General features: G+C 61.1%; 55 protein-coding genes (1 of these 55 running past the window's edge). 45 read left to right on the top strand and 10 right to left on the bottom strand.

The window, feature by feature from the left end:
* The 7 genes from VJ369_RS09005 to VJ369_RS08975 form a co-directional block, all read left to right on the top strand.
* Positions 1-746 carry the 3' end of a DNA translocase FtsK gene (locus tag VJ369_RS09005; protein WP_324091741.1) on the top strand. 2,182 nt of this gene lie to the left of the window's left edge, so 746 of the gene's 2,928 nt are visible here — the last part of the coding sequence; its start codon lies beyond the left edge, outside the window; its stop codon occupies positions 744-746.
* A 3-nt stretch (positions 747-749) separates the two neighbouring features.
* Entirely contained in the window at positions 750-1,361 is a 612-nt protein-coding gene (gene pgsA, locus VJ369_RS09000; RefSeq protein WP_324091740.1) for a CDP-diacylglycerol--glycerol-3-phosphate 3-phosphatidyltransferase, read from the top strand.
* Positions 1,362-1,375: 14 nt separating this feature from the next.
* Complete coding sequence (locus VJ369_RS08995) at positions 1,376-1,858, top strand: CinA family protein (protein WP_324091739.1); 483 nt, start codon at positions 1,376-1,378, stop codon at positions 1,856-1,858.
* Positions 1,859-2,055: 197 nt separating this feature from the next.
* A complete protein-coding gene (locus VJ369_RS08990; RefSeq protein WP_324091738.1) occupies positions 2,056-2,478 on the top strand; it encodes a helix-turn-helix domain-containing protein in 423 nt (140 codons plus the stop codon).
* A gap of 76 nt (positions 2,479-2,554) precedes the next feature.
* Complete coding sequence (locus tag VJ369_RS08985; protein ID WP_188684817.1) at positions 2,555-2,779, top strand: DUF3046 domain-containing protein; 225 nt, start codon at positions 2,555-2,557, stop codon at positions 2,777-2,779.
* 234 nt (positions 2,780-3,013) lie between these two features.
* The gene (gene recA, locus VJ369_RS08980; RefSeq protein WP_096254492.1) at positions 3,014-4,057 is read left to right on the top strand and encodes a recombinase RecA; all 1,044 of its coding nucleotides are present in this window, start codon (positions 3,014-3,016) and stop codon (positions 4,055-4,057) included.
* A gap of 98 nt (positions 4,058-4,155) precedes the next feature.
* Positions 4,156-4,920, top strand: a complete 765-nt coding sequence (locus tag VJ369_RS08975; protein ID WP_324091737.1) for a regulatory protein RecX — start codon at positions 4,156-4,158, stop codon at positions 4,918-4,920.
* A gap of 184 nt (positions 4,921-5,104) precedes the next feature.
* Here VJ369_RS08975 and VJ369_RS08970 read toward each other — a convergent pair whose 3' ends face one another.
* On the bottom strand, positions 5,105-5,416 hold the full coding sequence (locus VJ369_RS08970) for a hypothetical protein (protein WP_324091736.1): 312 nt from the start codon (positions 5,414-5,416) through the stop codon (positions 5,105-5,107).
* Positions 5,417-5,789: 373 nt separating this feature from the next.
* On the opposite strand from VJ369_RS08970, the gene miaB reads away from it, so the two are divergent.
* The 3 genes from miaB to dapF are packed head-to-tail and all read left to right on the top strand — an operon-like array spanning position 5,790 to position 9,152.
* Positions 5,790-7,286: a tRNA (N6-isopentenyl adenosine(37)-C2)-methylthiotransferase MiaB gene (miaB, locus tag VJ369_RS08965; RefSeq protein ID WP_324091735.1), complete on the top strand. Its 1,497-nt coding sequence runs from the start codon at positions 5,790-5,792 to the stop codon at positions 7,284-7,286.
* A 4-nt stretch (positions 7,287-7,290) separates the two neighbouring features.
* Positions 7,291-8,211: a tRNA (adenosine(37)-N6)-dimethylallyltransferase MiaA gene (gene miaA / locus VJ369_RS08960; protein WP_324091734.1), complete on the top strand. Its 921-nt coding sequence runs from the start codon at positions 7,291-7,293 to the stop codon at positions 8,209-8,211.
* An 8-nt stretch (positions 8,212-8,219) separates the two neighbouring features.
* Positions 8,220-9,152, top strand: coding sequence for a diaminopimelate epimerase (gene dapF, locus VJ369_RS08955; protein ID WP_324091733.1), 933 nt, complete (start codon positions 8,220-8,222; stop codon positions 9,150-9,152).
* 79 nt (positions 9,153-9,231) lie between these two features.
* Here dapF and VJ369_RS08950 read toward each other — a convergent pair whose 3' ends face one another.
* Positions 9,232-9,837 carry a class I SAM-dependent methyltransferase gene (locus tag VJ369_RS08950; protein WP_324091732.1) on the bottom strand — a complete coding sequence of 202 codons (606 nt, stop codon included), beginning with the start codon at positions 9,835-9,837 and terminating at the stop codon, positions 9,232-9,234.
* A 410-nt stretch (positions 9,838-10,247) separates the two neighbouring features.
* On the opposite strand from VJ369_RS08950, the gene hflX reads away from it, so the two are divergent.
* The 4 genes from hflX to VJ369_RS08930 all read left to right on the top strand — a co-directional run bounded on the left by hflX (position 10,248) and on the right by VJ369_RS08930 (position 16,790).
* Positions 10,248-11,819 (top strand): GTPase HflX, encoded by a 1,572-nt coding sequence (gene hflX / locus VJ369_RS08945; RefSeq protein ID WP_324091731.1) that lies wholly within the window; start codon positions 10,248-10,250, stop codon positions 11,817-11,819.
* Positions 11,812-13,809 (top strand): ATP-dependent DNA helicase, encoded by a 1,998-nt coding sequence (locus VJ369_RS08940; RefSeq protein ID WP_324091730.1) that lies wholly within the window; start codon positions 11,812-11,814, stop codon positions 13,807-13,809. Before hflX ends, VJ369_RS08940 begins: the two co-directional genes overlap by 8 nt.
* 66 nt (positions 13,810-13,875) lie before the next feature.
* On the top strand, positions 13,876-15,582 hold the full coding sequence (locus VJ369_RS08935; protein ID WP_324091729.1) for an HNH endonuclease signature motif containing protein: 1,707 nt from the start codon (positions 13,876-13,878) through the stop codon (positions 15,580-15,582).
* Between the two features lie 89 nt (positions 15,583-15,671).
* Positions 15,672-16,790: a glycoside hydrolase family 76 protein gene (locus VJ369_RS08930; RefSeq protein ID WP_324091728.1), complete on the top strand. Its 1,119-nt coding sequence runs from the start codon at positions 15,672-15,674 to the stop codon at positions 16,788-16,790.
* A gap of 88 nt (positions 16,791-16,878) precedes the next feature.
* Here VJ369_RS08930 and lexA read toward each other — a convergent pair whose 3' ends face one another.
* A complete protein-coding gene (lexA, locus tag VJ369_RS08925; RefSeq protein ID WP_324091727.1) occupies positions 16,879-17,595 on the bottom strand; it encodes a transcriptional repressor LexA in 717 nt (238 codons plus the stop codon).
* Between the two features lie 255 nt (positions 17,596-17,850).
* Between lexA and VJ369_RS08920 the strand changes: the two genes are divergently transcribed.
* The 8 genes from VJ369_RS08920 to VJ369_RS08885 all read left to right on the top strand — a co-directional run bounded on the left by VJ369_RS08920 (position 17,851) and on the right by VJ369_RS08885 (position 24,048).
* Positions 17,851-18,204: a LysM peptidoglycan-binding domain-containing protein gene (locus tag VJ369_RS08920; protein ID WP_324091726.1), complete on the top strand. Its 354-nt coding sequence runs from the start codon at positions 17,851-17,853 to the stop codon at positions 18,202-18,204.
* A 74-nt stretch (positions 18,205-18,278) separates the two neighbouring features.
* Positions 18,279-19,385: a histidinol-phosphate transaminase gene (locus VJ369_RS08915; RefSeq protein WP_324091725.1), complete on the top strand. Its 1,107-nt coding sequence runs from the start codon at positions 18,279-18,281 to the stop codon at positions 19,383-19,385.
* Between the two features lie 25 nt (positions 19,386-19,410).
* Entirely contained in the window at positions 19,411-20,031 is a 621-nt protein-coding gene (gene hisB, locus VJ369_RS08910; RefSeq protein WP_324091724.1) for an imidazoleglycerol-phosphate dehydratase HisB, read from the top strand.
* Entirely contained in the window at positions 20,032-20,667 is a 636-nt protein-coding gene (hisH, locus tag VJ369_RS08905; protein WP_324091723.1) for an imidazole glycerol phosphate synthase subunit HisH, read from the top strand. It begins immediately after the preceding gene.
* The gene (locus VJ369_RS08900) at positions 20,668-20,820 is read left to right on the top strand and encodes a hypothetical protein (RefSeq protein ID WP_324091722.1); all 153 of its coding nucleotides are present in this window, start codon (positions 20,668-20,670) and stop codon (positions 20,818-20,820) included.
* A gap of 22 nt (positions 20,821-20,842) precedes the next feature.
* A complete protein-coding gene (priA, locus tag VJ369_RS08895) occupies positions 20,843-21,580 on the top strand; it encodes a bifunctional 1-(5-phosphoribosyl)-5-((5-phosphoribosylamino)methylideneamino)imidazole-4-carboxamide isomerase/phosphoribosylanthranilate isomerase PriA (RefSeq protein WP_324091721.1) in 738 nt (245 codons plus the stop codon).
* 227 nt (positions 21,581-21,807) lie between these two features.
* Entirely contained in the window at positions 21,808-22,689 is an 882-nt protein-coding gene (locus VJ369_RS08890; protein ID WP_324091720.1) for an SseB family protein, read from the top strand.
* Between the two features lie 21 nt (positions 22,690-22,710).
* A complete protein-coding gene (locus tag VJ369_RS08885; protein WP_324091719.1) occupies positions 22,711-24,048 on the top strand; it encodes an MFS transporter in 1,338 nt (445 codons plus the stop codon).
* A 141-nt stretch (positions 24,049-24,189) separates the two neighbouring features.
* Here VJ369_RS08885 and VJ369_RS08880 read toward each other — a convergent pair whose 3' ends face one another.
* The gene (locus VJ369_RS08880) at positions 24,190-24,555 is read right to left on the bottom strand and encodes a DUF1844 domain-containing protein (RefSeq protein ID WP_324091718.1); all 366 of its coding nucleotides are present in this window, start codon (positions 24,553-24,555) and stop codon (positions 24,190-24,192) included.
* A gap of 327 nt (positions 24,556-24,882) precedes the next feature.
* On the opposite strand from VJ369_RS08880, the gene infC reads away from it, so the two are divergent.
* The 11 genes from infC to VJ369_RS08825 all read left to right on the top strand — a co-directional run bounded on the left by infC (position 24,883) and on the right by VJ369_RS08825 (position 33,598).
* Positions 24,883-25,542: a translation initiation factor IF-3 gene (infC, locus tag VJ369_RS08875; RefSeq protein WP_414652637.1), complete on the top strand. Its 660-nt coding sequence runs from the start codon at positions 24,883-24,885 to the stop codon at positions 25,540-25,542.
* Between the two features lie 169 nt (positions 25,543-25,711).
* Complete coding sequence (gene rpmI, locus VJ369_RS08870) at positions 25,712-25,906, top strand: 50S ribosomal protein L35 (protein ID WP_096254473.1); 195 nt, start codon at positions 25,712-25,714, stop codon at positions 25,904-25,906.
* 103 nt (positions 25,907-26,009) lie between these two features.
* Complete coding sequence (rplT, locus tag VJ369_RS08865) at positions 26,010-26,675, top strand: 50S ribosomal protein L20 (RefSeq protein ID WP_324091717.1); 666 nt, start codon at positions 26,010-26,012, stop codon at positions 26,673-26,675.
* A gap of 136 nt (positions 26,676-26,811) precedes the next feature.
* A complete protein-coding gene (locus tag VJ369_RS08860; RefSeq protein ID WP_324091716.1) occupies positions 26,812-27,669 on the top strand; it encodes an RNA methyltransferase in 858 nt (285 codons plus the stop codon).
* Between the two features lie 10 nt (positions 27,670-27,679).
* Positions 27,680-28,114, top strand: a complete 435-nt coding sequence (locus VJ369_RS08855; protein ID WP_324091715.1) for a (deoxy)nucleoside triphosphate pyrophosphohydrolase — start codon at positions 27,680-27,682, stop codon at positions 28,112-28,114.
* 74 nt (positions 28,115-28,188) lie between these two features.
* Complete coding sequence (locus VJ369_RS08850; RefSeq protein ID WP_324091714.1) at positions 28,189-28,839, top strand: LppM family (lipo)protein; 651 nt, start codon at positions 28,189-28,191, stop codon at positions 28,837-28,839.
* A gap of 116 nt (positions 28,840-28,955) precedes the next feature.
* A complete protein-coding gene (locus VJ369_RS08845; RefSeq protein WP_324091713.1) occupies positions 28,956-30,035 on the top strand; it encodes a phenylalanine--tRNA ligase subunit alpha in 1,080 nt (359 codons plus the stop codon).
* Positions 30,036-30,038: 3 nt separating this feature from the next.
* Complete coding sequence (pheT, locus tag VJ369_RS08840; RefSeq protein ID WP_324091712.1) at positions 30,039-32,579, top strand: phenylalanine--tRNA ligase subunit beta; 2,541 nt, start codon at positions 30,039-30,041, stop codon at positions 32,577-32,579.
* A gap of 161 nt (positions 32,580-32,740) precedes the next feature.
* Positions 32,741-32,953, top strand: a complete 213-nt coding sequence (locus tag VJ369_RS08835; RefSeq protein WP_324091711.1) for a hypothetical protein — start codon at positions 32,741-32,743, stop codon at positions 32,951-32,953.
* Positions 32,954-32,969: 16 nt separating this feature from the next.
* A complete protein-coding gene (locus VJ369_RS08830; protein WP_324091710.1) occupies positions 32,970-33,296 on the top strand; it encodes an antibiotic biosynthesis monooxygenase in 327 nt (108 codons plus the stop codon).
* On the top strand, positions 33,293-33,598 hold the full coding sequence (locus VJ369_RS08825; RefSeq protein ID WP_324091709.1) for a hypothetical protein: 306 nt from the start codon (positions 33,293-33,295) through the stop codon (positions 33,596-33,598). Before VJ369_RS08830 ends, VJ369_RS08825 begins: the two co-directional genes overlap by 4 nt.
* 6 nt (positions 33,599-33,604) lie before the next feature.
* Here VJ369_RS08825 and VJ369_RS08820 read toward each other — a convergent pair whose 3' ends face one another.
* The 4 genes from VJ369_RS08820 to VJ369_RS08805 form a co-directional block, all read right to left on the bottom strand.
* Positions 33,605-34,045 (bottom strand): VOC family protein, encoded by a 441-nt coding sequence (locus VJ369_RS08820; protein ID WP_324091708.1) that lies wholly within the window; start codon positions 34,043-34,045, stop codon positions 33,605-33,607.
* A 109-nt stretch (positions 34,046-34,154) separates the two neighbouring features.
* Entirely contained in the window at positions 34,155-35,051 is an 897-nt protein-coding gene (gene ppk2 / locus VJ369_RS08815) for a polyphosphate kinase 2 (protein ID WP_324091707.1), read from the bottom strand.
* Positions 35,052-35,167: 116 nt separating this feature from the next.
* A complete protein-coding gene (locus tag VJ369_RS08810) occupies positions 35,168-36,469 on the bottom strand; it encodes a M1 family metallopeptidase (protein ID WP_324091706.1) in 1,302 nt (433 codons plus the stop codon).
* A 13-nt stretch (positions 36,470-36,482) separates the two neighbouring features.
* Positions 36,483-40,403, bottom strand: coding sequence for a Pls/PosA family non-ribosomal peptide synthetase (locus VJ369_RS08805; protein WP_324091705.1), 3,921 nt, complete (start codon positions 40,401-40,403; stop codon positions 36,483-36,485).
* Between the two features lie 356 nt (positions 40,404-40,759).
* Between VJ369_RS08805 and VJ369_RS08800 the strand changes: the two genes are divergently transcribed.
* Positions 40,760-42,307, top strand: a complete 1,548-nt coding sequence (locus VJ369_RS08800; RefSeq protein WP_324091704.1) for a DUF5129 domain-containing protein — start codon at positions 40,760-40,762, stop codon at positions 42,305-42,307.
* Between the two features lie 107 nt (positions 42,308-42,414).
* Here the strand turns inward: VJ369_RS08800 and VJ369_RS08795 are convergent, their stop codons facing one another.
* Positions 42,415-43,383, bottom strand: coding sequence for a quinone oxidoreductase (locus VJ369_RS08795; protein WP_324091703.1), 969 nt, complete (start codon positions 43,381-43,383; stop codon positions 42,415-42,417).
* Positions 43,384-43,554: 171 nt separating this feature from the next.
* On the opposite strand from VJ369_RS08795, the gene argC reads away from it, so the two are divergent.
* Genes argC through argR form a run of 6 tightly spaced genes read left to right on the top strand, consistent with a single transcriptional unit; the run spans position 43,555 to position 49,490 of the window.
* Positions 43,555-44,586 carry an N-acetyl-gamma-glutamyl-phosphate reductase gene (argC, locus tag VJ369_RS08790; RefSeq protein WP_324091702.1) on the top strand — a complete coding sequence of 344 codons (1,032 nt, stop codon included), beginning with the start codon at positions 43,555-43,557 and terminating at the stop codon, positions 44,584-44,586.
* Positions 44,583-45,782: a bifunctional glutamate N-acetyltransferase/amino-acid acetyltransferase ArgJ gene (argJ, locus tag VJ369_RS08785; RefSeq protein WP_324091701.1), complete on the top strand. Its 1,200-nt coding sequence runs from the start codon at positions 44,583-44,585 to the stop codon at positions 45,780-45,782. Before argC ends, argJ begins: the two co-directional genes overlap by 4 nt.
* A 26-nt stretch (positions 45,783-45,808) precedes the next feature.
* Positions 45,809-46,735, top strand: a complete 927-nt coding sequence (gene argB / locus VJ369_RS08780; protein WP_324091700.1) for an acetylglutamate kinase — start codon at positions 45,809-45,811, stop codon at positions 46,733-46,735.
* A 53-nt stretch (positions 46,736-46,788) separates the two neighbouring features.
* Complete coding sequence (locus VJ369_RS08775; RefSeq protein WP_324092093.1) at positions 46,789-47,976, top strand: acetylornithine transaminase; 1,188 nt, start codon at positions 46,789-46,791, stop codon at positions 47,974-47,976.
* 50 nt (positions 47,977-48,026) lie between these two features.
* The gene (gene argF / locus VJ369_RS08770; protein WP_324091699.1) at positions 48,027-48,986 is read left to right on the top strand and encodes an ornithine carbamoyltransferase; all 960 of its coding nucleotides are present in this window, start codon (positions 48,027-48,029) and stop codon (positions 48,984-48,986) included.
* On the top strand, positions 48,987-49,490 hold the full coding sequence (gene argR, locus VJ369_RS08765; RefSeq protein ID WP_324091698.1) for an arginine repressor: 504 nt from the start codon (positions 48,987-48,989) through the stop codon (positions 49,488-49,490).
* Positions 49,491-49,705: 215 nt separating this feature from the next.
* Here the strand turns inward: argR and VJ369_RS08760 are convergent, their stop codons facing one another.
* Complete coding sequence (locus VJ369_RS08760) at positions 49,706-50,257, bottom strand: O-acetyl-ADP-ribose deacetylase (RefSeq protein ID WP_105678551.1); 552 nt, start codon at positions 50,255-50,257, stop codon at positions 49,706-49,708.
* A 353-nt stretch (positions 50,258-50,610) separates the two neighbouring features.
* Between VJ369_RS08760 and argH the strand changes: the two genes are divergently transcribed.
* The 5 genes from argH (at position 50,611) to tyrS (ending at position 57,359) form a co-directional block, all read left to right on the top strand.
* A complete protein-coding gene (gene argH, locus VJ369_RS08755; protein ID WP_324091697.1) occupies positions 50,611-52,029 on the top strand; it encodes an argininosuccinate lyase in 1,419 nt (472 codons plus the stop codon).
* Between the two features lie 132 nt (positions 52,030-52,161).
* Complete coding sequence (locus VJ369_RS08750; RefSeq protein WP_324091696.1) at positions 52,162-52,902, top strand: maleylpyruvate isomerase family mycothiol-dependent enzyme; 741 nt, start codon at positions 52,162-52,164, stop codon at positions 52,900-52,902.
* A gap of 91 nt (positions 52,903-52,993) precedes the next feature.
* The gene (locus VJ369_RS08745; RefSeq protein ID WP_414652636.1) at positions 52,994-53,527 is read left to right on the top strand and encodes an adenine phosphoribosyltransferase; all 534 of its coding nucleotides are present in this window, start codon (positions 52,994-52,996) and stop codon (positions 53,525-53,527) included.
* Between the two features lie 138 nt (positions 53,528-53,665).
* Entirely contained in the window at positions 53,666-55,948 is a 2,283-nt protein-coding gene (locus VJ369_RS08740; protein ID WP_324091695.1) for an AAA family ATPase, read from the top strand.
* 91 nt (positions 55,949-56,039) lie between these two features.
* The gene (gene tyrS, locus VJ369_RS08735) at positions 56,040-57,359 is read left to right on the top strand and encodes a tyrosine--tRNA ligase (RefSeq protein WP_324091694.1); all 1,320 of its coding nucleotides are present in this window, start codon (positions 56,040-56,042) and stop codon (positions 57,357-57,359) included.
* Positions 57,360-57,671: the final 312 nt, after the last annotated feature.

The raw sequence follows: 57,671 nt of genomic DNA, 5'->3' as shown, positions 1-57,671 counted from the left end.
ACCTGGTGCTGGCGACCCAGCGCCCTTCGGTGGACGTGGTGACGGGTCTGATCAAGGCCAACGTGCCTTCGCGCATGGCCTTCGCAACCTCATCGGTCACCGACTCCCGCGTGGTGCTCGACCAGCCCGGCGCCGAGAAGCTGCTCGGCCAGGGTGACGCGCTCTTCTTGCCGATGGGCACCTCCAAACCGATGCGTGTTCAGGGTGCTTGGGTCACCGAGTCGGAAATCCAGCGCGTGGTCAACCACGTTCGTGGTCAGCTCAAGCCCGAATACCGTGACGATGTCACCCCGGTGGCTGAGAAAAAGAAAACCATCGATGAGGACATCGGCGACGATTTGGACTTGCTGCTGCAGGCCACCGAGCTTGTGGTCACCAGCCAGTTCGGTTCTACCTCGATGCTGCAGCGTAAGCTGCGTGTTGGCTTCGCCAAGGCCGGGCGCCTGATGGACCTGATGGAATCGCGCGGCGTGGTGGGCCCTTCGGAGGGTTCCAAGGCCCGCGATGTGCTCATCTTGCCCGATGACCTACCGATGGTGCTCGCCGCCATGCGCGGGGACGACGACGCCACCAACCACCAGGCCACCGCCGCGGAAGCCGCACTAGTGACCGAGGCCAACGTGAACCATGCTGAACCGGTGGATCTGGTTGCCGAGGACTTGGCTAAGCGCGAGGCCGCTACCGAATACTATGATGAAGCCGACGAACCGGGCGAGGACGCCTGGGACCTGACAGGAAGAAACTAACCCATGAGCGCGCACGCCCCGCAGCCCGAGGACTCCCCGGCGCACGCCCCGGTCCCGAACCTGAATATCGCCAACGTCCTGACCACCATCCGCATCATCATGGTGCCGTTCTTCGTCTGGGCCCTGCTGGCCGATAACAGCGAACAAGGCCTGTGGCGCTGGGTGGCTCTGGCCTTGTTCGTGGTGGCCATGTACACCGACAAACTCGACGGGGACCTAGCCCGCAGCCGCGGACTGATCACTAACTTCGGCAAAATTGCCGATCCGATTGCAGACAAGCTGCTCACCGGTTCCGCACTGGTAGTACTGTCCATGCTCGGTGAGCTGGCCTGGTGGATCACCATCGTGATCCTGGTCCGCGAGTGGGGCATCACGCTGCTGCGTCTGGCAGTGATCCGCTATGGGGTCATCGCCGCGAATATGGGTGGCAAGGTGAAAACCGTCATGCAGGCGGTGGTTATCGGCCTGTACCTGCTGCCATTTACCCAGACGATCGGCTGGCTGAACATGATCGCGTTCATCTTGATGCTGCTGACCATGGCGGTCACCGTGCTGACCGGTTTGGAATACATCTACAAGGCCGCCAAGCTGCGCTCCGCGGCCAAGGCCAGGTAGTTCAGGTGCAGCGCATGGAACATCAGGCCGTGCCGGTGATTGCGCAGGCGATCGCCGCAAACGTTCAGATCGCTACCGCCGAATCCTTAACTGCCGGTTTGATCGCGGCCACGCTGGCCGAGGTATCCGGTGCGTCAGCAGTTTTACGCGGGGGTGTAATCAGCTATTCCTCCGAGGTTAAAGCTTCGCTGCTTGGGGTTGACCAAGCCTTGCTGGCCAAGGTTGGCTCGGTAGACGGAGAAGTCGCCCGACAGATGGCCGTGGGCGCGCAACGTGCCTGTGGTGCGCAGCTAACGGTCTCCGCCACGGGGGCCGCCGGCCCGCAACCCCATGATGGCAAAGCCGTGGGCACCGTATTCATCGGCTGGGCATACAACGATGAATCTGGGTTTGTCGCTCACCACTTTGTGGGCGATCGCGCCAAAATCCGTGAACGAAGCACCATCGCGGCAATCAATCAGCTAGCTGCCATTGTGGGTAAAGCTTCTTCACAGTAAGAACCGCGATACTGGAAATACCCAGAAACTTCACAATATTTCGCTTAGGTGTGGCGTACGCCGCATATTTATGATTAGGGTGAGGTGTCGGGAACAAATCCGTATAACGTGTGGTTGTACGGATTAAAGGGTCGAAAGTTCTGGCTCTTCGGTAAGATGTATCTTTTGAGAAGGACCTAGGAGTAGAGGCTATACACATGGTGAAGCAACCCGTAACTGTCAATGGTGTCGTCCGTTGGCGCGATATGGGAGAAGCCCATTCGGTCCAGCCCCAGAAGGAGGAACGCAAAATGGTAGTACTCCGGCATGAAATCGGTGACGTCCTGCGCGATGTTCGTCAACGTCAGGGCAGGACCCTACGCGAGGTTTCCCATAGCGCCCGCGTTTCCCTTGGATACCTATCCGAGGTTGAGCGTGGCCAGAAGGAAGCATCCTCTGAGTTGCTTTCCTCCATCTGCACCGCCTTGGAGGTGCCGCTCTCACTGATGCTTCGTGAAGTTTCCGACCGCATCGCATTGGCCGAGGGCGTATCCATTCCAGATACCGTTCCATTGGATCTGACCAATGAATTCGCTGCGGACGTCGAAAGCCGCAACGGCAAGCCACTGGCATCGGTCTAGTCTCGACCTAAATTTTCGACTCGAGGGCCTTCGCAAATGCGAGGGCCCTCGAGCTTTGCATGGAAGAATATGAGTCGTGAAAAATAGTGAATTCTGGCGAAATATGGATCATGAATTTGGTTCGATCTATTCGCGCACTCTGGCCGATTCGCTCGCGCTCACTGAGCTGCAGAGCATGAATGCCACCGAAGCACTAGGAAAAGGAATCAAGCCCAGAGAGGTTTGGGAAGCGATCTGCCGCGCGCAGGATCTGCCACCCGAACGCTGGCTGGGCATGGATCTGGAAATCAAAGAGCCCTAAACTCGCGACTGCCGCGCGGCCTGGTCTTCGAAGAACTGAAAAATATTCGAAACACGCTTACTTGATTTCGAACATCTGTTCGGATTAGGTTATTCTATTAACAACAGCACACAGAGTTTGTCCACACCTCGGGCCCAAGCGGTCTAAAGTGTCGGTTGGCGCTCATACTGTCTAGATACAGTACAAAGATTGATTGGCAGGTCGCGCAACGGCCTGCATGACCAAAGGTGAACCATGGCAAGTAATGATCGGGAAAAGGCTCTAGAGTCCGTTCTGGGCCAAATCGACAAGGCTTTCGGCAAGGGCTCACTCATGCGTTTGGGTGACACCACCCGCGCAGCCGTTGAGGTCATCCCCACCGGCTCGGTAGCATTGGACGTTGCGCTGGGCATAGGCGGACTTCCCCGTGGTCGAGTCGTAGAAATCTACGGCCCAGAATCCTCGGGTAAGACCACACTGGCGTTGCACGCAGTTGCCAGTGCCCAGAAAGCTGGCGGCGTTGCGGCCTTCATCGACGCCGAGCACGCACTTGACCCTGAATACGCAAAGAAGCTTGGTGTCGACACCGACGCACTGCTGGTCTCCCAGCCAGACACCGGTGAACAAGCTCTGGAAATCATGGACATGCTGGTGGGCTCCGGCGCACTGGACATCATCGTGATCGACTCCGTGGCAGCCCTCGTGCCACGTGCCGAAATTGAAGGCGAAATGGGCGACAGCCACGTGGGTCTGCAGGCACGTTTGATGTCTCAGGCACTGCGTAAGATCACCGGTCGTCTGTCGAACTCCAAGACCACCGCGATCTTCATTAACCAGCTACGTGAAAAAATTGGTGTCTTCTTCGGCAGCCCAGAAACCACCACCGGTGGCAAGGCGCTGAAGTTCTACGCTTCGGTACGTATCGACATCCGCCGCATTGAGACTCTCAAAGAGGGAACCAACGCAGTCGGTAACCGCACCCGTTGCAAGATCGTCAAGAACAAGATGGCGCCTCCTTTCAAGCAGGCCGAATTCGACATCCTTTACGGCCACGGTATTTCCCGCGAGGGTAGCCTGATCGATATGGGTGTTGAGCACGGCATGGTCAAAAAGTCCGGCGCATGGTTCACCTACGATGGAGATCAGCTGGGCCAGGGTAAAGAAAACGCGCGCCGCTTCCTGCGCGACAACCCTGATCTGGCCAATGAGCTCGAACGCCAGATTCTGACTAAGCTTGGCATTCTCGAAGACGGCGAAGAAGGAGAGGCCGACCTGCGAATCGTCGAGGGCGATAAGTAGTGGCCTCAGGCTTCAATAAACGTAGCGTCCGACCCGGATCTCGATCCGGGTCGGACGCTACGTCCGTTTCCAAAGAGTTTCAAGGCGACCTAGATGACATGCCTGACTGGGCCAAACCCAGTGAGCAGGAACTGGAAGAGCTGAAAAAACCTCAGTCGATCCGTGAACCACGGACCGCTAAGCGTAACGAAGTAACGCAGATAGTTTCAGCCACGGTTGAATCAGCCAGACCGCAAACCGTCGCTGAGCTGCAAGCTGCGATGGATAACATCGTGGCCAGCACAGAGCCATCGGCCGGAAGCCCCACTAAAAAGGAACGCCGTCAGGCGCGTGCGGAACGACGCGCGGCGCAAGAATCAGATGAGCCCGAAGTCTTTAGCGACGACCAGTGGCGTGAAAAAGCCCGTGGCATCGTCCTACGCCAGCTCACCGCAAGCGATAAAACCAGCAAGCAACTCAAAGATAAATTGCTGGAAAAGGAATGCCCCGAAGACATCGCCGACGAGGTGCTGGAGCGTTACGCCGAGTTGAACCTGGTCGATGACGAACGGTTCGCAAAATCCTGGGTTGTGGCACGCGCCCGTTCCCGCGGGCTTGCTCGTGGCGCTATTCGCCGTGAACTGCGCACCAAAGGAATCGACGATGAGGTGGCCTCCGAGGCGCTGGAACAAATCGACGATGATGCAGAAGAACAGCGAGCCCGAGAACTGGCGCGCACCAAACTCCGCCCGGCCTCCATGGGCTTGGATCGGGACAAGGCGCTGCGCCGGCTCGTTGGCATGCTCGGACGCAAGGGTTACCACGGTTCGATGGCCTTCAAGGTCGCCCGCGAAGAATGGGAAGAGCGCTACGGCGAGAAGTGAATGGCTACTGCGGGTCTGAATTCTCTGACTAGCTGCAACGAGCGTAGCGAATAACGTTGCAGTCGCCAAGGCCTCGAAGCTATTGAAGATCTTCACGCTGCGAACTTGCCCTTACCGAAGTGAGCTTCACCGAAGTGAGCTTCTTTGGATCTTGTTTGGGGAGTGCTTAGAGCTGCGTCGGTTCTCAGAGCAGGAAACGTTTGCGCAAATACGCAATCCAGAGTTTTAGAGTCAGGATGCCTGCAATAGAAGAGGCTCCAAATAAGAAGAACAAAACCGAACCTACATGCGGAAGAGTGACCGCAAATCCGGCGAGGCACAACGGAAGAATGATCAGTAGCCCGAGCGTCAACAACAACATGATCAGATGGAATTTCTGAGACTTGCTCAAACTGGAAACTGGTTTTTCAACTGCTTGCTCTTCTAGAAGTGGCGATGCTGCACCGGAGTGCATCGCCGTATGGTTTCGGTAGGAAGAATTCTCGTCAATGTTCATGGATACCTCCTGTTGATCCTGCAACGTAGGCGCACTATTTGTCGGCGAAACTGCAAGGCAGTATGACATCTGCCCAGATCGGCTACGGACGTGTCATCTAGTTCTCGTCAAATTCAATGTGGCAGAGTGTTGCCGTAGAAATTCAACACGAGGTTTAGACGACTATGACCGCCCTGTGATAGATGGCGAGTACGTACTGCGCTCCACACGAGACGAAGGCTACGCTGTGCGTAGATTCGTTTCCGGATTGATGAGATTACTGTTGAGCGGAGATTTTGGGAGAAGCCATTGGTTAAGCCATGGCTAAGATGTCGCGGGTCACTGAATTGGGTAACCTTGAAGAGTGAGTGAGTTGGACGAGATGACCCCAGTAATGACCGAGAATTCTGCGCGCACCTATGAGGTTCGCACCTACGGTTGCCAAATGAATGTGCATGATTCCGAACGCCTGTCAGGCCTTTTGGAAGACGCGGGTCTGGCCCGCATTGACGAAACTGACCCGGATGCTGTCGCAGACGTCGTCGTGTTCAATACTTGCGCGGTGCGTGAAAATGCCGACAATAAGCTCTATGGAAACCTTGGCATGCTCAAAAGCGTCAAGGACGTAAATCCTAGTATGCAGATTGCAGTGGGCGGATGCCTGGCGCAAAAAGACCGCGAAACCATTCTGCAAAAAGCTCCGTGGGTGGATGTTGTCTTTGGCACGCACAATATCGGCTCGCTACCGGCGCTGCTTAGCCGCGCCGAACACAACCAGCGCGCAGAGCTAGAGATCCTTGAATCTTTGGATGTTTTTCCCTCGACTTTGCCTACCCGACGTGAATCGGTATATGCAGGTTGGGTTTCAATCTCCGTGGGCTGCAACAACACCTGCACCTTCTGCATCGTTCCCGCCCTGCGCGGTAAAGAACGTGATCGCCGACCAGGTGAAATCCTCGCTGAAATCGAAGCATTAGTTGCCGACGGCGCTGTTGAAGTTACTCTGCTGGGACAAAACGTCAATTCCTACGGCATTGAATTTGGTGACCGTCTGGCCTTCGGTAAGCTCCTGCGTGCCTGTGGTGAAATCGAAGGGTTGGAACGTGTGCGATTTACCAGTCCGCACCCGGCTGCATTCACCGACGATGTCATCGACGCGATGGCCGAAACTCCGAACGTTATGCCGCAGCTGCACATGCCGCTGCAATCAGGATCGGATAAGGTGCTCAAAGATATGCGCCGTTCCTACCGTTCAAAAAAGTTCCTAGGCATCTTGGACAAGGTTCGCGAACGGATGCCGCAGGCAGCGATCAGTACCGACATTATTGTTGGCTTCCCCGGCGAAACTGAGGAAGACTTCCAAGCCACGCTCGACGTGGTTGCGGCCTCCCGCTTTGCTACTGCATTCACCTTCCAATATTCCAAACGCCCGGGTACCCCGGCCGCCGATTTGCCCGATCAGCTGCCCAAAGCAGTCGTTCAGGAACGCTTCGAACGCCTGACCGCATTGCAGGATCGCATTGCCAAGGAAGAAAAAGCCAAGCAGCTCGGGCGCACCGTGGAGGTTTTGGTGACCGAGCAATCCGGGCGCAAAGCCGAGGAAACCCACCGGCTCTCTGGCCGTTCCCGCGATCAGCGTCTGGTGCATTTTTCAGTGCCTGAAGGCGGTGACACTCCACGCCCGGGAGATTTGGTGACGGTGCCAATCACCGAGGCAGCGGCGTTCCACCTGGTTTCTGACCCAACTTTGGAAGAGTACTCGCTACGCCGATCACGAGCCGGGGACGCCTGGGATCGGTCGCAAGCTGATAGCTGCGGGGTACCAGCGACTGGCGGGAGCACCGTCGGTAAAACAAATCTCGGCATGCCAACGTTGAAGGTACGCGGCTAAGGCGATGACCTCTTCGCAATTGCCGGTGATGACTATCGTTGGCCCGACTGGTACCGGCAAGTCGGATTTGGCGATCGCACTGGCGCAAAAATTGGGCGGCGAAATCGTCAACTCTGATGCGCTGCAGTTTTACCGCGGAATGAACATCGGCACGGCCAAATTAGCGCCGGGCGAGCGTGGTGGCATTGAGCACCACCTGCTGGACATCATGAACGTGCGCGACGAAGCATCGGTGGCTCAATTCCAGGCGCAAGCTCGCGAACATTTTGAGCAGATTCGTGCGCACGGCAAGGTGCCGGTGATGGTCGGCGGTTCCGGCTTATATGTCCGTGCCGCATTGGATGTCATCGACTTCCCGCCTACCGACCGCGTCGTGCGTGATCGGCTGGAAGCCGAAGTGCAGGATCACGGTGATGGGGATGTACGCCGTCGATTGGCTGAGGTTGATCCGATCTCGGCAGCACGTAATCTGGACACACGCCGGGCGATCCGGGCGCTGGAAGTGTTCGAAATTTCAGGTCGTGCGTTTAGCTCATTTATGCCAAACCGTGAGTACTTCCAGCCAGGTTTGCAGATTGGACTGAATTACGAGCGGGCCGCGTTACACGAGACGTTAGCAGAACGTGTATGCAAAATGGACCGGATGGGTTTTGCCGAGGAAGTTGCCCAGCTGCTGGGCGAGGGTCTGCGTGAAGGAAAAACAGCTTCAAGGGCGATCGGCTACCAGCAGTATATCGACTATTTGGACGGTAAAATAAGTCGCGCAGAAGCCATCGAGGCAACGATCATCGCCACCAGGAAGTTTGCCCGCCGGCAGCTGACCTGGTTTAACGCTGACCCACGAGTGACGTGGCTTAACCCTAAAGAACCTGGCCTGTTGGATAAGGCCTTAGCACTACTGAACCCGGCACGCCCCACCCGCTAAGGAGCCAGATGTACCGCACCGAACTAGACCAGCTTGCAGGGCTGCCCTTTGCAAAGGGCCATGCCACCGGCAACGACTTCGTGCTGCTCGCAGATCCCCAAGGCACCCGGAACATCACCGCCGAGCAGGTTACCGCGCTCTGCCACCGTCGTTTTGGTATTGGCGGAGATGGACTAATTCGCGCCGTTCCCACCTCCAAGATGCCCGGCTTTGAAACGCAGATGCTCGATCACCCGAAGGCCTACTGGTTCATGGACTACCGCAACGGCGACGGGTCCATTGCCGAAATGTGCGGCAACGGGGTGCGGGCATTTGTGCACTACCTGCTCGCTGAAGGGCTGGTCAATCTTCCGATCGGTTCCAGTTTGCAGATTGGCAGTCGTGCCGGGGTCAAAACCGTTACCCGGTTGGCCGATGGCTATGCGGCGAACCTTGGCCCGTGGGGACTAATTCACGAGGCCAAAGCCGGTGCGGACTCCGTAGACTCGCTGGTGCTTGCCCGGGGCTGGGACCAGCCGCATCCGGCGCTGAGCATCACCATGGGTAACCCGCACACCGTGGTAGCGCTACCTGAGGCACAGTTACTTGAAAATCTGGATCTCACCGCCCTCCCGGAAGTCTCACCGACACCCCCGCATGGAACCAATGTCGAATTTGTGGTTCCCGCCGAACCCTTGATCAACGATGGCGTGGCTCATATCAAGATGCGGGTATACGAGCGCGGGGCGGGGGAAACCCTATCCTGTGGCACTGGTGCCTGTGCGGCGGCGGCCGCCATGCGTTACTGGGCCCGCGGCACCGCACTGATCAATCAGTGGGCGGTGGAAGTTCCCGGCGGACTGGTTGGTGTCGAATTTGCCGCCACCGAGGACGGTAACGAGGACACGATCCTCTCCGGCCCTGCGGCCTTGGTAGCCCGCGGAGTCATCGGCGCAAGCTAGGCCTGCAGCTCAAAAATGGCCTGCCGGTGAATCACTGATTCACCGGCAGGCCGTTGAGGTATAGAGCTAAAGTCAGCAGTTAGTCGGGCCGAGCGATTTTCAGCACGCGGAAGGCATTGGAGGTCGCCTCGCGGGTGATCTTCCAATCCTTGGGCAGCACGGTGCCCATCCACTTCTGCAACGAGTCGCTGCCAAGGTTCTTCTGTACGACCATCCACGCCTCGCCACCGGGTGCGAGCCGCGGCAGCCACAGCAGCAGCAGTTCATGCAGCGCTTCTTTACCGACGCGAATCGGCGGGTTGGACCAGATCGTGTCGAACTGCAGCTGAGGATCAATCGAGTCGGGGGTGCCCACCGAAACGTTCTTCAACCCCAGGCTTTGCGCATTCAACTTGGCAAGTTCAATGGAACGCTCGTTGACGTCAACACCAAAAACTTCCGACTCCGGGCTCTGCAATGCGGCGCTGAGCATGATCGGACCCCAACCGCAGCCGATGTCTAAGATTCGGCCACGCGGGGTGGGAACGTACTCCAGCAAAATTGCGGTGCCTTTGTCCAACCCAGCGGGGGAGAAGATTCCCGGCGCGGTCTGCACCTGATGGCGCGCGCCGTTTAATTCGACGGTCACGTTGCGGCGTTCGTCGGCCGAGGCGGGGCTGGCGCTGAAGTAATGATCGGAGCTCATAAGCAAAAGATTATCGCCTGCGCGCGAGGCCGGGCAAACAACGTGAGCTAGCCGATATACGGGCGGGTCCGTTCACTGATAGAGTTTTACCTATGACTTTGATCTTCGTCTAAGACGTAACCTCCATCGGTTACCTAGGCTTACCCCGACATCCGACGCTATTTCTATGCGCCGCCGGGGAACTTTAAGCCCGCAGACGGCAAAGTCTATTGTTATTTCTAGGCTCAGTGCACCCCACGGTGCATCCACGCCATCTCCCGGTAACCAGCACTTCATCTGAATATCGACGGCTTTTTGCCCTCAATCTTAGGACCGGTATGAGCGAACACCCAGCGACACCCAACCCCGCCACCTCGCAAAGTGGGGGTACACCGCACTATTCTGTATTAAGAAGTTCTTCTAAGGAGACCATGACTAACTCCGAGTCACCGCAGCAACAGCCAGCATCCATGGACGATGCCCAGATTCAAGCCGCAATCGATCGCATCATTGCGGCCGACGACGCACAAGCGCCGGCGGTATTCCACGCCGAGCAACCCGCAGATGACAGTATCTTCTCTGGGCAGGCTACCGCGTTGAACCGTTTTTCAGCCGAGCATTCATCCTTCGACGGGGACCAAGAGGACCTAGCTGAGCGCCGGGCACTGCGCCGCGTGGCCGGGCTGTCCACCGAGCTGGACGATGTCACCGAGGTCGAATACCGCCAGCTGCGTCTGGAGCGTGTGGTGCTCGCTGGTGTGTGGACCTCCGGCACCATCACCGACGCCGAAAACTCATTACGCGAGCTGGCAGCCCTGGCGGAAACCGCGGGCTCAGAGGTGCTCGACGGCGTCGTGCAGCGACGCAGTAAACCAGATTCCTCTACCTACCTCGGTTCGGGCAAGGCCATCGAGCTGCGCGATATCGTCGCCTCCACCGGCGCGGACACCGTGGTCGTTGACGCGGAACTTGCGCCCTCGCAGCGTCGCGCCTTAGAAGATGTAGTCAAGGTGAAGGTTATCGACCGCACCGCGCTGATTCTGGATATCTTCGCTCAGCACGCAGCCAGCCGGGAGGGTAAGGCCCAGGTCGAGCTGGCACAGCTTGAGTACCTGTTGCCGCGCCTGCGTGGTTGGGGCGAGTCGATGTCCCGCCAGGCTGGTGGCCGGGTAGGTGCCGCCGGTGGCGGTATCGGTTCGCGTGGCCCGGGTGAAACGAAGATTGAAATGGACCGCCGACGCATTCGCGATCGGATGGCCAAGCTACGCCGCGAAATTAAGGCGATGAAACCGGCTCGTGAGGCCAAGCGCGCAAACCGTAAGCGCAATCAGGTCCCCGCGGTTGCCATCGCCGGGTACACCAACGCCGGAAAGTCCTCGCTGCTCAACCGCCTGACCAACGCTGGGGTGCTGGTGGAGAACGCATTGTTCGCCACCTTGGACCCCACTGTGCGGCAGTCCCAAACCTCCGACGGGCTGACCTACACGCTCGCCGACACCGTCGGCTTCGTCTCCAACCTGCCTACCCAACTGGTCGAGGCTTTCCGCTCGACGCTGGAAGAAATTGCCGATTCGGACCTGATCCTGCACATCGTCGATGCCTCCCACCCGGACCCCGAGGGGCAGATTCACGCGGTACGCCAAGTATTCGGCGAGGTCGACGCGCTGAACATTCCGGAAATTATCGTACTGAATAAGGCCGATGTGGCCGACCCGATGGTCATCGAGCGGATCCGCAACCGCGAATCAAATACCGCGGTCGTCTCGGCACGCACCGGTGCCGGCATCACCGAATTGCTGGAATTGGTCCGCACCTCGATCCCACGCCCGACGGTGCAACTTGAAATTATGCTGCCCTACAATCGTGGAGATCTGATCGCCAAGCTGCATCAGAGCGAATCGGAAATACTGGAAAACGAGCACACAGAACACGGAACACGGATGATCGTGAAGGTCCGCGAATCTCTGGCAGTTCAATTGGAGCCTTTCAACCTACATGGATAAGCAAGCGCAGGTCTTGGACCTTCTCGAAACCGCGGTGACCTCTATGGGAGGTTCGATGCGTACCGGCCAGGAGGAAATGGTCAAGCACGTCGTCGCAGCCCTCGAAGAGGAAACGCACCTGTTGGTCCAAGCCGGCACCGGCACCGGTAAATCAATGGGCTACTTGATCCCGGCGCTCGCGCACGCGCAAACCAGTGCCAAACCGGTGATCGTCTCCACCGCAACACTGGCCTTGCAGTCGCAAATCGTGGGGCGTGACGTGCCGCGGCTGCTCGAATCACTGAAGGGCAAACTGTCGCGTCCGATGGATGTGGCACTGCTCAAGGGGCGGTCCAACTACCTGTGCCAGTACAAACTCGGCGGAGGCTACCCGGACGATAATGAGGGCACCCTGTTTGAAATGGATGCCCCGGCGGCTCCGGCTGGACAGATGTTCTCCCCGCTGGCCGCCGAGGTACTCAAACTGCGCGATTGGGCGGATAAGACCGACACCGGTGACCGTGACGAGCTGATCCCCGGGGTCAGCGATAAGGCCTGGAAACAGGTCTCGGTGTCCGCCATGGAATGTTTGGGCTCGCAAAAATGCCCGATGGCCGACGAGTGCTTCTCCGAAATGGCTCGTGCCCGCGCCTCCGAGGCGGACGTGGTCATCACCAACCATGCGCTGCTTGCGGTCTCCGCTTTTGAGGGGCTCTCGGTCTTGCCGGACTTTGAAGTCGCGATCATCGATGAGGCCCACGAACTGCAAGACCGGGTGACCTCTTCGGTCTCCGGGGCGTTGTCTGCCCGTACCGTGCTCACCGCTGCCGGCGGCGCCAAGCGGCACTGCGGTGTCAACGTTGATGAACTGACTAAGGCCACGGCAAGGCTGGAAAAGTCGCTGACCGGCGTACCCACGGGGTTGCTCGAACAGGGGCTGCGCGAAGATATGGGTATCGCGCTCAACGATATCGTCGAACAGGCCCGGCTGGTTTTGGCCCTGTCCAAACCGGAAGCCAATGCCCCAGCCGACGGTGGCCGGCAGACCGCCCGCTCGCAAATGCAGGCAATTATGGACGACGCGATCCGCATGCTCGAAGCCGAGGAACGCCGTGAGGTGCTCTTTACCTCTCGACCACGCGAATTTGTGGAGGGCCGCGGCTATGTGGAGACCGACGATTCCCAGCCGGCCACGCTGAACGTGGCACCGTTATCGGTAGCCGGCAAGCTTCGCGAGGGCCTCTTTGATGGGCGCACCGTCGTGCTCACCAGCGCGACCTTGGCCATCGGCTCACAATTTGATGCGGTGGCAGGCTCGCTGGGACTAATGGGCCAAGGGGCCCCAAGCTGGACCGGGATCGACGTAGGAAGCCCGTTCGACTACCCGAAACAGGGCATTCTCTATGTGGCCAAGCACCTGCCCAAGCCCGGGCGGCAATTGGCAGCCGAAACGCTGGACGAGATCGAGGATTTGATCAGCGCCTCCGGTGGCGGGGCGCTGGCCCTGTTCACCTCCAAGCGCTCGGCGGAGGAAGCCGCCGCGATCCTGCGCGAAAAGCTTGACGTTAAAATCCTCTGCCAGGGCGATGCGAGCATGAAATCCTTGGTCGCGGACTTCTCCGCCGAACGAGACACCTGCCTCTTCGGCACCATGACGCTCTGGCAGGGTGTGGACGTGCCCGGAGATTCCTGCCGCCTGGTGATCATCGATAAAATTCCTTTCCCGCGCCCGGACGATCCGATCTCCAAGGCTCGTACCGAGGATGTCGCCAAGCACGGTGGCAACGGCTTCATGCAGGTCTCCGCTACTCACGCCGCGATCCGCCTCGCCCAGGGCGCAGGCCGGCTGATCCGCTCGGTGCAAGATAAAGGCGTCGTTGCGGTGCTCGATTCGCGCATGGCTACCGCGCGGTATGGCAGCTTCCTGAGAAGTTCCTTGCCTCCCATGTGGCCGACGACCGACAAAAAGGTCATCACCGGAGTCCTCTCGCGGCTAAAACCAGACGCATAACCGGCCTTATCCACAGCCAGCACCCGATCCGCGCACCCCAGCGCACCCCAGCGCAAGATGGTGGGTATGGAAGAACTTACCAGCACCCAGTCGCACCTGTTGGCGATGGCCCACGCCATCACCGCGCTGGATGCTGCCGGTTCCCAGTTCACGTCGGACGCTCTCGCTCCGGGGCACGCCGCCTATTTCGCCTGGCTGACCGAGCGCGCCACTCAGACGCTCTCGCGCTTGCAAATTCAGGCCGCCGACGCAGTGCAACGCAGCGGCAGTCACCAGTTGGACACCGAATCGTTGGACGCGCTTACCAAGGCTGGCACAGATCCCAGCGATGAACAGCTCATCGCACTGCACGGGCACTGCACGCTGGGCAGGGCCTCTTATAAGGACGCGGCCGATCTGCACAGCGGCTGGCTGGGCATCCCGCACGGCGCAGCGGTTGCCCGGCTGAATGCCGCCGGATCACTGATCGCCGCGGTCACCGAGTCAGGGCAGCGCACCGAACCTGATTGCCTCCAACTGGCCGACGAATTTGCCGGCCAGAGCACCGATCCGCGTCCGCTGATCAGGGCGGCTCACGCCATCTGTAAAGCCACCCCAGATCTAGCCACGCCGCAGGTCCGCCGCGAACTGGAAACGCAGGCGCTGGAACTGATCAAGGCGGAAGACGCCGCCAGTGCAGGCAAGCACCTCAACGCGCTGATCACCGAGCACATTCAAGCTCAGCGTCCGGCCGCGGCCCTCTTCGCCGAAGCCGGCCTGTTCTCGCGTGGCATGCAGCGCGGCCTGATGGTTTACCTGCTCAAGGTTTTCCCGCACGAAGCAGAAATCATCGAATCATTGCGGGCCAAAACGAATAACCCCCACACCATCGCCGGCAACCGGGTGCTGCTAAACGAGCTGACGCAGGCAAATTACGCGGCCGCAAACCGGCAGGGTGCCGACCCCACGGACCCGGCAGACCCGACAGATTCCGCCGTGCCAACGGCGGCCATCGAGTCCGATGAACCTTCCAACGCTGCGCCCGAGCCACCTAGCTCACCGCGTATCCCGAAGGAATGGGACGACGCATCGACGATGCCGCAGTGGGCTCGCGAAGCCCAGGCTACGGAACCAGATGCACCTGAAACACCGCAGCCGTACACCGATCCTGATATTGAACCTGCCGCGCTACCTCCTTTCGAGGACCTCTCCCCGGCACTACGCCACATGACCGCATTGTTGGCAGTCTTGCGCGCCAACCGTGTGGGCGGCAAAGATCCGGGCGCTGCATTGGTCGCTCCACAGGTCATCGTGCACCTGAACTACGAAAAAATGCTTGCCGGTGCGCTAAGTTTTGCCACCACCGAAAACGGTCTGCCGCTCACCGCTGCCGCGGCCCGCACCCTCATGTGCAATGCCGGTATTTACCCCGTGGTACTCAACGGTAAGAGTCAACCGCTGGATATCGGTCGATCCAAACGGCTCTTCCCACCGCATATGAGACGTGCGCTGGCCGCGCGAGACCGTGGTTGCATCTATCCGGGCTGCCATATGCCAGCCGGCCGTTGCGAAGCAGATCATGTGGATCCGTGGGAGCAAGGCGGAGAAACGCGAGTGGACCGCGGGGCACTGCTCTGCCCAATGCACCATCATGCCCGGCACGCAGGACTATTTAGCCTGATCGTCGCCGACGGCAAACCCCCGGCGGTGCTCCTGCCCAAATTTTTGGACCCCGATCAACAACCTCGGCGTAACACCCACTGGTTCTCGGCAGCCGAGGTGCTCGCCGCCTGATCGGCTGCATCTAAACGGTGCTCGAAGCACCGGTGAATTCAGACTACGCTGGTACCCAGTCACGGAATTTCGACAGCTGGGAGCGGTCCATGAGCACAGCGCATGATCCAATGCACGATCCTGGCTCAGACTCGCCATCAGCTGCGCGCGATATTAGCGATGCCGAACACTGGAACCGACTGGCCGAGTCAGCTGAAACCGACGTACATGGACGTTTCGGGCATCGGCTGATGGGGATACCCGGGACCTGGATCGGAGCGTTACGCGCACTGCCTGATCAGCCGCTGCCCAATTCAGGCGCACGTCCCTGGTCCGAATGGCATTATTGGTGGCAGGCGCACTATCTGGATGCGATCATCGATGCGGCGTTCAGCGCGTTGCAAGCGGGGGAGCGCAGCACGGCACGTGCGGAGTGGAAGCGCGCTCAACGATTGCTGAGGGGCGTCCTGATCCGCAACCTCGCAAGTTTCCCCAATTATTTCTACGACGATATGGCCTGGTTGCTTCTTGCCGCGACTCGGCTGAACGAGCTGAGTCTGCAACTTTCGGCGCGCCCTGCCCTGTTATCCACCCTCGCAATGCGGGCATTGGGTCGCCAGCTGGTACTCGGCCAGGACGACAAACTTGGTGGCGGGCTTTACTGGTCACGTAAACGAGACTTTAAAAATACGCCTTCCAACGGTCCAGCGGCCTTGTACTTTGCACGTATTAACGACGTTCAGACTAGCAATCGTCTCTTGGCCTGGTTGCGCCACAATCTCCACGATGAACGCACCGGGCTTTATCTTGATGGAATCCGGCTGACCGCCAGCGGCCCACAGCTCGAAAACGCAATCTATACCTACAACCAGGGCACGGTGCTCGGCGCGCTATTGGCCAGCGGAAGCACCGAACACCTAGCTCAGGCACAATCACTTATTGAGTCGGTCAAAGTGCATCTGTCCAACGACGATCATGGCATCGGGTTGCGTCTGGGCACCGGTGGCGATGGGGATCTGTTCACCGGAATTCTTTGCCGCTATCTTGCCCTGGCCGCGCTTGACCCACGGCTTCCCGCAGCGAGCAGGCATACTGCTGCGCGCCTGATTTGCCTCACTGCAGCCCATCTTGCCGACAGGACTGAAACTCAGCTCTCCGCGGCGATCCAGCGATGGACGATCCTGCAGGCGGCTCAGCGCGTGTGCCAAGCCGGTACACAGAGCGACTAGGCAGGCATGGAAAAGCCACCGTCCACGCACAGCTAAATGGTGCGTAGACGGTGGCTGAATACTTTAAAAACGTTTTAACGTACTCGGACTAGAGCGAGCGCATGACCGAAACGACGCGACCCATGACGGTGGCTGCGTCACCAAGGATCGGCTCGTAACGGGAGTTCTGTGGAAGCAACCAGGTATGCCCATCGCGCTGCCGGAAAGTCTTCACCGTGGCTTCTTCGTCGAGCAGTGCTGCAACGATATCGCCGTTTTCGGCGGTCTGTTGGCGACGCACAACCACCCAGTCACCGTCGCAAATTGCGGCGTCCACCATTGAATCACCCGAGACCTTGAGCATGAATAGTTCGCCGTGTCCCACTAACTGACGCGGTAGCGAGAACACATCTTCGACGGTTTGTTCGGCCAAGATTGGTCCGCCGGCGGCGATCCGTCCGACTAGAGGCACCATGGTGGTGTCGGCTGAGGTGCTTAGCTCGATCACCTTGGCGTCTTCTACCGGCTCCGGTGCGCCGGAGCTTTCCTCAGTAGCTTCGCCATCTTCAGCCAGCTGCAAGGGGAGCAGGATTTCCATGGCGCGTGGACGACGGGGATCTCGGCGGATGTACCCAAGTTTTTCCAGCTGCCCGAGTTGGTGGGTCACGCTGGACAAGCTCTTCAGGCCTACAGAGTCGCCAATCTCACGCATCGACGGAGGGTAACCGTTCCGACCGATCGAGCGTTGAATGGTTTCGAGGATTTTTTTCTGACGTATGGTCAGCGATCGGGCATTTGACCGGGGAGTGCGCTGTGATGCTGACATGTAGTTTTGCCTTCCCTTGCATTCGGTCCTCAGTTCTAACCTTCAAACTGTCGGTGCCCAATGTTGTGATGTATTTACTGATCTTCTACTTCGAAATCTTAGTTGATTTTCTCGCTTCTTTCAAAGATTTGTTCGAAAGAGTCTGGACAAGTTCGATCGGAGTCTGTTAGAAAAGATGTACTAGTATCGAACAAGTGTTCGAAGTTCGTATTCGAATTTCAGTTCGCATCATCAAAACTGTTAAGGAGAAATGTCATGGCTACGCTCGCACTCGTACCGCAGCAAGACAAAGCACCGCTGAAGATCCGCATCAATCGTCGTGGATGGGCGGTCCTCGTGGGCATCCCAATCTTCCTGTTGACGATCGCCGCGGCGTTCGTCTTCACGATGTTCACCTCCAGCGCCAACGCATCCACCGACCTCCCCGCCGGTCTGGAAACCGTAGAAGTCACGGTCATTCCAGGCGACACACTCTGGAGTCTTGCCAGTGAATATGCTCGGGGCTACGAGGTTAACGCTGCAATGAACCACATCGAAGAGCTGAACGCGATTGATACCGGCATGCTTTACGCGGGGGACACCATCAACATTCCGGTCCTCGCGAACTAGGAATTGGCTCACCATTGTTACCTGTTCTTGTCGTGGATTCACCACGCAGAGCAACTCACCATTAGAATTAATGCGTGAATGACCGTAGTGAACTTCTGAGTCAGCTGCCTTTGCGTGAGAACCTCCGCGGGCTTTCCCCATATGGTGCGCCACAAATCGACGTTCCCATTCAGCTGAACGTCAACGAAAACACGCATCCACTGCCAACGAGCGTAGTCGACGCCATCGCCCAAGAAGTCGCCAAGGCGGCCACTACCCTCAACCGCTACCCAGATCGTGAATTTACCGAACTGCGTGAACTGCTCGCCGCATATCTGGGCCACAACCTAGATCGCGAGAACATCTGGGCAGCCAACGGCTCTAACGAAATTCTCCAGCAAATCCTGCAAGCCTTCGGCGGACCGGGACGAAGTCTGCTGAGCTTTGTCCCCACATATTCGATGTACCCGTTGCTGGCCAGCGGAACCGATACTCAATTTATCGCTGGCACCCGCGCGGAGGACTTCACACTCAGCGCCGATTCCGCCGCCGCACAGGTTCGCACCCACCGGCCAAACGTGATCTTCCTGTGCTCCCCGAATAACCCCACCGGCACAGCGCTGGGACTAGACGTGATCGAAGCGGTCTACGCGGCAGCCAGTGAAACCAACGCGATCGTCGTGGTGGATGAAGCCTACGCCGAGTTCTCGCTGGCAAACACCAAATCGGCGCTGACCCTGCTTGAGGGCCGTCAGCGGCTGATCGTCTCGCGCACGATGTCTAAAGCCTTCGGATTGGCCGGAGCCCGCGTAGGCTACTTAGCCGCAGCTCCCGAGGTAACCGATGCGATTCGCCTGGTCCGTTTGCCCTACCACCTGTCTGCGGTGACCCAAGCGACTGCCATCGCCGCGTTGAAAAACATCGACCTGTTGCTGGCCCAAGTTGAAGAGATCAAAACCCAGCGCGATCGCATCGTCACGAGGTTGACCGAGCTCGGCTTGAAGCCTTCGGTCTCGGATTCGAATTTTGTCTTCTTCGGCGGGTTGGAAGATCCACACACTATCTGGCAAGGTTTGCTGGATGCCGGCATCATCGTCCGCGACAATGGAATCAAGGGTACGCTGCGCGTCACCGCCGGCACCGAATCCGAAACCACCGCCTTCTTAGAGCACCTAGCCACGTTGCTGGGCGCACAGAAATAGCACTTACACACAAGCGAAGGAAGACATGTCTGCCGAATTGATTGGCGCTCGTCGCGCCCGTATGGAACGCGTGACCAGCGAATCATCAGTTTTTGTCGAGCTGGACCTGGATGGGACCGGTACCTCGGAGATCAGCACGTCCGTGCCGTTCTACGACCATATGCTCACCGCGCTATCCAAGCATTCGCTGATCGACCTGACGGTGCGTGCCACCGGTGACATCCACATCGACGTGCACCACACGGTTGAAGACGTGGCGATCACCATCGGCGAGGTATTGCGTGTTGCCTTGGGGAACAAGGCAGGCATTCGCCGCTTTGGTACCTCCTATGCACCACTGGACGAAGCGCTGGCCCGTTCGATCGTCGACGTATCAGGCCGCCCATACCTGGTGCACGGTGGCGAGCCGGCAGGTCAGGAATACCACCTGATCGGAGGGCACTTCACCGGTTCGATGACGCGCCACGTCTTTGAAGCGATCACCTTCCACGCACAGATCTGCGCGCACATCGAAGTCCTTTCGGGCCGCGACCCGCACCATATCGTCGAAGCCCAGTTCAAGTCTTTCGCCCGTGCCTTGCGTGAAGCCGTCGAACCAGACGCACGCATGGGTGACAAAATCCCATCCACGAAGGGTGCCCTGTAAGTGGCGAAGAAGAAGGTAGTTGTCCTGGACTACGGTTCCGGAAATGTCCGATCGGCAGTGCGCGCGTTGGAAGCTGCCGGAGCAGAAGTTGAGCTGACCGCCGATGCTCAAGCCATCCTCGATGCCGACGGCTTGGTCGTTCCCGGAGTCGGAGCTTACGCATCGGTAATGGAACAACTTACCAAAACCGGCGCACTACGATGGATCGGCCGGCGCATCGCAGGCGGCAAACCAGTACTTGGCATCTGTGTAGGACACCAGGTGTTTTTCGAGCAGGGCGTTGAACACGGGGTGGAAACCGAAGGCATCGGTGAATGGCCCGGTGTCGTCGAGCGTTTACAGGCCGAGGTCATCCCGCATATGGGTTGGAATACCGTACGCCCACCAGAAAATTCGAAGCTTTTTGCCGGCATCGAGAACGAACGGTTTTATTTTGTGCACTCCTATGCGGTGCAGAAGTGGGAATTTGATGTCACCCAGCCGGCGATGACCCCGCCACAGGTGACCTGGTCTACTCACGGAACCGACTTTGTCGCCGCAGTGGAAAATGGTCCACTCTCGGCAGTGCAGTTCCACCCGGAGAAATCCGGCGACGCGGGCGCAAAGCTGCTGCGTAACTGGTTGGAGACGCTCTAAATGATTTGGGCAATTCTCCTGATGGCCCTCGGAGCCTTTCTGGCTGGCGGCGCGATTTCGCTGCAACGTCAGAAGGCGCACCTGTCCTGGATCATCGCATTATGGGCCTTGGCCGCCGCGGCAGTTGCCGCCGGTTGGGTCCGCACACTCTAGACATTAGTGATAGAAGGAAATTATGAGCGAGCTACCTATTCTTGAACTGCTTCCGGCGGTAGATATTGCCGACGGCCAGGCAGTGCGCCTGGTCCAGGGTGAGGCCGGATCGGAAACCGGATACGGCGACCCACTAGAAGCTGCCTTGTCCTGGCAGCGCGAAGGCGCCGAATGGCTGCACCTGGTGGACCTCGATGCAGCATTCGGCCGCGGCAGCAACACCGAAGTGGTCCAGCGTATCGCGCAAGAACTGAATATCAAGGTGGAGCTGTCCGGTGGCATCCGTGACGATGCCTCGCTGGAACGCGCCCTAGAATTTGGAGCGACGCGCGTAAACCTGGGTACCGCCGCGCTGGAAAATCCAGAATGGACCGCTCGGGCGATTGAACGATTCGGTGACAAGATTGCCGTCGGCATGGACGTTCGCGGAACCACTCTCTCTGGCCACGGCTGGACTAAAGATGGGGGCGAACTCTGGGACGTACTGGCCCGTTTGGAAGACGCCGGCTGTGCCCGCTACGTGGTCACCGACGTGACCAAGGACGGAACACTGCGTGGCCCGAACGTTGAGCTGCTGCGTGAAATCTGCGCGAAGACCAGCAAGCCAGTCATTGCCTCCGGCGGTATCTCCTCGCTCGAGGACCTGCGCGTACTGCGTGAATTGGTCTCCGAGGGAATCGAAGGCGCGATCATGGGCAAGGCCCTGTACGCCGGTCAGTTCACTCTTGCGCAAGCGCTAGACGTGGCCGGCCGCCGCTAAACACACTAATTACAGGACCCGAGGCAGCGCATAATGATCCCTCGGGTCCTGCTTTTAATACGGCATCGTGTAACGCGACGATCGGGTAATCCGGTGATTATCGAATACGCCAACGCTGGGGGATTGGGACTTTATTGCCCCCCTGACACTGCCATGGGTGGCCAACCTCATGGGCGCAGGAAGCATTGAGGTCTTTTCTATTTGCGCACGCCGGATAGCATTGTTTTATGAGCGCATTGCACCCAGAATCAGAACCCACCCGACACCTGCCCGGCCACATTGCAGCGGCCTTGGCGCAGGCCGGTAATCACGCTGATTCTGCGGGCCAAAGCTGGGATGGGCGCGATCTAAGTGGCGAAGAAAATCCCTTGCACAAATTTGATAAGGACGATGGATCCGCCGACGCGGGCGTGGTCCGGGCCCTTGCCGAACTGCGTGCTGGGACCGGGGATGAAGCGGGGGTGCACCGCGCGCTGTCTCAGGCCCGGATCTTCGTAGCCGTGGTCGCGCAACTGGGTGAGGAGGCGATGACCGAGCATGGTTTCGCCGCCGACAAGGAAGCGGATATGGCCTTGGTGAAAATCAAGGCACCCGATGGCCGCATGGCTCTGCCCGTGTTCACTACCGTCGAACGCCTGCAAGCCTGGCATGATCAGGCCCGACCGGTCGCGGTCTATGCACCGCGTGCGGCCCTGTCCGCGGTCAGCGAAGAAGCCCAGCTCTTAGTGCTCGATCCCGGCAGCGACTTCACCTTTGTGCTGCGCCGCCCGGGAATGTGGACGCTGGCTAAACAAATTGACTGGATCCCGAGTTATTTGAACGAGCAGGTGGCAACGCTGGTCGAAGAAGCTACCGCCGGACACCAGAAATTACGGACCGTGAGGCTTGCTCCGGGCTGCGGGGTCGGTTCGCGTGACCAGCTAGGCGCCACAGTTCCAGGTGGAGGGGCGGGTCCAGAACTTAATTTGCAGTTCGTGTTTGCCGCCGGCACCCCGGAGGCCGAAGCCCGACAGATCACCCAAAGTATTCACGGGCTACTGGCCCAAAACCCAGAATTCGCCGAAGCGGTAGATTCAATCGAAGTGAGCTTGCACAGCGCACCGAACTAATAGAGAAGGAAAAGCCCGGGTATGAAACGGTATTGGCAGATTCTGCGGCAGCCGCAGATCTCTTCGCTACTGGTCATCGGAATGATTGCCCGACTTCCGCATTCGGCGCTGAGTATGCTCTTGCTCCTGCACCTGGTCACCAACCTTGATCAGAGCTGGGTATCTGCGGGTCTGGTCACCGCATTAATGACCCTGGGTATCGCAATTGGCGCACCGTGGCGTGGGGCCCGCGTTGATGCGTGGGGTCTGCGCCGGGCGCTGATCCCTTCGATCTTCGTGGAAACCCTCGTCTGGTGCACTGTGCCCCACGTTGCACTGGAATGGGTTTACCCGCTGGCGTTCGTGGGCGGGCTATTTTCCTTACCGGTGTTCTCCGTGGTCCGCACGGCGCTGGGCATCATGACCACTGGAGACCAACGCCGCACGGCTTTTGCGCTCGATGCCACCGGCACCGAGCTGGTCTTCATCGTCGGACCGGCCTCCGCAGGAATCGTCGCCACGCAGATCAGCAGCACCATCGGACTGAGCGTCATTGGAATCACTGCCTCGCTGGCTGGGCTCGCGCTGATGATTTTGAACCCACCCACGCGCAGCGACGATCCAAAAGCGGTCGCGATGCGCGCCAATGTGCATGAGGAACGCCTCGGCGCAGAAGCCAGCTTCATTGCCGCGGCACCGGTTGGCGTAGCCGAGGTGGAAGGCGAACTGATTACCGCCGGCTGGAAATCAGCGCGCGCCAGAATTAAGAGCCGAGGTCGAGCCTTTAAAGGCCGGTTTAACTGGATTAGCGCCTCGGTGCTGGCGGTCTTCATCGCCGCTGGCGGGGCCGGAGCGCTGCTCACCGGCACCGAAGTGGGCATCGTCGCCGAGCTTGAAGCCCAGTCGCGCTCCGGAGATCTAGGGATCGTGTTCCTCTTCTGGTGCGGGGCCTCGCTCATTGGCGGGTTGCTTTATGGCGCGATGAATCGTTCGATCTCCCCGCTCATGCTGTTGCTGGCCATGGCTATACTCACCGTGCCCATGTACTTCGCCACCGATACCTGGTCACTGGCCTTACTGTCGTTGGCTCCTGGATTCCTCTGCGCACCGACGCTTTCGGCGGCCTCAGAATGGCTCACCGATCTGGTCGCAGAAAAACGCCGCGGCGAGGCGATGGGTTGGTATGGTTCGGCGATGACCACCGGCACCGCTCTCGGTTCACCGCTGACAGGCGTCTTCGTTGACACGCTGGGCCCGGCAGAAGCTTTCATCGGTATCGGCACCCTGGCGGTGTTCATCGTGATCATTGCGCTGATCGCCCAACAGATTCGCCGCCGTGTGCGACGCGCGCGTCGTCGCAGGCTGGAAACCATCGGATAGCTCCGCGCTGCCTGATAATTGTTCCCCGCGCACTCTTCGCTGGGCAACTGCAGCCAATAAGTGAGCTAAAGAACAATGGACTCGCTTCCCAATGGGAAGCGAGTCCATGACGTTAATCTCTTAAATTTTGTGTAATAAAGCCTAGTTGACCGGGCCGGTGTACTTTTCGCCCGGGCCCTTGCCTGGCTGATCGGGGATCAACGAGGCTTCGCGGAAGGCTAGCTGCAAGCTGCGCAAACCATCACGCAAAGGAGCTGCGTGCTGCGAGCCAATCTCCGGTGCGCCTGCGGTGACTAGGCCAGCTAGCGCCGTAATTAGTTTGCGAGCTTCATCAAGATCCTTCAGCTCATTGGCATCTTCACCCTCTGCCAGTCCACATTTGACCGCTGCTGCGCTCATCAGGTGGACCGCTGCGGTGGTGATGATTTCTACTGCTGGAACTTCGGCGATGTCGCGCATCTGCTGTGCGACGGCTTCCTGCTGCGAGTTGGTGTCTTGAGTACTCATACTGCTAAGCTTGTCATAGACCGACTCAATACAGGTACTTGAGAGCGTCCGGTATCCGGATGATGTCCACAAGAGATCAGTGTTGAGCCATGCAAGTGGAGGCCAACTCCCACCCGCTGTAGCCGTTGAGGCTTCCGGGTCATTCGGCAGGATGCCTCGCGGTATCCCGAAATAGTTTTGCGATGAGATTCGTTTAACTATTGTGTCGTCTATGTTTTGGCCTTCGCCTGCACCTCGCAGACGGAGGCCTTCTTTGTTTGCGAGTAAGTGACTTACGAAAATCAGGAGTGACACATCAGCGATCCACGCATTAATGAGCGCATTCGCGTGCCAGAGGTACGTCTCGTCGGACCCAATGGTGAGCAAGTAGGAATTGTCCGTATTGAGGACGCACTCCGTCTAGCTGTCGAGTCCGATCTGGACTTGGTTGAGGTCGCACCGACCGCCAAGCCTCCTGTATGCAAGCTGATGGACTTCGGCAAGTTTAAGTACGAAGCTGCAGTCAAGGCTCGTGAAGCTCGTAAGAACCAGACCAACACGATCCTGAAGGAAGTTCGCTTCCGTCTGAAGATCGACACTCACGACTACGAGACCAAGGTCGGCCACGCACTACGCTTCTTAGGCGCAGGCGACAAGGTCAAGGCCATGATCCAGTTCCGCGGTCGTGAACAGCAGCGTCCAGAAATGGGCATTCGCTTGCTCGAAAAATTTGCAGCAGACGTCGCCGAGGTAGGACTCGTAGAGTCCACGCCTCGCATCGATGGCCGAAACATGGTCATGGTGGTAGGTCCGCTGAAGAACAAGGCAGAAGCTCGCCGCGAACAGCAGCAGCAACAGCAGAAGTCCGGTGGCCGGGATAGCGCGAAGCGCAAGATCCGCACCGACGCCCCAGAAGAAACCGAGGGTCAGAACGTCGCAGCTGCGATGGACGACGATGCTCGTGCCAAGCTGGAGCAGGCTCGCAACGTAGCTGACGACGAAGCTTAGCCCAAGTCTGTTGGGCCTTCGGGCCCGTCATCGGAAACGATGAAGGAGCTTCCTTGAGAAGTTCCAACTATCAAGAGAACAGCAGCGGTCACCTTGCCAAGAGGGTCCGCTTCGGATGATCCCCACAGATCTCACGATTTATGTGGAGCACGTTAGGAGAACGGCAGCTATGCCGAAGTTCAAGACTCACAGTGGCGCCAAGAAGCGCTTCAAGCTGACTGGTAGCGGCAAGCTCAAGCGCCAGCAGGCTAACCGCCGTCACTACCTGGAGCACAAGTCCTCGCGCGTTACTCGCCGCCTGGCTTCTGACCAGTTGGTCGCTAAGGCCGATGTTAAGACCATCAAGCGGATGTTGGGCATCTAAGCTCTCCCTTTTCGCAATTCGGGGAAGCACCACCCCAATAACCATAGATTTCGCTTTCATCGGGTAATCCCGGTGGGAGGAACTGACTTGAAGGAGTACACACGTGGCACGTGTGAAGCGGGCAGTAAACGCCCATAAGAAGCGTCGCGTCGTTCTGGAACGCGCAAAGGGTTACCGCGGTCAGCGTTCGCGCTTGTACCGTAAGGCCAAGGAGCAGTTGCTCCACTCGTACGTTTACAGCTTCAATGACCGTCGCAAGCGCAAGGGTGACTTCCGTCGCCTGTGGATCCAGCGTATCAACGCTGCATCCCGCGCTAACGGTTTGACCTACAACCGCTTGATCCAGGGCCTGAAGGCCGCTGAGGTCGAGGTTGACCGTCGTATGCTTTCCGAGCTTGCTGTGTCGGATTCGAACGCTTTCGCTACCTTGGTTAAGGTTGCTAAGGACGCTCTTCCAGCAGATGTCAACGCGCCACGTAACGCTGAGGTTGCAGTTGCTCCTAAGGCAGCTAAGGCTCCAAAGGCCGCCAAGGCTGCTGCACCAGCGGCTAAGTCCGTCGAAGGCGAAGGCGTAGTCAAGGCCGTTGAAGGCGAAGACGCACCAGAAGGCTTCGTCATCAAGGGCAACGCCGGTTCGAACAAGTACCACGTTCCAGGTTCGACCTGGTACGAGCAGACCGAAGCCGAGTTCTGGTTCAACTCGACCGACGCTGCTAAGGCTGCAGGCTTCGAGCCAGCTGGTGGAGAATCCCGCCAGCAGATGAAGTAAATCTGTTTCTCCCTTTGAGCTAAGCCTCAGGTAGGACAGATCACACCGAAGGGTGGGCACCGCACATAGTGCGGAGCCCACCCTTCGGTGTTTCTACCGGTATTCTCGTTATATGACCAGCTTCTCCAATGATGTGATGTCCAACCCACGCGCCGACCGAGTGAAGGCAGTAGCCCGGCTCGCCCACCGTAAGGGGCGCGAAGCAACCGGCGAATTCCTCGCCGAAGGCCCGCAGTCGGTGCGCGAAGCACTGCTCGCCCACCAAAGCAACGACCAGCTGGTTCAAGAGGTCTACGTGGTGCCCGGATTCTTGGAAGGCCACGAGGAATTTGCGACGTTGCTCGATGCGGCCGACATCCACACCTTCTTTGTCACCGGCGATGTCATTTCCGCCATGTCGGACACGAAGAACCCCCAAGGTATCCTCGCCGTAGTTGCCATGTCCCAGCCGCAGCTTTTTGAGGTACTGGCCACCAAACCGAAATTGATCGCGGTGCTGTGCCGCATTCAGGATCCGGGAAATGCCGGCACCATCTTGCGCGCCGCCGATGCTGCCGGCGCGGACGCGGTGATTATCACCAAGGACAGCGTCGATATCTATAATCCCAAAGCCGTCCGCTCCACCGCCGGTTCACTGTTCCACCTGCCGGTGCTCAGCGACGTGGACCTCGGACAGGTTGTGGCGGACATCAATAGTGCGGAAGAATCCTTCCAAATTTTGTCGGCCGATGGCTACGCGGAACACAACTTAGACACACTGCAAGATGGCGCAGTATTACGCGCTGGTGCAGTGGAGTCCGTGAGCGCAGACGAGCCAGCACTGGAACGCCCGACGATCTGGCTATTCGGCAATGAGGGCCAGGGCCTGAGCGAACAAGAGAAGGCGCTGGCGCAGTTTAACGTCGCAGTACCGCTCTACGGGGTGGCCGAGTCACTGAACGTGAGCACCGCAGCGACGGTGTGCCTCTACGCCTCGGCTCGCGCCCAGCGGTAGGTCGCGCCCGATGCAGCTCAAACAAATCGTCGCGGTAGCGATCATCGACAGTTTCCAAGCGCCCACCCAGATGCTGGCGGCACGGCGTAATCGGCCGGTTCAACTGGCCGGACTCTGGGAATTTCCCGGTGGCAAGGTCGAACCGGGGGAGTCGCAGATCGATGCGGTACACCGCGAACTGCGTGAGGAACTTGGCGTACAGCTGACTCTCGGAGCCGAAATCACCGGGCCGCACGCCCAGGGCTGGGTGCTCAATGAGCGGACAGCAATGCGCGTCTGGTTCGCCACGATCAGCGAAGGTACGCCGGACACGCTCGATGGACATGACCAATTGGCCTGGCTGGAACTCGACGATTCCCTGGGCACGGTCGTGCCATGGATCGAGGCCGACGCCCCGATTGTGGCTGCCTGTCTGGCCCAGGCCCATTCGGGGTCTACCTGCTGAAGCACGTAAGCTGGTCACAGTGCCTGGAAACGGCAACCCGTAACCAACCCACAAAATTTTTAGGAGTAATCCGAGTGAAGAGACTTCTTGGCGTTCTCGCGCTGGTCTTTACCGCAATGCTGGCCCTGTCCGGTTGCGTCAACATGAACGCTGAGGTCAACGTGACCGGTGCCGACCAGGCTACCGGTGCATTGCAGCTCACCACTCATCAGGAAAACCTGCAGGGCCAGAAGTTTGAGGACGTGCTGGCCACACAGATGAACACCGACGAGCTGGATAACATTCTGGGCGAGCAGTGGAGCTACACCACCATCGATGACGGGGAAAACGTCGGTCTGCGCTTTGAAACCATCGGCAAGATGAACTTTGTCCAGCTGCAGGACGCATTTATGACCTTCGGCTTCCCAATTACCCTGTCCGATCAGGGCGGCGAATTCGGATTCTCGATGCCAGGTGCCGGTGAAGTCGCGGTCAACGAGCAGTTCACCGAGGCAAACCTGCAGGTCAGCTTCCCCGGTAAGGTGCTCACCCACTCCGCCGGAGTGGTCGATCACCACACCGTCACCTTCGACATGATTGCCGGTGCAAACGAGTACAAGGCTACCGGCGCAGCAAACTACGCGGTGTTCTATTCGCTGATTTTTGCAGGCGCCTTGCTGGTCTTAGCAATGATCCTCGTGTTCGCTTTTGTACCGAAGGCAGCCAAGGATCCAGCCGGTCACTAAGTGATTCGTTAGCTTCTTCACGGCCTGGGCCCGTCATCGTTGAAACGTTGACGGGCCTTAGCTAATAGAATAGGGACTAATAGTTCCACGAGATAAGAGAAGGATCGATCGATCCCATGTCTGATCAGACAATCCAAGAGGCAACGGAAGCGGAGCTCAACGCACCGCATCCGACAGATGAAACAGGCATCAACGCCGCGGTTCAAGCTGCACTGGCAGCCATCGAATCCGCTGGCGACCTGACCGAACTAAAAGATGCACGGCTCGCCCACAGCGGTGAGAAGTCCGCGCTGTCGCTGGCCAACCGGCAGATCGGCAAGCTGGACAAGTCCGAGAAAGCGGTGGCCGGCAAGCTCGTCGGCGGCGCCCGCGGACGGGTGAACAAGGCGTTGGCCGCCCGTACGGCAGTGCTCGAAGAGGCCGAGGCTGCACGCATCCTGGAAGAGGAGACCGTCGACGTCACCGCGGCTCCGCGCCGCCGCCGCGTCGGGGCACGCCACCCGCTGTCGGTATTGCAGGACCGTGTGTCCGACATTTTCGTCGGCATGGGCTGGGAAATCGCCGAAGGCCCCGAGGTGGAATCCGAGTGGTTCAACTTCGACGCCCTGAACTTTAAGCCGGACCACCCGGCCCGCGAAATGCAGGACACCTTCTTCATTGAGCCTGCCGACGCACACCTGGTGCTGCGTACCCACACCTCCCCGGTGCAGGTGCGTTCGATGCTGCAGCGTGAGACGCCGGTCTACGTGCTCTGTCCGGGCCGTACCTTCCGCACCGATGAGCTGGACGCCACCCACACCCCGGTCTTCCACCAGTTTGAGGGCCTCGCCGTGGATAAGGGCCTGACCATGGCCGATCTGCGCGGCACGCTGGAGCACTTCGCGCGTCAGATGTTCGGCAAGGACGCACAGATCCGTCTGCGTCCGGCCTATTTCCCGTTCACCGAACCAAGCGCCGAACTGGACATCTGGCACCCCGGTGCCAAGGGCGGACCGCGCTGGATCGAGTGGGGCGGCTGCGGCATGATCAACCCGAACGTGCTGCGCGCCGCCGGGATCGACCCGGAAGAATACTCCGGATTCGCCTTCGGCATGGGCATCGAGCGCACGCTCATGTTCCGCAACGACGTTCCCGACATGCACGACATGATCGAGGGCGACATTCGTTTCAGCCAGCACTTCGGGATGGAGATCTAAGTTATGCGTATTCCACTTTCATGGCTGCGCGAATACACGCAGCTTCCGGCCGATGCGAGCGCCGAAGATCTGATGGCCGATCTGGTGAAGGTCGGTTTGGAAGAAGAGGACGTACACCGTCCCTCCGACAACCTCTCGGGCCCGATCGTCGTCGGCCAGGTGCTCTCCTTGGTGAAGGAAGAGCAGACCAACGGAAAAACCATCAACTGGTGCCAGGTCCGCGTGGTGCCCGAAGGGACCGAGCAGACGCTGACCGGCAAGGGCATCGAGCCCAACGGCGTGCAGGGAATCATCTGCGGCGCGCATAACTTCGTGGAGGGCGACAAGGTTGTTGTCACCCTGCCCGGCGCCGTGCTGCCCGGAGATTTTAAAATCACCCCGCGCAAAACCTACGGACATGTTTCAGCCGGAATGATCGCCTCCTCCCGCGAGCTGGGCATCGGCGAGGACCACGAGGGCATTATGGTGCTCTCAAACTTCGGGCTGGACCCAGAAGTGGGCACCGACGTCTTTGAGCTTTTCGGGCTGAATGACCAGGCCGCGGAAATCAACGTGACCCCGGACCGCGGCTACTGCTTCTCGATCCGCGGCGTCGCCCGCGAATACAGCTTAGCCACCGGCACCCCGTTCACCGACCCGGCGGCCAGCATCAAGGTCACCGCGGCCACCGGCGCCGGCCACCAGGTCAACCTGTCCGACGAGGCACCAATCTACGAGGTGCCCGGCTGCACGCGTTTTGTCACTCGCGAAGTCACCGGCATCGACCCATCGCTGCCCACCCCGCGCTGGATGGCCTCGCGCCTCCAACTGGCAGGAATGCGCTCGATCTCGCTGGTTGTCGACATCTCCAACTATGTGATGCTTGAGCTCGGCGCACCACTGCACTTCTACGATGCGGACAAGCTCACCGGTGCGATCACCGTACGCCGTGCCAACGCCGGAGAAAAGCTCACCACGCTCGATGAGAAGAACCGCGAGCTGTCGGTGGAGGACCTGCTGATCACCGACGAGTCCGGTGCCCTGGGCATCGCTGGCGTCATGGGTGGCGCGGCTACCGAGGTCAGCGATTCCACCCGCCGGGTGCTGATCGAGGCCGCGCATTTCGACGCCGTGTCCATCGGCCGATCCCGCCGCCGGCACAAACTGCCGTCGGAGGCTTCCAAGCGTTTTGAGCGCGGGGTTGACCCGCGCATTATGGACATCACCGCGCAGCGTGCAGTGGATCTGCTCGTGGAGCTGGCCGCGGGCACCGAGACTGCCAAGGTCACCGACGCAGGCATGGTTCCGGACGACACCCAGATCCAGCTGCCTGCCGGTTTCGCCGGGGCACTGATCGGCGTGGAATACACCGACGAACAGACCGTCACCGCGCTGGAGGGCATCGGCGCAAGCGTTGCGCAGAACGCGCAGGGTTTCCTGGTTACCGCCCCAAGCTGGCGCCCGGATCTGGAGATTAAGGAAGACCTGGTGGAGGAAGTAGCCCGCGTGGTTGGCTACGACCAGATCCCGGCAACCTTGCCGGTGGCCCCGCCAGGGCGCGGCCTGACCCGGAGCCAGTCCCAGCGCCGGCGCCTCTTGCAGGGCCTGGCCGATGCTGGCCTGACCGAGGTCTTGACCTACCCGTTCGTTTCCGAGGCGCAGAACAACATCTTCGGCACCGCGCAAGCCGGCAGCACGGTGAAAGCCGTGTCGCTGGCCAACCCGATCTCCAAGGAGTTCCGTTTCCTGCGCACCAGCCTGCTGCCGGGTCTGCTGGACACCGCGCGGCGCAATATCGGCCGTGGCTTCCGCGATCTGGCCTTGTACGAGGGCGGTCTGGTGTTCCTCCCGGGTGAGCAGCTGGGTTCGGCATTCCTTCCACCGCTGGGCGTCAAGCCAAGCGATGAGGTACTCGCGGACCTGTATCAAGGAGTTCCCCACCAGCCGTGGCAGCTAGCCGCGGTCTTCACCGGACACGAGGCTTCGGCCGCCGCCGGATTCGCGCCGCGCCTCTGGGACTGGGCCGACGCGCTGGACGCCGCACGCACGGCCGCGGACATCCTTGGCGTGGAGCTGGAGGTCGCGCAGGGCGATCACCAGGCTTTCCACCCGGGCCGCGCCGCGGCGCTGAAGGTTGCTGGCGAAGTGGTTGGCTACGCTGGCGAGCTGCACCCGGCAGTGCTCAAGGACGCCGATCTGCCGCCGCGCACCGTGGCGATGGAGCTGAACGCTGCCGCAATGATGGCCGCCGCGCCGCAGGTCGTCGTGGCGCAGTCGCTGTCCACCCAGCCGCTGGCTACCCAGGACGTCGCCTTGGTCGTCGATCAGCACGTCGTCGCAGGTCACGTGCTTGACACCCTGCGCGAGGGTGCCGGCGCACTGCTCGAAGAGATCACCTTGTTCGATGTGTACCAGGGCCAGGGCATCGAAGATGGCAAGAAGTCGTTGGCCTTCGGGTTGCGCTTCCGCGCCGAGGACCGCACGCTGACCGCCGATGAAGCCTCCGAGGCGCGTGCCGCCGCGGTAGCCTTGGCGGCCGAAAAGTTCGGTGCTACCCAGCGCTAAACCTCGTCAACCGGCGCCCGGCGCCGGGCAGTCTACGCCCCGGGGCAATCTGCATTCTCGCAGCTTGCCCCGGGGCGTTGGTTTTCTCCGGCAAGCGCCAGCTGGCACCGGCCGGTGCGCGCTAGAATGAGGGTTCACGGTAGCTACCTCGGGGGCAATATATGGGTTCACGGATCGCCGCGCGGCTTGGCGCGGTGCTGCTTATTGTGGTGCTTGGCGCCCTCGCGGTAGCGGTGGCGGTGTTTTTGGCGATGGGCGCGGTCAATCTGATCCAGCGCGGTGCCGGGACGCACTTGGAAGAGCCGCCCACCCCGAGCGTGGAATTCAGCGATCCGCCCGCGGACCCGCTGCCCGGGCACCCCGCCGGACCCTAGAAACGAGCGCAGCACCATGATTGTGGAACACGCCATCCTGCCCGTGCAAAGCGGCGCCCAGGAGCAGTTTGAACTCGCCTTCGCCCAGGTCCGCGGCCTGATCGAAAAACAACCGGGATTTATCGCGCTGCAACTTTCGCGTTCGATCCAGAGCCCGAACCACTACCTGCTGCTGGTGCGGTGGGAGTCGGTGGCCGCGCACACCGAAGGGTTTCGCCGCTCACCTGAGTATCAGCGCTGGAAGCAGGCGCTGCACCATTTTTATGATCCTTTCCCCATGGTGGAGCACTTTGACCCGGTGTTCGACTCGGCACGTGTCTCCACGGCGGAGGAGGGGTTGTGATCGACCGCCCGCGGGAGAGCAGACAGCTTCCGATCGCGGTCCGAGCCACCGCCTTGCAGGGAACCAGGCGCCTGAGCAGGCGCAGTTTCCGCTACTTCCGCTATGCGTTGCGCTACGCCGATGGGCGTGAACTGCACGAGGTGGGCGCGATCGAGTTCGATACACTTCTGCAGGGCCACCGCTATCCGGCTGACACCAAATGCGTCCGCGATGGGGCCAGGCAGCACTGTCCGCACACCGGGGACGGCCCGTGGGTGGATTACCCCTACGGCATGCCTCTGGCCGAGCCGCGCGAGAGCTAGTTCACATTACTTTTCCGGTTCGTAGCCGATCAGCCAGTGCACCCCAAAACGATCGCGCACCTGTCCGTCGCTGGCACCCCAGGCTTTGCGCGCCAGCGGATCCAGTACCGTGCCGCCCTCGGCGAGCTGGTCGAACCAGCCATGCAGTGTTTCCGGTGGCGCCGTGCCCAGCAGGCTGAGCATCAGCCCTTGGGTGGACACCGCTTCTTCGCCCGCTGCGGCATCGGCCGCGTACAAGGTGAGCGCACCGCGCAGCATGCCGTGGGCGATGTGCTCGCCGGGCCCGTCGGTGCGCGCAAATTCGGCGTAGCTGAAGAGCGCGAGCGTTCCGCCGAAAATATGCTGGTAGCGCTCCAGCGCGCGGGCAGCGGTCCCCGGAAAAAGAATGTAGGGCGCGGGAGCAGCCGCTGGGCGCGCCGCGGATTCGGGGGATTCAGGTTCTGCCATGAGCTTTCCTCCACACTTCGTACACCACTGAGATGCCGCGCCGGCGTTCATCGGTTGCCCCAGCCTAGTGCCGGGCCGCGCCGTGGCGCAAGAGGCGCAAGAGTCGGGACTAGAACTCTTCGCCGTGGCTGATGACGTTTGCAGCCCGACCGACGATCTGCGGATCGGGGGTGCCTACCAGCTCGTGGTCCTTGCCCTTGTACTCAAAGAGGTTCAGCACGTGGCGCATCGCCTGCAGCCGGGCGCGTTTTTTGTCGTTGGACTTCACCACCGTCCACGGGGCATGCTCGGTGTCGGTCTTCAGGAACATCTGTTTTTTCGCGGCCGTGTAGTCATCCCACTTGTCCAGCGAGGCCAGATCCATGGGGGAGAGCTTCCATTGGCGCACCGGGTCGATGCGGCGGATGAGGAAGCGGGTGAACTGTTCCGCGGCGGAGACGGAGAACCAGAACTTCACCAGGACGATGCCTTCTTCCACGAGCAGCCGTTCGAAGAGCGGGGTCTGCTCCAAAAAGTGCTCAACCTGATCTTCGCTGCAGAACCCCATCGCGCGCTCCACTCCGGCACGGTTGTACCAGGACCTGTCGAAGAGCACGATCTCCCCGGCGGCCGGAAAATGCTCGATGTAGCGCTGGTAATACCACTGGGTGGATTCGCGCTCGGTCGGCTTTTCCAGGGCCACGACGCGTGCCCCGCGCGGATTCAGGTGCTCGGTGAAGCGCTTGATCGTGCCGCCCTTACCGGCCGCGTCGCGTCCCTCAAAGACGATCATCAGCCGTCGATCGTGCGCCTTGAGCCACTTCTGCAGCTTGAGCAGTTCGATCTGCAGCGCACGCTTCTGCGTATCGTAGGCCGCCCGCTCCATTTTGGCGTCGTAGGGGTAGTCCTCGCGCCAGGTGTCCACGATGGACCCGTCCGCGCGCACCAGCACCGGGTCATCGTCGTCGTTGTCCAGCACGCGGTAGCCGCGAAACGCATCTTCAAGCAGGGGGAGTTCAACCGTCATGGGTCCAGCGTAGTTTTACCAGATGAACACCTCATGAACAATTGGCCAACCGTACATTGACTTAAGCGTTTATGACCTATGGCCTGCGCCACGTGGTTCCCGCGGGACACGGCGCGTTAGTGCGGGAAGGCCGGCAACGCCTGCTCGTAGAGCCAGGGGTGCAAAAGTGCTGCGACATCCAGCGTGCCGGGCGCGTACCCCTGGGCGTGCGCGAGGAACGCGGCGGAGTCCACATGCCCGTGGGCGTGGACGGCGACCCAGTCTTTGAGCATCGCGTAGAAGGTTTCGGCGCCCAGCTCCCCGCGCAGCGCGAACAGCGCCAGCGCTCCGCGTTTGTATACCCGGTCATCGAACATCGCCTCGGGCCCCGGGGCACCGACGGCCAGGTCCTGCGCGGACTGTTCGAGCATCTGCCAGGCCGCTTCGGCCCGCTCGGCCAGCGAGAGCAGCCCGGTGGATTCGGAGTACAGCCATTCGCTGAAGCAGGCGAACCCCTCATGCAGCCAGATATCGCTCCAGCGCTTCAAGGTCAGCGAATTACCCCACCACTGGTGCGAAAATTCGTGCGCGATCAGCCGTTGCGCCTCCCAGTCCAAGGACAGGTGGTTGCGCCCGAAAATGCTCAGCCCGGCGGCCTCCAACGGGATTTCCAGCTCGTCGTCGACCACCACAATCTTGTAGCTTGCATACGGGTAGGGCCCAAAATGCCGTTCAAAAACCTCGGCCATCTCGCCCTGCTTGGCAAAGGCGCCGCGCACTGCCAGATCCATGCCGGGCACCGCGTAGGCCAGCAGATGGCGTTGGCTATCAAACGGGATTTCGCTGTAGCGTCCGATCTGCACGGTGGCCAGGTAGCTGGCGATCGGCTCACGCTGTTCGTAGACCCAGGTATCGGCGCTTGCGGCCCGGGAGTAGCCGACCTGTTCGCCGTTGGCCACCGCCCGGTAGCCGGCATCGGTGGTGATTGAAAAACGGTAGCTGGACTTGTGGCTGGGGTGGTCGTTGCACGGGAACCAGGACGGCGCCCCGGTGGGCTGACCGGAAATCAGCACCCCGTCGGTTAATTCCTCCCAGCCGACCTCGCCCCACATGCCGTCGTCCACCCCCGGATTTCCGGCATAGCGCAGTGCCAGTTCCAGCTGTTCGCCGGCGGGCAGCAGCGCGGGCAGCTTCACCTCGATCCGGTGGTGCCGTTTGGCGACCGCGAGCTTTTTGCCCTGGCAGGTGGCCTTGAGCACGCGCAGCCCATGCAGGTTCAGCCGCACCACATCGAGGTCGACCAAGGCGCGGATGTGCAGCACGGCCTTGCCTTCGAGCAGGTTGCTGGCCAGCTTGCACTTGAGCTCCAGGTCGTAGTGCTCCACGGTGTACTGCTCGGAACCGTGGTGTTTGGTGTAGTCATCTAGCTGCTGCGGCATGCGGTGCGGTCCTCTAGGCTTTCACTGGCTGATCGGGGGTGATGTTCCAGCGTACCGCCGGATTGCCGCGCCAGTAGGTATTGGCGGGCAGCCGCTCACCGCGCAGGATCAGCGAGGCCGGCCCTGCGGTGGTGCCCTCGGAAATGACCGCGGCGGGCAGGATCACGCTGTGCGGGCCAAGCGTTGCGCCCGCACCCAGGGTGACCGTGTCGATGGACATGATGCGGTCGTGGAAGAGGTGGGTTTGCAGCACGCAGCCGCGGTTCACCGTGGCGTGATCCTCCAAGGTGACCAGGTCCGCCTCGGGGAACCAGTAACTTTCGCACCACACCCCATGCCCGATCTTGGCGCCCTGCGCACGCAGGAACCAGACCAGCGCCGGGGTGCCGGAGGCCAGGCGCGCAAACCACTGGGCGCAGACCAGTTCGACAAAGGAGTCCACCATCTCGGTGCGCCAGATGAACGAGCTCCAGAGTGTGTGCTCGCCCGGGCGGATCACCCCGACCACCAGCCATTTGGCGGCCAGTGCGGTCAGCGCGGCCACCGCGCCGGCTGCCACCAGCACCGCTCCGGAGAGCAGCGCCGCGGTGATCGGATGGCCGTAGCTGGTCAGCGCGGACAGCGCCCACAACACGGCTGCCGCGATCCCCACGGTGGTGAACACGGCCAGCGCGCGGGTCAACTCCCACAGTGCGCGCATCACCTTCAACTTCATCGGCGGGCTGTAGGTGCGTTCGGATTCGGCATCCACGGTGGTGCGCCGCAGCTTATGCGGGGGAGAGCCGATCCAGGAGGTGCCGGCCTTCATCTTGCGCGGGGTGGCCGACAGCACGGCGATCAACGAGCGCTTGGGGACCCGGCGCCCGGCATGCAGGATGCCGGAGTTGCCGAGGAACGCCTTTTTGCCCACGCGTACCGGGGCGATGTGCATCCATCCGCCGCCCAGCTCGTAGGAGGCGACCATGGTGTCATCGGCCAGAAAGGCGCCGGAGGCGATGGTGGTCATCTTCGGGATCAGCAGCACCGTGGAAATTTCCACATCGCGTCCCACCTTTGCACCGAGCAGGCGCAGCCAGATCGGGGTGAACAGCGACGCGTAGAGCGGGAACAGCACATCGCGTGCGGTATCGAGCACGCGTTCGGTGGCCCAGGCCTGCCAGCCCACCCGCGAAGTGATCGGATGCCAGCCCTCGCGCAGCCCGATGGATAGGAGCCGCACCTGAATAATCACCAGAAGCATCATTGAGAGGAACCAGACCAGCGCGGCCAGCAGCACCGCGGGAATGAAGCTCAACCCAATGCTGCTCAGCGACTTGTCACCATCCAGCAGCGGAGTCACGGCGAGCACCGCGAGGAGCACGGGGATCCACTGGGCCAGGTTCAGCAGCAGCGAGCCAATCCCGCCGAGCAGCCGCGGCAGCACCCGGTAAGCGGGAACTTGTTCGGGCCAGCGCGGTTTTGCGCGTCCTGCACGCGTGGCCGGGGAGCCGGCATAGCGTGAGTTTTCGCGGGTTTCGCCGTAGACCGCTGAGCCGGCTTCCACGATGGTGTGCGGCGCAACGATTGCGCCCGGGGCCAGTGTGGAACGCGCGCCGACAGAGGCAAAATCACCCACGGTGATGTGTCCGACGTGGACCAGATCTCCGTCGATCCAGTAACCGGAGACGTCAACCTCGGGTTCCAGTGAGGCGCCGGGGCCCACGGTGAGCATTCCGGTGACCGGCGGCAGGGTGTGCACGGCCGCGGTTTTGTCGATGTCCGCGCCGAGCATCCGCGCGTACCAAGGCAGCAGTGGTGCGCTGGCCAGCGAGATCGGATCGACCACGTCGGCGATGTGCTGGGCCAGCCAGAGCCGCAGGTGCATCGCCCCGGAGCGCCGGTAGGTGCCCGGGGTCAGCCCGCGCAGCAGCAGTTTGGCGGCCAGCACCGAGAGCAGCATGCGTCCGGGCGGGGTGACAAAAATCAGCCAGGAGGAGAGCAGCACATACCAGGGGATCGGCAGCGGCGCATCAAAAATTCCCACACTGAGCAGGAACCAGTGCCCCAGCATCAGGTAGGTGAACCAGCGCAGCCCGGAAAGGATAAACAGCGGAACCGCCAGCAGCGACTGGATGATCTGGGTGCTGCGCCGGGTGCGTTTGACGATGCGCGGTTCGATGACCTCGTCGTTGACCGGCTTACCGCCGAGGTGGGTGACCAGCGCGCCGAAGCGTGGATAGTCGTAGAGTTCGGCGACGGTCAGGTCCGGGTAGCGGTAGCGCAACGCGGAGACCAGCTGCGCGGCAGACAGCGATCCGCCGCCGGAGCCGAAGAAGTCGGCATCCGCGCTGGATACCGCGGCGCCCAACGCGCCTTGCCACGCATCTGCCACAAACTGCCCGGTTTCGTCTAAGCCGCCCAGCTGCTCGCCGGTCTCTTCGCCGGCGCCCGCCAGCGGCCAGGGCAAGGCATTGCGATCCACCTTGCCACTGGTTTTCATCGGCATGGTGTCCACCAGGGTCAGCAGCGGCACCATCGCCGCCGGTAAATCCGCGAGCAGTGCGGTGCGTGCCGCGCTCAGATCGTAGTCCGGGTCCGCGGCCAGGTAACCGACCAGAATCTTGGTGCCGGTGTTCGTTTCGCGTACCGCGACGGCCGCGCTGGACACGCCCTGCAGCGAGGCGAGGGCGGCATCAATTTCGCCCAGTTCAATGCGCCGGCCACCGATTTTCACCTGGTCATCCACGCGCCCGATGAATACCAGCCCCAGCGGATCGTTGATCACCATATCGCCCGAACGGTAAGCGCGTTCCCAACCCAGGGTGGGCATCGGCGCATACTTTTCCGCGTCCTTCTCCGGATCCAGATAGCGGGCCAGGCCCACGCCGCCGATGATCAGTTCACCGGATTGCCCCTCGGGCACCGGGATGCCTTCGGGGTCCACCACCGCGAGGTCCCAGCCGGCTAGGGGCAACCCGATGCGCACCGGCAGACTGCCGTCCATGGTGGCACCGCAGGCTACCACGGTCGCCTCGGTCGGACCGTAGGTGTTCCACAGTTCGCGGCTGCCGGTGGCCAGACGGGCGGCAAGTTCCGGTGGGCAGGCCTCCCCGCCGAAGATCAGCAAACGCACCGAATCCAGTGCCTGGGCCGGCCACAGCGCGGCCAGTGTGGGCACGGTGGATACCGCGGTGATCGAACGCGAGATCAGCCAGGGGCCCAAGTCCATGCCGCTGCGGACCAGCGCGCGCGGCGCCGGAACCAGGCAGGAGCCGTTGCGCCAGGCGATCCACATTTCCTCACAGGAGGCGTCAAAGGCCACCGATAGTCCGGCGAGCACCCGGTCGGTGGTGTTCAACGGGTCGCTGGGCAAGAACATCTGCGCCTCGGCGTCCACGAAGGCCGCCGCAGAGCGGTGCGTGACCGCAACCCCCTTGGGTTTTCCGGTGGACCCGGAGGTGAAGATGATCCACGCGTCGTCGCCAAGGTGCGGGGCACGTGGGTTGTCGAAGGGGGCCGGGCGCAATGGGTCGATCACGGTGAGCTGATCGGTGCCGGAGATGACGCCGGCCACCTGGGCCTCGTCAAAAACGGTCCTGGCGCGTTCGTCCGGATCGTCGGCGTCGACCGGTACGTAGGCGGCACCCACCCAGAGGATCGCCAGGATCCACTCGTAGAGCGCGGCGGTCCCGGAGGTGACGCGCACCCCGATCCGGTCCCCGGCGCCGAGACCCGACTGATGCAGCCGCAGCGCCTTGGCCTTGACCTCTTCGATCAGCTCGGCGTAACTTTCGATGTGTGCGCCGTCGTCAATGGCCGGCGCATCGGGATGGGCCTTGGCGGTGGCCTGCAGAATTTCGATCAGCGTGCGTGGCTCGGGGGCCAGCGGACCGGCCGGAAACTGCGCCGGGTAGATGGCCGAATTCTCGGGGGTAGAACTATCTGCGGAGTCCATAAGCGGGCGGATCCGTCCCTTCGCTACGGGTGGGGTGCACCAGTGGGCTGCGAGTTCGTGGGGGAGACGGGTTCGCATAAATAAGGGGTACGGATCCTGGAGGGGATCGGACATTGCGACGTCCTGCACCTATTAAAGCCCCTCGAAGCGGCCGCGGGGAAGCATTGGGCGCTTTTGGTTGTACGGATCACAGCAGCAATCTCGCTCTTCGAACTCATCGCGGGAGGATAATGCTTGCCGTTCGAAGGCCCTGTGCGCTGCTGCGCGGGGATGCGCGGCAGCGGGAGTACCTAGTAGGCTGGGCGATAAGCGCATCGATCGGAATAAATCTCGACACCCTTCTGGAGGAATTTTCCATGCATCAGCCCCAGTCAACAGGTCTGAGCAAAGTTGCGGCGGCGACGCGTCGCACCGTGGCTGCCGGATTTGCCGCCACGCTGCTGATGGCCAGCGTCATCCCCGGGGCTGATGCCGCCGCGGCTGCGCCGGACAACCTGGAATCGATCAGCGTTGATGACACCGCAAATGTGCTCAATGAGGACAAATTGCGCGACGCGATCGAACGGCTGGAGTTTAACGAGCCGACCAAGGTGGCCGTATATTCGCGCAACGGAGAGTATTCCGATGACATCAACACCAAGACCCTGGATTTTGCGCGCAGCAGCCGCAGTGAGTGGATTTCGGATCAGCCCGAAGATTATGGCGATTACTGGGCCGATGGCTACTTCATCATCACCTTGTCGGTGGAGGGCCAGGGTGACGGGCAGGTCGGCACCTACTTCGGTGAGGATCGCAAGGTCTCCGAGGGGCAGATGGGGTCCATTCATGAGGCCGGGTACGAGGATTTTAATGCCGGGCGCTGGTCTGACGGGGTGATCGCGGTGGCCGAGCGCGGGTCTAAAATCATGAATCGCCCCTGGTATCAGCATCCGGCCCTGGGCTGGACCGTGGGACTTGGCGGGCTCGGGGTGCTGGGCGCGGTGGGGATCACCGCAGCGGTGCGCGCACACCATCGCAGACGTTTTAGCCAAGCGCTCAGTGAGGGCACCGAACACTTGACCCGGGTCACGCTGGACCTGGATACTACCGAACTTGCAGCGCGCACGCTCCCGGCCGGCGCCGCGCACGCAACCGTACTGGCCAGCCGCTTCGCCGACTTCAGCGCCGAGTACCGTGTGGTGTTCAGCGAGCGCCACCAGCTGGAGACAGCGGCGAAAAAGCTGCGTTCGCGCAGTGCCGGAGTGCTGCGGGCGAAGGAGTTCTTGTCCACTGCGCAAACTCTGGATTTGACCGACGACGCGATCATCGATGCCGCGTCACTCTATACCCGGGATGCCCACTGGGAAGCGGCCTGGCGCAGGCAGATCGCCCCGCTGCTTGAAGACCTCAACGCGTTGCCGGAACTGACCGGGAATCTTGCCGGCGACCAGGCAAGCAGCGAAGCGGTTCGTGCCAGCGTGGCCGCACTGAATTCCTTCGCGGCTCAAGCCCGTACGCAACTGCAGCGTCTGGGTGATGAGCTGAACAGTGAAAGCATCCAGGTCGATGATGCGCTTGATGCGCTCTCGGATTTGCGTGTGCAACTGAGCGAAAAACTTGATGCTTTGGCCAACGCCCAAATCTCGACCTATGCAACGAGTCCGGAAGAGGAAGAGGAAATGCGCACGGAACTGATCCGCTCACGCGATGACGCAACGAATCAAAGGCCACGCGCGGTCGGCACAATTTTGGACGTCAGCTACCCGGCCGCGATGTACTGGTCCGTGGGTTCCTACAGCACCGGGTACGGCCAGGCGGTCAGCTCGGTGGATAGCTCACGCTCATCTGGCGGCTCCTCCGGTGTTTCCCAGGGCTACTCCGGCGGGGGTAGTTTTTCCGGTGCCGGAGGCTCCTCGCACTTCTAAGGTGGCGCCGCAACTCATGAAACGAACGGCGAAGGCCTGCCGCCAAAATTGGTGGCAGGCCTTCGCTACGAGGTGCTGCGAGGTGCCTTGGCGCGTGAGCCAGGTGTTCAGGGAACGAGAAGCACCTTGCCGGTGGTCTTTCGCGATTCCAAAGCCCGATGCGCCTGGTCCGCGTCTTTGAGCGCGAACTCCTGGCCCACCCGAATATCGAGCTGGCCGGAAGCCACCCAGCCGAATACATCGCCAAAGCGCCAGGCGCGCTCCTCATCGGTGGCCAAAAAGTCTGCGAGCTTCGGGCGGGTGACGGTCAATGATCCACCCGCGTTTAAGCGCTGCAGATCAAAGGGCGGCACCTGGCCGCTGGCTCCGCCAAAGAGCGCGAGTGTGCCGCGACGCTTGAGTACCTTGAGCGAAATGTCGAAGGTGTCTTTGCCGATGCCGTCGTAGACCGCATGCACGCCCTGGCCTGCGGTGACCTTGTCAACGGTGGCCTCGACCTGGTCATAATCCACCACGTAATCCGCTCCGGCGGCACGCGCCAGGTCTTTCTTTTCTTGGGTTGAGGCGGTGGTGATCACCGTCGCGCCTTTCATCTTCAGGATCTGCGTCAGCAGCAGGCCCACTCCGCCGGCGCCGGCGTAGGTGAGGATGACGTCGCCCGACCGGACCAGGTAGCTCGAATGCGTCAGGTAGTGCGAGGTCATTCCCTGCAACGGCAGCGCGGCGGCGAGGCGCAGATCAACGCTGTCAGGCACCTTGCCCAGTTGGGCTTCGTCGACCACCGCAAACTGCGCGTAGCCCATAGTGCCGCTGGAGGTCGCGACGCGGTCCCCGACCTTCAGGTGACGCACGTTCTCGCCCAGCTCGGTCACGGTGCCAGAAAATTCGGTTCCCGGGGTGAAAGGGTAGTCCACCGCGTAGACGCCGGAGCGTTGATAGGTTTCAATGAAGTTCACACCGATCGCTTCGACCTTCACCAGGACCTGGCCCTCGCCCGGGGCCTGGATGGGAGTGACGCTAAGTTCCATCACTTCGGGTCCACCTGCGCGGGAGACGAGTATGCTCTGCTGGTTCATACGATGCGCTTCCAATCTTTGTCCCTTGCCAAGTTGCTGGCCGTTGCCTATTCCCAGTCTAAGCGTGGCGGGTGTGAGTCCGATGAGCGACAACCCCGAGCTGGCATGAAATGACGAACAATTTATGCATATTTATTAGGTTTGATGCATAAGCGGTTGTAGAGTGAGGTCATGACGATTTCAGTTGCTGTCTCCGGTGCCAGCGGATACGCCGGAGGCGAAGTCCTTAGAATTCTTGCTAATCACCCAGAGGTAGAGATTGGTGCGATCACCGCGCATTCCCAAGCCGGATTGCGACTAGGCGGCATCGCCGCGCATCTGCATTCCCTGGCCGATCGGGTACTGGTGGAAACCACCGTGGAAAACCTTGCCGGGCACGACGTGGTCTTTCTGGCCCTTCCGCACGGCGCGAGCGCAGCGGTGGCAGCGGCTCTGCCCGAATCCACCCTGGTTATCGACGCCGGCGCGGATCACCGCCTGGAATCGGCGAGCGCCTGGGAAAAATTCTACGGCTCACCGCACGCCGGATCCTGGCCCTATGGACTGCCCGAACTTCCCGGGGCGCGCGGGAAACTTGCCGGCGCCAAACGCGTCGCCGTACCCGGTTGCTACCCTACCGGCGGCCAGCTGGCCCTCGCGCCGGGCTACCATGCCGGGCTGCTTGAGCCGCAAGACGTAGTGATTGTTTCCGCCTCGGGCACCTCCGGCGCGGGCAAAAGCGCCAAAACCCACCTGCTGGGCAGCGAAACCATGGGCTCGATGAGCACCTACGGGGTTGGCGGCGTCCACCGCCACATTCCCGAAATGGAACAGGGTCTTTCCAAGCTGGCCGGCGAGGCAGTCACCGTGTCCTTCACCCCGACGCTGGCGCCGATGCCGCGCGGCATCCTGACCACCGCCACCGCACGGGTGAAGCCCGGGGTCAGCGCCGCTCAATTGCGCGGCGCCTGGGAAACCGCCTACGCCAACGAACCGTTTGTGCACCTGCTGCCCGAGGGCCAGTGGCCCACCACCGGCGCGGTGCAAGCCTCGAACCACGTGCACATTCAATTAGCGTTCGACGAACACGCCGGACGCGTGATCGTCACCGCCGCGCTGGATAACCTCACCAAGGGCACCGCCGGCGCCGCCGTGCAATCGATGAACATCGCACTCGGGCTGCCCGAAACCACCGGATTGTTAATGCAAGGAGTCGCACCGTGAGCCTCACCCACACCCCAACCTTCGAGCAGGCCGCAGTGGCCGGGGTCACCGCACCGGCAGGATTTCGCGCCGCAGGCGTGCCGGCGGGCCTGAAATCCACGGGTAAAAATGACGTGGTGCTGGTGGCCAACCAGGGCCCGGACTATGCGGCGGCCGCGGTCTTCACCGCCAACCGCGTGGCGGCAGCCCCGGTGCACTGGTCCAAACAGGTGATCACGGACGGACGGGTGGACGCGATCGTGCTTAACTCCGGCGGCGCCAACGCCTGCACCGGAGCGCAAGGCTTTGCCAACACCCACCAGACGGCCGAGCACGTCGCCCAGCTTTTGCACATTTCCTCCGGTGACGTGGCAGTAGCCTCCACCGGGTTGATCGGCGAACAACTGTCGATGGACAAGCTGCTGCCCGGGGTAGCGCGCGCAGCAACCGCGCTCGCCGGCGGCCAGGACGCCGCAGATCAGGCGGCGGCCGGCATTATGACTACCGATACCGTGCCAAAAATGGCCTCACGCAGTGTAGGCGGCTACACCTTGGGCGGTATGGCCAAGGGCGCGGGTATGCTCGCCCCGGCGCTGGCCACGATGCTGGTGGTGCTGACCACCGATGCGGTGCTCGACGCCGCCCAGCTTGATGCCGCGTTGCGCGCCGCCACCGCGGTCAGCTTTGACCGGGCCGACTCCGATGGCTGCATGTCCACCAACGACACGGTGCTGCTGATGTCTTCGGGCGCCTCCGCGATCACCCCGGACGCGCAGGAATTCACCGCCGCGCTGGCGGATATGTGCCAGGAGCTGGCGGCAAAGCTCATCGACGACGCGGAGGGTGCACAGCACACCATCGCGGTGCGGACCTTTAATGCCGCAACCGAGGCCGACGCACTGGAGGTCTCCCGCGCGGTATCCCGATCGAACCTGGTGAAAACCGCGATCTTCGGCAAGGACCCCAACTGGGGCCGGGTGCTCTCCGAGGTCGGCACCACGCGCGCCGCCTTTGAACCCGATGAACTCAACGTCTCGATCAACGGGGTGTGGGTCTGCAAAAACGGTGGCGTCGGCGAGGATCGTTCGCTGGTCTCGCTGGAGGACCGCAACGTCGCGATCGACATCGATCTCAACGCCGGATCCGCGCAGGCCACCATCTTGACCAACGATCTGACCCACGACTACGTCCACGAAAACTCCGCCTACTCCAGCTAGGCACACACCCTAGGAGCCCGGCCACGATGCCGCACACCGCACAAAGCCACCTCGGCGCAGCCCGCACCAAGGCCGAAGCGCTCATCGAAGCGCTGCCTTGGATCCAGCGTTTCGCCGGAACCACGATGGTCATCAAATACGGTGGCAACGCGATGGTCAACGAGTCGCTGCGCCGCGCCTTCGCCGAGGACATCGTGTTCCTGCGCCACGCCGGAATCAACCCGGTGGTGGTGCACGGCGGCGGACCGCAGATCAACAAGATGCTCGACACGCTGGGCATCGAGTCAGAATTCCGTGGTGGGCTGCGGGTGACCACGCCCGAGGCGATGGATGTGGTGCGCATGGTGCTCACCGGCCAGGTGCAACGCGACCTGGTGGGCCTGATCAACTCGCACGGGCCCTACTCGGTGGGCATGTCCGGGGAGGACGGTGCGATGCTCCAGGCGGTGCGCACCGGCACCATTGTCGACGGGCTGCCCGTTGATTTGGGTTTGGTCGGCGAGGTGACCCGCGTGCGCACCGATCAGGTGGACTCGCTGGTCTCCGCCGGGATGATCCCGGTTATTTCCACCGTGGCGCCGGAATTTGATGCGGCGGGGGAGCCTACCGGCGCGATCCTCAACGTCAATGCGGACACCGCGGCCGCGGCGCTGGCCACCGCGCTGGGTGCCGCCAAACTGGTCATCCTCACCGACGTGGAGGGTCTCTACGCGGCGTGGCCGGACAAGTCCTCGCTGATCAGCTCCATTACCAACGATGAGCTGCGCACTATGCTGCCCACCCTGGAATCGGGCATGATCCCGAAGATGGGGGCCTGTCTGAAGGCGGTCGACGAGGGGGTGGCCCAGGCGCATATCGTCGACGGCCGCGAGGCGCACTCGATGCTGCTCGAAATTTTCACCACTGCCGGGGTAGGCACCCAGGTGGTACCCCAGGATAAGGAATCAAAGTGAGTCAGGAATTGCATCCAAGCGGTGCGCTGAATCAGGCCAACGAGCTCTCCACGATGCATGGCGCCGAGCTGACCGAGCGCTATAACAAGTCGCTGCTCGGCGTTTTTGGCACACCCTCGCGGGTTTTGGTGCGTGGCGCCGGCTGCCATGTCTGGGACGCAGACGGCAACCGCTACCTGGATCTGCTCGGCGGCATCGCGGTGAACACCCTTGGCCACGCGAACCCGTTGCTGACCAGCGTGATCACCAGTCAGTTGGCCACCTTGGGGCACGTGTCGAACTTTTTCAGCACCCCCACACAGATCGCCCTGGCGGAGAAGCTGCTAGAAATTTCTGCCGCGCCGGCCGGTTCCAAGGTGTTCTTCACGAACTCCGGTACCGAGGCAAATGAGGCGGCGCTGAAACTCACCCGGCGTAACGCCGGGTCCGAACAGACCCCGCGCACCAAGGTGATCGCCCTGGAACACTCCTTCCACGGCCGCACCCTCGGCGCGCTGTCGCTGACCTATAAGCCCAAGTACCGCGAGCCCTTCGCCCCGCTGCCGGATAATGTCAGTTGGATTCCGGCCGGCGATATCCAGTCGCTGCGTGAGGCCGTCGACGAAACCGTGGCTGCGGTGTTCATTGAACCCATTCAGGGTGAAGCCGGAGTGCGTGAGCTGGACGCAGAATACCTGCGCGCGGCCCGCGAGATCACCCAGGCCGCCGGTGCACTGCTGGTTTTTGACGAGGTGCAGACCGGAATGGGCCGCACCGGGCAGTTTTTTGCCTCCGCCCCGGTGCTCCCGGACGTGATGACCCTGGCTAAGGGGCTGGGCGGCGGATTCCCTATCGGCGCGATGATCGTCTTCGGAGAAGAAAACACCAGCTGGCTGACGCCGGGGGACCACGGCACTACCTTTGGCGGAAACCCGGTGGCCTGCGCCGCGGGGCTGGCGGTCATCCACACCATTGAAAACGAAAATCTGCTGGAGCATGTGCGCGAAACCGGTGACTGGCTGCGCACCGCGCTGGCCGGGCTGGAAGGGATTAGCGCCGTGCGCGGCCGCGGCCTGCTGACCGCCTTTGAATTGCACTCGGCTGCCGCGCCGAAGTTTGTTTCCGCCGCGCTTGATGCCGGGTTCATCGTCAACGCCACCGATGAGCACACCATCCGGCTGGCCCCACCACTGATTATTACCCGCGAACAACTCGAAACCTTCCTCGCCGCAGTGCCCCAGCTGCTGACCGCGGCCGTCTAAATCTTGCGAACGAACAGCCCGGCTACCGCCGGAAACTAAGGAATCATCCCATGAGTCTTACCCGCCACTTCCTCACCGACCTTGATCTGAGCCCGGCCGAGCAGTCCAAGGTTTTGGACCTTGCCGCAGCGATGAAGGCCGACAAATACGGCTTTGCACCCTACGCGGGCCCGCAAACCGTCGCGGTCTTCTTCGATAAAACCTCCACGCGTACGCGCGTTTCCTTCCACGCGGGAATCGCCGAGTTGGGTGGTTCGCCGCTGATCATCAATTCCACCGATTCGCAGCTGGGGCACAAGGAAACCATCGCCGATTCCGCCCAGGTGCTGGCGCGCATGGTGTCCACCATCGTGTGGCGCACCTACGCCCAGTCCGGGCTCGAAGAAATGGCCGCGAACTCGACGGTGCCGGTGATTAACGCGCTATCTGATGACTACCACCCCTGCCAGCTGCTGGCGGACCTGCTGACGGTGCGGGAGCACAAGGGCAAAACCGCGGGTCTGACCATGGTCTATCTGGGTGACTCGGCCAATAATATGGCCAACTCCTACCTGCTGGCCGGGGTCACCGCCGGCATGCACGTACGCATTGCCGGTCCCGAAGGCTACCTGCCGTCGGCGGAGATTATTGCCGCCGCCCAGATCCGTGCCGAAGAAACCGGCGGCTCGGTGGTCATCACCACCGATGCGGCGCAGGCGCTGAAAGATGCCGACGTGGTCGTCACCGACACCTGGGTTTCCATGGGCCAGGAAGATGAGAAGGCAGCGCGGCAGAAGCTCTTCGTGGATTACGCGGTGGACGCCGAGGCGATGAAGCTTGCCAAGGACGACGCGATCGTGCTGCATTGCCTCCCGGCCTACCGCGGCTACGAGATTTCCGCCGAGGTGCTCGACGGCCCGCAGTCGGTCGTGTTTGATGAGGCCGAGAACCGGGTGCACGCGCAGAAGGCCATTATGACCTGGCTGATGGTCGCCTCCGGTCTGGCACATGATCCCCGAGTGGAGCTCTAAATGTCGGTACAGCCAAGCACCAAAACCGCGCGTCAAGCCCGGATCCGTGCATTCTTGGGCAATAATTCGGTTAAATCCCAGGCAGAACTGCTCGGCTTGCTCAAAGATGACGGGTTGGAAGTCACCCAGGCTACGCTCTCCCGCGATCTGGTGGAGATCGGTGCGGTGCGCATCCGCGACCATCTGGGCCAACTGATTTATGCGATCCGCCAAGAGGGCGGGGATCGTTCCCCGCAGACCGCCATCACCCAAGAGGTCCTCGACGCGCGCCTGGCCAAAATCTGTCAGGAGCAGTTGGTGACCGCCGAGGGCTCGGCAAATATCGTTGTTCTGCGCACCCCGCCGGGGGCCGCGAACCTGCTGGCGCTGGCCATCGACCACTCGCAGATTCCCGCGATTCTTGGCTGTATCGCGGGCGATGACACGATTATGGTGATCACCCGCGCCGCCGATGGGGCCAGTCAGGTAGCTAGCCGCTTTTTGCAGCTGGCTGAACCGCGCTAACCTGGCCCGACGCGCCAAGCGCAGCAGCGCACAAATTTCATGCCTGAGTAACGCGCCACCGAACGGGTATCCACCCGCGGTGGCGCACTGCTTTAACCTGCGGTGTCACCGGTGCATCAAGGGCGTACAGCACAGCTCGGGGGAGAAAGAATTACCCGTCACCGCACAGGAGCGGTGACGGGTAATGACGTGCGGTGATCGTTGGACTCTTGGTGCTAGGCGGCCAGCTGGTCTACCGAGGACATTCCAAAGGCCTCTTCGAAGGCCTCCTGAACTTCGTCAGTGTGCGAGACCATGACGATGCGGCGGATCGGCGAAACATGCTTATTCGTTTCCACCCATGCGCTGATGGTGTCAAAACCAATTTGGGCGACCGTCTGTGCAGGCCAGCCGAACGCACCGGCACCCACTGCAGGAAATGCGATGGAGTGCGCCTCATGCCGCGCCGCCAGATAGAGCGAATTGCTAAAACAATCGGCCAAGATCTTCGGGTTGGGTTTGATCAGTGCGAGGTTGGGCGCCGCGGTATGGATGACCCATTTGGCGCTAAGGTTTCCGGCCTTTGTCGCCACCGCAATACCTGAAGGGATTCCGTCGGGGTACCTGGCCGCACGAACTGCACGGCAGGCGGCCAGCAGGGCAGGCCCGGCCGCCGCATGAATAGCTCCATCGACGCCGCCCCCACCCAATAACGAGGGGTTGGCTGCATTGACGATGGCATCAACATTCAACGTGGTGATATCACCGCGGTACAACTGGATTTCCATGGGGTTTCCTCCAACGAAGTATCCGTATTCGGCTTTGTGTCTCTCACCATACGCTCGCGCTGGCACCTGCGGAAGTAGCAAACGCACAACTCACCGTGTCCTGACAAAAAATCTCTACCTGGTTCACAGGTTCGCGCCCGATGGGCATATGCCTCGGGTGCGGAGCCTTGCAGAGGGTGGAGAACCAAGGCTCCGGACATGGATTTGTTGATGATCGCGCCGAGCTCTAAGCGGTGCAGGCTGAACTCGCTGAATAATTATGAGCGCCAATGCATAATGCTTTGCTAGAGTGGAAGCAGCGCATCATCAACTTTGCCCGTCGCCCGGCGGGATCTGGCTGAAAGGAACGAGTTATGTCCTCGTCAACAAATCAAGGATCGCTCTGGGGTGGCCGCTTCTCCGGTGGGCCAGCAGAAGCGATGGCAGCACTGAGCAAGTCCACCCACTTCGACTGGCGCTTAGCCGGGTACGATATCGCCGGCTCCCGTGCTCACGCCAAGGTGCTCCAGCGCGCCGGGCTGCTGACCGAGACCGAACTGACCGACATGCTCAGCGCCCTGAACCAGCTCGAAGCAGATGTGAAGTCCGAAGCCTACGTGGCCGCCGAATCGGATGAAGATGTGCACGGCTCATTGGAGCGCGGGTTGCTCGAACGAGCAGGCACCGCGCTAGGCGGCAAGTTGCGTGCCGGCCGTTCACGCAACGACCAGATCGCCACCTTGGGCCGGATGTTCCTGCGCGACCATGCGCGGATCATCGCCGGCGGCGTCATCGATACCATCGACGCGATGCTGGAGCAGGCCAAGGCGCACCCATACGCGCCGATGCCCGGCCGCACCCACCTGCAGCACGCTCAGCCGATCCTGCTGTCCCACCTGTTGCTTGCTTACGCGTGGCCGTTGCTGCGCGACGTGCAGCGCTTTGCCGATTGGGATAAGCGAGCAGCTGTTTCCCCGTATGGTTCTGGTGCGCTTGCCGGGCAGACCCTCGGGCTTGATCCGAACTTCGTGGCCGCGGAATTGGGCTTCGACTCGGCGGTCTTCAACTCGATCGATGGCACCGCTGCACGCGATGTCTTCGCCGAATTCTCCTGGATCACCGCGATGATCGGCGTTGACCTGTCCCGGGTGAGCGAAGAGGTCATCCTGTGGGCCACGAAGGAGTTCAGCTTCGTGAAATTGCACGATGCCTTCTCCACCGGCTCCTCGATCATGCCGCAGAAGAAGAACCCGGATATTGCCGAGCTTGCCCGCGGCAAGGCTGGACGTCTGATCGGTGACCTGACCGGACTGATGGCTACGCTCAAGGCACTGCCGTTGGCCTACAACCGCGACCTGCAGGAAGACAAAGAGCCGGTATTCGACGCGGCGGACACCCTGGAAATGCTGCTGCCGGCGATGGCCGGCATGATGGCCACGCTGACCTTTAACACCGAGCGCATGGCGCAGCTCGCGCCACAGGGATTTGCACTGGCCACCGACATTGCCGAATGGCTGGTCCGCCAGGGTGTGCCGTTCCGTGACGCGCACGAACTTTCCGGTGCCGCGGTGCAGCTGGCCGAATCACGTGGCGTGGAGCTGTGGGATTTGACCGACGATGAATACGCCGGCATCTCGGAGCACTTAACTCCGAAGGTGCGCGAGGTCTTGTCCACCGAGGGTTCGCTCAATGCCCGTAATGGCCAGGGCGGTACCGCCCCGAGCGCCGTCGCGCAGCAGATTGTCGAATTTGAGCGCCAGCTCGATGAAATTCGCGCCTGGGTCAAGGCCTAACCCGGCACTGCACAAATAGACCGCTTCCCGGGCGGCCGCTCGGCCACGCATTCCGCGTGGGTGAGCGGCCGCCCGGCGCGTTCTGGATGCCGGACTTCTGCCCGGGAACCGGCGCGCGCTAGAGTGTGTGCCATGACACTTCAACTGCCTCCAGCCCAACTCATTGCACATGTGACCACCGCCTTGGACGAACTGGTCGCACAGCTTTCCGCCTTGGCTGACGAGGATTTCGCCAAGCCCAGCTCGTTGCCCGGCTGGAGCACCGCGCAACTGGTTGCGCACCTGCATTCCCTGGCGCTGGCCGCAAACCGGCAATTTGAGCAGGCCGGGTCCGCGCAGCTGCCACCGATGTATGACGGGGGAGCGGCCGGACGGATCGAGGCAATTAACATGGCCGCGCTGATGCGGCCGGAAAAACTGCGCGAACTGGTGACCGCATCCTTGGCCCAGCTGCGTGAAACCCTGGGCACCGTACAAGCGCACTTCGAAGAGCCAGTGGGCTATCGTCCGGGAGCGAAGGTGGCCGATATGGTCTATGCGGTCTGGCGGGAAATGCTGATCCACGCCACCGACCTGAACGAATTTATCCGCCCCGCCGCTAGCTGGCCGCAAGAATTTTCCGACCACCTCCTGCGCGCCCTGGCCGCCCGGGTTCAGCCCGAGGACCGCATCGTACTGCAGCCCCACGGCCGCCAGCGTCAGGTGATTGGCGACGGCGGGCGATCGTGGGTATTGGAGGGAACAGATTTTGATTTGGCCGCGTGGTTATCCGGACGGCCGGTGGGCGGGGTGGTTCGCGCCACGCAGGCCGCGGATTCAGCCGATTTCCCCACCTTGCTGCCGTGGCCTAGCGACGTATTAATGGCGCGTTAGACTCCGGGCGACGGTAAACGTGTGCGCGATCGCAGGGCAAAATCCGATTCCCGGTCCTTCGCAACCCGTTTGACGCACTAAAATATTACGCGTGACTAATAACGAGAGTATAAGTGAGCTGCTGGACCGACTGTGCGCAGTGGTCGCAGACTACCCGCAACCCGGGGTCTCCTTTAAAGACCTCACCCCGGTGTTTGCCGACCCGCAGGGGCTGCGTCGGCTGGTTGATGAGCTGATCGCGCCCTTCGCCGGTCAGTTCGACATCGTCGCCGGGCTGGAAGCGCGTGGATTTGTGCTGGCCGCCGCGGCCGCCTACGCCTCGGGCCGCGGAATGCTGACCATCCGTAAGGCCGGCAAGCTGCCGCGCGAGGTATACCGCGATGACTACACCTTGGAATATGGTTCAGCTTCGCTGGAGCTGCACAAGGATGAGATCGCGCCCGGCACCCGCGTGCTGGTGCTCGACGATGTGCTCGCCACCGGTGGCACCGTGGGCTCGGCGGTGCGTTTGATCGAACGCGCCGGCGGTGTAGTGGCCGGAGTCGGCGTAATTCTGGAGCTCGAAGCACTCGGCGGACGCGCCAACCTGGGTGATCACCAGGTGCTCAGCTTGCAAAAAGTTTAGTTTTTCAACCCGGTGCCGGGCACCGGCCACGGCCGGAAGATGACGTACGCGACTTCGCGGGATTAACCCCGCGCCGAACAACGCGCGTATCATAATCTGTCCTGTATATAAGCGATATGAGCGCGAGGGGAACCAAGATTGAGCGGTACGATCGAGCAGGATCTGCTCGCCGAAAGCCAGTATGTCTCACGACTATATGACCGGCTTGATGAGTTGCGCGCCGAAAAGGTAGAGCAGCTTGCACGCACCCGGGCTACCGGCGCGGTAGGAACCTTCCAGAACCAGTCCGAACGTGACTCCTTTGCGAGCCTTTATGAAGATCGCATCGCGCAATTGGATGCGGTGCAGGACCGGCTGGTCTTTGGCCGGTTGGATCTGGCCGAGCAGGGGCAAGCGCAAGCCGACTCCAACGGCATGGAGAATTCACCGCGCTACATTGGACGCATCGGTCTTTCCGATGATGAGCTGAACCGGTTGATGATCGACTGGCGTGCCTCGGAAGCCGCACCGTTTTATCAGGCGACCGCGTTGAACCCGCGCGGTGTTCGCCGCCGCCGCCACCTCATGCTCAAGGGCCGGGCCGTGGCAGGTATCGAAGACGATGTGCTCGACGGAACCTGGCTCGATGAGGGGCATACACACCACGGTGAAGGTGCACTGATGGCCGCGCTGCGCGAAAAGCGCACAGGCCGGATGGGCGACATCGTCGGCACCATCCAGGCCGAGCAGGATGCGATTATTCGCGCCGATCTTCCTGGGGCCGTAGTGGTCCAGGGCGGACCGGGTACCGGTAAAACCGCCGTCGCGCTTCACCGTGCGGCGTTCCTGCTCTACGAATACCGCGAACGGCTCAAGCACGCAGGGGTGCTCATCGTTGGCCCGTCCAATTCATTTATGCGCTATATCGAACGAGTGCTGCCTTCTCTGGGTGAAACCGGCGTGGTGATGTCCTCGGTCGGCGAGCTGTACCACGGGGTGCATGCCGGACCGGAAACCGCACGCAATGTCGCCCGGGTGAAGGGCCGGCTATCGATGGCCAAGGTCATTGGCGCCGCGGTGCGCAACCGCCAGCGCCTGCTGGCCGAAGACCGCACGGTAGTTGTCGAAGGTACCCGGCTCACGCTGACCCGTGGAATGGTGCGCAACGCCCGCGAACGTGCCCGGCATACGCATAAGCCGTATAACGAGGCGCGCGAAACCTTTACCAAGGTGATCGTTGGAGACCTCGCCGAGCAGCTGCGCCGTAAATTGGAGGAATCCGCCGGTCAGCCAAGCGCCGCGGATCGTTCCTACCTGCCCCAGGAGGTGCGCGAATCCTGGGATGTGCGCGTGGCCATCAATCTCTGCTGGATGCCAATGACCCCGCAGGGCTTGCTATCGGAGCTCTTTGCAAAACCGCATCTGCTGGAGGCTGCCGCCCCGCGGATGTCCCCGGCTGACCGCGATGCACTGTTCCGCCCGGCCGGTTCGGCCTTCACCGAGGCTGACGTGCCGTTGCTCGACGAGGCAGCGGAACTATTGGGCGAGTTTGTGAACCCACAGGATCTGCCCGATACCTCGCAGTACGAGCGCGACGTGGAAAATGCCAAACGGGCGCTGGACAACATGGATACGATGCTCGCCAATGCGGGAATCGACGGGGTGGTGTCCGCGGAGCAGGTAGCTGCGGTCAATCAGGAAACCGCCGCCGCGGCCAGCGCGGCCGAACGTGCGGTCTCCGATCGCACCTGGGCCTACGGGCACATTGTGGTCGACGAAGCTCAGGAACTTTCCCCGATGCAGTGGCGGCTTTTGGTGCGCCGCTGCCCGATGAAGTCCTTCACTATCGTCGGGGATATCGCGCAGACCTCCGCCGCTTCGGGTGCCAATAGCTGGGCCCAAGCGTTGGAACCGTTCTTCGCGGACCGCTACAAACTCGAAGAACTCACCGTCAACTACCGCACCCCGGCACAGATCGCCGACGCTGCGGCGCGCGTGGCACAGGCTGCAGGTTTGCGGATTACCACGCCGCAAGCGGTTCGTGAAGGTGACTGGCCGCCGGTGATCACCACCGTGGACCAGGACCAGCTTGTCCAGAGCTTGCTCGAAGAGCTGCCTGGCGAATTGGAATACTCAGCCGGCGGGTTGCAAGCGGTAATCGTGCCGCAAGAACTGTTGGCCGCCGCGCGTGATGCGGTCACCGAGCGCTACACGGAGCGGGTGGGAACCGGTTCCGGTGGCCTGGCGCAGGACATCGTGGTGATTTCCGCCCGCGAATCGAAGGGTCTGGAATTCGACGGGGTAATGATCGTGGAACCGGCACTGCTGGTGGCTGAGGTAGATGGCGGAGTGGGCGACTTGTATGTAGCGATGACCCGCACCACGCAGCGTCTGCACGTGATCCACCATCAGCCACTGCCGGCCGGGTTTACCGAAGCCTGAGGCCAGAGGTTTCCTCCCGCACGAGTATTTGCGGGTGTGATCGGCGGTACAAACTACGCCGTGGCGACGGGATTTTGCTAATGTTGAGAGCGTGTCTGAGAATAAGCAGAATCCCGTCATTGCGGGACAGAGTAATGATCCCTCCTTCGAGAACATCTGGCAGGAACTAAAGTGGCGCGGCCTAGTGCACGTGTCCACCGATGAAGCCGAGCTAGAGCGAGCCCTGGCCGAGGAGAGTATCACTTACTATTGCGGGTTCGATCCGACCGCACCCTCACTACACCTTGGCAACCTCGTCCAGCTGCTGAATATGCGTCGGCTGCAGTTGGCCGGTCACCAGCCACTGGCCCTAGTCGGTGGTTCCACCGGACTGATCGGCGATCCGCGGCAGACCGCCGAGCGCACCCTGAATACCAAAGAAACCGTGACCGAATGGGTCACCCGGCTTCAGGCTCAGGTCTCACGCTTCCTGTCCAACCAGGGGCCGAACGCGGTACGCCTGGTGAACAACCTGGACTGGACCTCACAGCTATCGGCCTTGGACTTCCTGCGTGACGTCGGAAAGTACTTCCGCGTGGGCACGATGATTAAGAAGGAAATTGTTTCTGCACGGCTGAACTCCGATGAGGGCATCAGCTACACCGAGTTCTCCTACCAGGTGCTGCAGGGCTATGACTTCTTGGAGCTCAACCGCCAGTACGGGTGCACCCTGCAAACCGGTGGCTCGGACCAATGGGGCAACCTGACCAGCGGTACCGATTTGATCCGCAAGGTACAGGGCAAGTCCGCCCACGCCTACGGCACTCCTCTGATCACTAACTCCGATGGCACCAAGTTCGGCAAGTCCGAAGGTAACGCCATTTGGTTGGATGCCGAGATGTGCAGCCCCTACGCGCTCTACCAGTTCTGGCTCAATACCGCCGATGCCGACGTCATTGATCGTTTGAAAGTCTTCACCTTCCTGACCCGCGAGCAGATTGAGGCGTTGGCGGTCGAGGTTGCCGAACGTCCATTCAAGCGCCAAGCTCAGCGCGAACTTGCCTGGCTGGTGACCTCCTTGGTTCACGGTGAAGACGCTACCAATAAAGTCATCGCTGCCTCGGCCGCAGTTTTCGGCAACGGAGATTTGAACGAGATTGATCTGCCAACACTGGAATCGGTGCTGGCTGAGCTGCCTTCGGCTCAGATAAGCTCCGATGATCTAGGCATCTTGAATATGCTCCATACATCTGGGCTTAGCGAATCTCTTTCGGCAGCGCGCCGTACCGTGAACGAGGGTGGTGCCTACGTGAATAACGAAAAGGTAGCCGGCATCGATTCGGTACTTAGCACCGAAGACTTCCTGCACGGTAAGTACGCCATCGTGCGCCGCGGCAAGAAGAATATGGCAGTTGTCGAGCTAACCGCCTAGTCAAGTACCCACGTAATTCAGCTAAAAAACCAGAAACCGCCAGAAAAGTCTGTGAACCACAACACTTTTCTGGCGGTTTTCTTGTATCCAAAACACTAAATCACTAGTCAGGCTTGGTTTATGGGTAATTTTTGTTGGGAATAGCCGATTTGCGCGTTGCCGGGAATGAACGTATAGTTTTTCTCTGTTGCCGAAACGAAAACAACGTGGAATACACGAAGAATTCATTCGGTAGCAAAGAGCTTTTCACAAGGCGTTTCGACTGGTTATGACCGGTTCACGAAACATGCTAGAGTTGAAAAGTTGCTCCGG

It is taken from the genome of Glutamicibacter sp., from assembly GCF_035257265.1.
GTDB lineage: Bacteria > Actinomycetota > Actinomycetes > Actinomycetales > Micrococcaceae > Glutamicibacter.
Note: the sequence above shows the minus strand (reverse complement) of the source record. Positions and strands in the feature narration are given on the sequence as shown.

Excerpts from the sequence above, each read along its gene's own strand:
- argF (WP_324091699.1), top strand. The coding sequence starts at position 48,027 with ATGAGTCTTACCCGCCACTTCCTCACCGACCTTGATCTGAGCCCGGCC.
- VJ369_RS08795 (WP_324091703.1), bottom strand. The coding sequence starts at position 43,383 with ATGAACCAGCAGAGCATACTCGTCTCCCGCGCAGGTGGACCCGAAGTG.
- pgsA (WP_324091740.1), top strand. The coding sequence starts at position 750 with ATGAGCGCGCACGCCCCGCAGCCCGAGGACTCCCCGGCGCACGCCCCG.
- argH (WP_324091697.1), top strand. The coding sequence starts at position 50,611 with ATGTCCTCGTCAACAAATCAAGGATCGCTCTGGGGTGGCCGCTTCTCC.
- argC (WP_324091702.1), top strand. The coding sequence starts at position 43,555 with ATGACGATTTCAGTTGCTGTCTCCGGTGCCAGCGGATACGCCGGAGGC.
- recA (WP_096254492.1), top strand. The coding sequence starts at position 3,014 with ATGGCAAGTAATGATCGGGAAAAGGCTCTAGAGTCCGTTCTGGGCCAA.
- VJ369_RS08775 (WP_324092093.1), top strand. The coding sequence starts at position 46,789 with ATGCATGGCGCCGAGCTGACCGAGCGCTATAACAAGTCGCTGCTCGGC.
- VJ369_RS08890 (WP_324091720.1), top strand. The coding sequence starts at position 21,808 with ATGAGCGCATTGCACCCAGAATCAGAACCCACCCGACACCTGCCCGGC.
- VJ369_RS08930 (WP_324091728.1), top strand. The coding sequence starts at position 15,672 with ATGAGCACAGCGCATGATCCAATGCACGATCCTGGCTCAGACTCGCCA.
- VJ369_RS08835 (WP_324091711.1), top strand. The coding sequence starts at position 32,741 with ATGGGTTCACGGATCGCCGCGCGGCTTGGCGCGGTGCTGCTTATTGTG.
- hflX (WP_324091731.1), top strand. The coding sequence starts at position 10,248 with ATGACTAACTCCGAGTCACCGCAGCAACAGCCAGCATCCATGGACGAT.
- miaA (WP_324091734.1), top strand. The coding sequence starts at position 7,291 with ATGACCTCTTCGCAATTGCCGGTGATGACTATCGTTGGCCCGACTGGT.
- VJ369_RS08860 (WP_324091716.1), top strand. The coding sequence starts at position 26,812 with ATGTCCAACCCACGCGCCGACCGAGTGAAGGCAGTAGCCCGGCTCGCC.
- VJ369_RS08990 (WP_324091738.1), top strand. The coding sequence starts at position 2,056 with ATGGTGAAGCAACCCGTAACTGTCAATGGTGTCGTCCGTTGGCGCGAT.
- VJ369_RS08885 (WP_324091719.1), top strand. The coding sequence starts at position 22,711 with ATGAAACGGTATTGGCAGATTCTGCGGCAGCCGCAGATCTCTTCGCTA.
- VJ369_RS08940 (WP_324091730.1), top strand. The coding sequence starts at position 11,812 with ATGGATAAGCAAGCGCAGGTCTTGGACCTTCTCGAAACCGCGGTGACC.
- VJ369_RS08900 (WP_324091722.1), top strand. The coding sequence starts at position 20,668 with ATGATTTGGGCAATTCTCCTGATGGCCCTCGGAGCCTTTCTGGCTGGC.
- VJ369_RS08970 (WP_324091736.1), bottom strand. The coding sequence starts at position 5,416 with ATGAACATTGACGAGAATTCTTCCTACCGAAACCATACGGCGATGCAC.
- VJ369_RS08830 (WP_324091710.1), top strand. The coding sequence starts at position 32,970 with ATGATTGTGGAACACGCCATCCTGCCCGTGCAAAGCGGCGCCCAGGAG.
- VJ369_RS08920 (WP_324091726.1), top strand. The coding sequence starts at position 17,851 with ATGGCTACGCTCGCACTCGTACCGCAGCAAGACAAAGCACCGCTGAAG.
- VJ369_RS08800 (WP_324091704.1), top strand. The coding sequence starts at position 40,760 with ATGCATCAGCCCCAGTCAACAGGTCTGAGCAAAGTTGCGGCGGCGACG.
- hisB (WP_324091724.1), top strand. The coding sequence starts at position 19,411 with ATGTCTGCCGAATTGATTGGCGCTCGTCGCGCCCGTATGGAACGCGTG.
- VJ369_RS08950 (WP_324091732.1), bottom strand. The coding sequence starts at position 9,837 with ATGAGCTCCGATCATTACTTCAGCGCCAGCCCCGCCTCGGCCGACGAA.
- VJ369_RS08810 (WP_324091706.1), bottom strand. The coding sequence starts at position 36,469 with ATGCCGCAGCAGCTAGATGACTACACCAAACACCACGGTTCCGAGCAG.
- lexA (WP_324091727.1), bottom strand. The coding sequence starts at position 17,595 with ATGTCAGCATCACAGCGCACTCCCCGGTCAAATGCCCGATCGCTGACC.
- rpmI (WP_096254473.1), top strand. The coding sequence starts at position 25,712 with ATGCCGAAGTTCAAGACTCACAGTGGCGCCAAGAAGCGCTTCAAGCTG.
- VJ369_RS08845 (WP_324091713.1), top strand. The coding sequence starts at position 28,956 with ATGTCTGATCAGACAATCCAAGAGGCAACGGAAGCGGAGCTCAACGCA.
- VJ369_RS08805 (WP_324091705.1), bottom strand. The coding sequence starts at position 40,403 with ATGGACTCCGCAGATAGTTCTACCCCCGAGAATTCGGCCATCTACCCG.
- VJ369_RS08750 (WP_324091696.1), top strand. The coding sequence starts at position 52,162 with ATGACACTTCAACTGCCTCCAGCCCAACTCATTGCACATGTGACCACC.
- pheT (WP_324091712.1), top strand. The coding sequence starts at position 30,039 with ATGCGTATTCCACTTTCATGGCTGCGCGAATACACGCAGCTTCCGGCC.
- priA (WP_324091721.1), top strand. The coding sequence starts at position 20,843 with ATGAGCGAGCTACCTATTCTTGAACTGCTTCCGGCGGTAGATATTGCC.
- dapF (WP_324091733.1), top strand. The coding sequence starts at position 8,220 with ATGTACCGCACCGAACTAGACCAGCTTGCAGGGCTGCCCTTTGCAAAG.
- ppk2 (WP_324091707.1), bottom strand. The coding sequence starts at position 35,051 with ATGACGGTTGAACTCCCCCTGCTTGAAGATGCGTTTCGCGGCTACCGC.
- VJ369_RS08995 (WP_324091739.1), top strand. The coding sequence starts at position 1,376 with ATGGAACATCAGGCCGTGCCGGTGATTGCGCAGGCGATCGCCGCAAAC.
- miaB (WP_324091735.1), top strand. The coding sequence starts at position 5,790 with ATGACCGAGAATTCTGCGCGCACCTATGAGGTTCGCACCTACGGTTGC.
- VJ369_RS08880 (WP_324091718.1), bottom strand. The coding sequence starts at position 24,555 with ATGAGTACTCAAGACACCAACTCGCAGCAGGAAGCCGTCGCACAGCAG.
- VJ369_RS08760 (WP_105678551.1), bottom strand. The coding sequence starts at position 50,257 with ATGGAAATCCAGTTGTACCGCGGTGATATCACCACGTTGAATGTTGAT.
- VJ369_RS08935 (WP_324091729.1), top strand. The coding sequence starts at position 13,876 with ATGGAAGAACTTACCAGCACCCAGTCGCACCTGTTGGCGATGGCCCAC.
- VJ369_RS08855 (WP_324091715.1), top strand. The coding sequence starts at position 27,680 with ATGCAGCTCAAACAAATCGTCGCGGTAGCGATCATCGACAGTTTCCAA.
- VJ369_RS08820 (WP_324091708.1), bottom strand. The coding sequence starts at position 34,045 with ATGGCAGAACCTGAATCCCCCGAATCCGCGGCGCGCCCAGCGGCTGCT.
- argB (WP_324091700.1), top strand. The coding sequence starts at position 45,809 with ATGCCGCACACCGCACAAAGCCACCTCGGCGCAGCCCGCACCAAGGCC.
- argR (WP_324091698.1), top strand. The coding sequence starts at position 48,987 with ATGTCGGTACAGCCAAGCACCAAAACCGCGCGTCAAGCCCGGATCCGT.
- VJ369_RS08975 (WP_324091737.1), top strand. The coding sequence starts at position 4,156 with ATGCCTGACTGGGCCAAACCCAGTGAGCAGGAACTGGAAGAGCTGAAA.